Raw genomic sequence first — 57,671 nt, forward strand, 5'->3', positions numbered from 1 at the left:
CCATGTCTCAAGATTAGTGCGACTGATGTCTGCGGAGGTGTAAATCTCGCGCAAAGATAAGTCTTTTTCCAGATACAAACGAACTAAATGTTCTTTTTCTGCACAAGAAATCTGCCTGTAGGTCTTATGACGTACTAAACCAGCCTCTCCTTGTTCATCATAACGACGTACCCACTCGAGAATCTGATCACGCCCTGTGTGTAGGTCTTTGCATAACTGGACGATGGGTACGCCAGACTTTACCTTTAATACTGTTTCTAATCTTTCTTTTAATGAATGAAAACTACTCATAATGTACCTCTAAAAGCTTTATGTCTAACTTTAGGGGTGCATTTCACTTCGACCGCAGGTCAAAGGTACGATTAAGCGAGCAGAAAACCAAATTTATTTGAGCATTTCCGAGCGTGAGAAGGTTTAGCTCGACGTTAGTCAACCTTCGACCGCAGGTCAAAGGTACGAATAAGTGAGCGAAATGCCAAATTTATTTGAGCATTTAGTCCGTCCCGACGGACTGCCAGTCCGAACGGCTCGGACTGAGAGTCCGAAGCCTACGGACTCCCGGCTACTATTAATACCCACGGTTGCCTCATCATAACCATGGGTTATTTCATAATAAGGGTACCTTATTGGAGAATAACCGTTCCTTATTTGACGCAGAAAAAAAGTTTTTTCATTTTTACCCTCACACCCTAACGTCATCCCTCTCAAATGCCGATGTACAGGGCGTTTGAACCACGTTACCCTTTTTCATTCTCCCTCACGTCTCCCTCACATTTTGGGTAACCTATTACATTTTGAGTCTCAGGATTTCAAAATGTGACCCTCCAGAGGCAAAAACGTTAGGGAGACGTGAGGGAGAATCCTTTGTCCCTAACGTGCTCAAACGCCCTGTACATCGTAGTTTGGTGCAAAAACATTAGGATGTGAGGGTAAAATCGTAATAGTAAGAATATCCGAACTTTCCAAATTTTGCGCAGCAAATATAGAGGAAAACTTACTTTTCATAGATTTCAGACTTTTATTTTGAAGTATCTGAGGAGGTCTTTATATTGGTCTTGGGCTGTGAGGCAGGTATCTGTGAGGTAGCCGTTAATGTGCCCCCATTCTTTGAGACCTCGATAATAGAACATCTTGAGTTCGTCTGTGATGATAAAGGGGATAATCCCGTTTGCAAGACATTCCTTGAACATCAAGAGACGTCCGACTCTGCCATTGCCGTCTTGGAAAGGGTGAATCTGCTCGAAACGTACATGAAAGTCAAGAATGTCCTCAAATGATTTTGAACGCTTTTGATGGTATTCAGTCAGCAAAGCCTTTAGACTTTTATGCACCTCTTCAGGAGGACAGGTGTCGATACCACCAACCTCATTGGGTAGGCGTTTGTAATCGCCTACGGCAAACCAGTCCTTACGACTGTCTGAGGTTCCTGTCTTCAACAGCAGATGAAGGTGCTTGATTAATTCTTCTGTCAATCGTTCCTCAGCGTGCTCGATGATATAGTCTATGCAATGGAAATGGTTGACGGTCTCAACGATATCATCCACATTCACGGCACTATCCATTAAACCGATGGTGTTCGTCTCATAAATGTAGCGCGTCTGATCGTGTGTTAGTTTGCTTCCCTCTATATGGTTGGAGCTATACGTCAGATCGATTTGGGTACGATGATAGATGCTGCCTTTCAGCTTTGATGCTTTTTGTTCTCTCAGCACTTTCAGCAAAGGCATTGTTTTCTCTTTGGCTTTACCTCGTTTAGGTAAGGTGGCATCAGCAGGGATGTTCCAAGTCTTACCAGTCAGGAAAACACCAGCAATCTTTCCCTGAGCGCAATAGTTGCGGGCTGTGCGCTCAGAGATACCATATTTCTCTGCAAACAGAATAACTGATATATACTCCATCTTTCTATCTATCGGCAAGTTTTGAAGCCGATTCTTGCTGCAAAGTTAATGATTTTTGCCGATACCGGCAAGTTTATTCGTATTTTTTTGTTAGGGTAGTGGCATGATATAAAAAAGAAATCCGCAGCTGCCTCGGAAGTGAGGGGCTGCGGACTTAGGTTTTGAGTTTATTAATAGAATATTACTTTAAGCCGAGCTTGGTCTTTACCTGTGTGGTGACATCAGTAGAAAGGGTTGTGCTGATGTAGGGGATACCACCCGAGATGTCCATGATGTAGACGTAGCCGCCAGTCTGACCAACTGACTTAATGGCGTCGAGGACCTTGGCGGTGATAGCCTGCATCTTCTCCTGCTGCTCCTTAGCAAGAGCCTGCTGGTTGTCCTGATAGCTCTGCTGAATCTTCTGATACATCTCCTGCAGTTCCTGTTCACGGCGCTGCTTGATGTTGGCGGGCAGGGTAGCCTGCTCCTTCTCATAAGCTTCTGACTTCTTCTGCAGCTCTTCCTGCATAGACTTCAGGTCAGCTTCATACTGCTTGGTGAGTGCCTCGATGTCGGTGCGAGCCTTGGTGAACTCAGGCATGGCCTGGATGATTTCCTGTGAGTTGACGTGGCCGAACTTCTGGGCACTGGCGGTGGTGAAACCGCAGATAGCGCAAATAGCGCAAAGAATTAATTTTTTCATTTTCATATTCATTTAATTAGTATTATCAATTAATTAGCATATCCTAGTTTAGAGAGTACTTCGTTGGAGATGTCGACCTTGGGCGAGCCGAAGATGATGCCGGAATCACTGGCGCGGTCGAGAACGAGCTGATAGCCACGCATGTCGGCGATGTCGCGGACAGCGGTGTAGATCTCCTCCTGAATCGGTGTCATAAGAGCTGTACGCTTCTTGAAGAGTTCGCCTTGTGGTCCGAAGTATTTCTTCTTCAGCTCGGCAGCCTCCTGCTCTTTCTTGACGATGGCGTCCTGACGTGTCTTCTTCTGTTCCTGAGAGAGGAAGACGACCTCGTTCTGGTAGTTCTTGTAGAGGGTTTGTGCTTCGATTTGCACGGCCTCCACTTCTGCCTGCCATTTCTTGGACACCTGGTTGAGCTGTTCGTTGGCTCGCTCATAGGCGGGAATATTCTTCAGAATATACTCCATGTCCACTAAAGCAAACTTCTGCGCCTGCATCGTCATTGTCGATGCACACAGAACGATCAATAAGATTACTTTTCTAATCATAATTACTCATTTCTCTTTACTCATTACTCATTTAGGCTGTAAAGCCGCTTAGAATTCTTGTCCGAGGATAAAGTGGAACTGGCTGCCACCCTTTGATGTTGAGGTGGAGAATGGCTTGTCGAAACCATAAGCCCAGTCGATACCCATCAGACCAACCATTGGCAGGAAGATGCGAACACCGAGACCTGCTGAGCGCTTGATGTCGAAGGGATTGAAATTCTTGGTTTCAGTCCATGCATTACCACCTTCAATGAATCCGAGTCCATAGATGGTGGTGTTACCCAGCAAGAACGGATAGCGCAGTTCAAGACTGAAGCGGTCGTAGGCATAGCCTGTTGCACGATACGGGGTGAGTGATCCGTTCTCGTAACCGCGCAGACCGATGGTCTCCTCTGCATAGCCTGAGCTATAGCCGCTCATACCGTCACCACCGACGTAGAAGGTCTCAAACGGTGACTTCTTGTTGCTGTTGTATGATCCAAGCAGTCCTAACTCTACGCGTGTCATCAGCACGAAGCACTTCTGTCCACTGGTAAGGGCTGTGTAGGTCTTTGACTTGAACTTCCACTTATGATATTCAATCCAGCGGTATTTCTCCTGTAACTCGTCATTATAGCGGTCTACATCAACCTTGTATGTCTCGGCAGTGGCCAAGTTGCCATAGTCCTTGTTGTCGAAGGCAGACCAAGGCGGTGTCATAGTCAGTGAAGCCATGAACTCAGAACCACGGCGCGGGAACAGCTGGTTGTCGGTAGATGTACGCGACAGGGTGACTCCCAGGTTGATGTTGTTACAGTTACCATTGGATATGATGAAGTAGCTCCAGTCTTGAAGCATGTAGCGCGTGTAGGCTAACTGCAATGAAAGCTGGAAGTAGTCGTCAGGCCAGCGGAGACGTTTACCCCATCCGAGTGACAAACCGAAGAGCTTGATGTTCTTGTCGTCGTCCATCATGGAGGTGTAGTCGTAGTAACCGCTGTTGTAGGAACCATAGCCGTAGGCATAGCTATAGTAGTTGTTATACCAGCTGGAGTTACGGTAGGTGCTTGAGATGTCGCTTTGCTTCGAGAAGAAAGCATTGACACTGAATGCGTTAGGACGCTTTCCTCCGAACCATCCCGTAGAATAGCCTGCAGATACGGAGTTATAGTAGCTACCATTAGACTGGTACGACAGCGAGAGCTGCTCACCATCACCGATAGGCATCAGTCCGCGGTGCATCTTATTCTTGCCGAAGAGGTTGCGCATGGAGAAGTTGTTGAGCTTAATACCCACACGTCCGATGATACCGGTCTGTCCCCAACCGAGTGAGAATTCCAACTGGTCATTGGACTTCTGTTGCAGTTCCCAGTTGATGTCAACAGTACCGTCCTCGTAGTTGGGCTTCACGTCGGGCTTGATGTTCTCAGGGTCGAAGAAACCCATAGAGGCAATTTCACGGACGGAACGCTCGAGGGCTTCCTTAGAGAAGAGGTCGCCCGGCTTGGTACGCAGTTCACGGCGTACAACCTCTTCATAGAGTCGGTCGTTACCATAGATGCGGACGTGGCTGAGGTGTGCCTGTGTACCCTCCTGGATACGCATCTCGAGGTCGATGGAGTCGCCCACGATGTTGACTTCCGTAGGATCGAGGTTATAGAACAGGTATCCATTGTTCCAATAGTAGTTGCCAATGGCATCCTCGTCTTCCTTGAGGCGCTTGTTGAGCTGCTTCTGGTTATAGACGTCGCCTTTCTTCATGCCAAGGGCAGCATTGAGGTAGTCGGTCGTAACGACCGTATTGCCCACCCATGTGATGTTACGGATGTAGTAGCGTTGTCCCTCTTCCAGCTTGACATAGACGTTGACATGTTTCTCGTCGACGGTCCATACAGAGTCTTTCAGGATGGTGGCATCACGGTAGCCGAGTTCGTTGTATTTGTCAATGAGCGCCTTTTTGGCCTCGTCGTATCGTTCGGGGGTGAACTTCTTGGCCTTGAACATGTTCTTCAGCTTGCCGGCCTCATTGATCTTGCCAAAGGAGCCCTTCTTGAAGAGGCTACCCTTGATCTTGCGGTCGGAGAGCTGTTCATTGCCCTCAAAGATGATCTGGCGTACCTTCATCTTCGATTTCTTGTCGACGGTGATGTCGAGGATGACCTCGTTCTTGCTGGTGACGTCGTCGCGCTGTACGATGTCGATTTCAGCATTCTTATAGCCCTTGTCATCGAAGTATTTCTTTGCAAGGATCTTGGCACGATCCAGCATGTTAGGTGTCACCTGACTACCCTTCATGATGCCAAGCTTAGCCTCCATGTCTTCACGTTCCGACTTCTTCAGTCCATAGTAGTTGATGGTACTGATGCGGGGACGAGTGGCGAGGTTGATGCACAGATACACCTTAGAGCCGACGATGGAGTCGGCGGTAATAGAAACTTTCGAGAACAATCCATGTTTCCAATAGCGTTTCACAGCTTCGGTAATCTCTGTGCCCGGCAGTGAGATAGTTTGGCCTACGGTCAGTCCAGAAAGTCCGGTGAGCACATAGTCTTCGTATCCCTCAACACCTTTCACAGCGAGTCCGCCAATCTCGCACTGGCGTGGTGTGCCAGCGTAAGAGATGTCTGGATTGATGATCACATCTTGAGAATAAGTGAAAAGGGAAAAGTGGAAAAAGAGAAATGCCATCAGCACTCTCGTCACCCATGTTGTCTTCTTCTCTTGCTTATACTTTGCTAAACGATTTCTATTCATTTCTAATTTCTCATTTCTCATTTTGGCCTTCGGCTTCAACCTGTGCTTCTGTCTTACCGAAACGGCGTTGACGACTTTGGAAACTGGCAATGGCTTTATAGAGTGCTTCCTCGTCGAAGTCGGGCCAGTAGGTGTCGCAGAAATATAATTCCGTGTAGGCAATCTGCCACAACAGGTAGTTGGATATGCGCAATTCACCGCCCGTGCGGATCAGTAAGTCGGGGTCGGGCATGAAGTTGGTGCAGAGATACTTGTCAAGCGTTTCTTCTGTAATGTCGCTCGCCATCATGCGTCCTTCCTTAACGTCGGTAGCTATTTGTTGAATAGCATGGGTAATTTCCCACTTGGAAGAGTAGCTCATGGCAACGACCATCGTCATTCCATCGTTGTCCTTGGTCAGGTTCTCCATGTAGTGAATCTTCTTCTGTACGCTTTCTGGAAGGCGTTCTATGTCGCCGATGAGGCGGAACCTGATGTTATTCTCAGTGAACAGTTCCATCTCAAGGAAGCTGAGCACAAGTCCCATCAGAGCCTCAATCTCATAGGCGGGGCGATTCCAGTTCTCGGTGGAAAAAGTATAGAGTGTCAGGTATTTGACGCCTAAGCGCGAACACTTAGCGGTAATATCCTTTACGGTGTCCAGTCCGGCTTTGTGACCAAACGTACGATCCAGCCCACGGTCGGTAGCCCAACGTCCATTACCATCCATAATGATGGCAATGTGCTGTGGAATGCGGTTCATGTCCAGTTCTGCAGTCATATTTCGCTTTCTTTATTTTTTTATTCTTAACACTAACTCCTCGTTCTTCACTCTTTATGACAAGTGCTGCATTTTGCCCACAGGTCGTAAGTGACCGAGAAACGAAGGTGGCTGTAGCAGTCGGTGTTTTTGAAAAGTCCGGAACTGCTGATGCCATAAATGTCACCAGCACCGTCAATCCAGTCGTTGGAGTTGAAGTGCATAGTCCATTCCAGCGCCAGGTTCACGCGATCAGCCACTTTATATTTCACGCCTGCGCCGAGTGGCATGTTCATGCCTACCTCTGTCTTGTCAGGCTTCGCAAATGTCATGCCCACACCTATATATATATAAGGTGTAACAGGCTTAGCTCCACGATACTCTCTTCCTGTTCCGTAGGGCCAGAAGTTCAGTTCGTAACGGAGGCCCACGTCAAGGAGACCGTGGTTAAAGCTGTAATCCTGCCAGCGGGCAGGGATATATGTCTTGGCGTCTTTCGACGACCCTTTTATCTTTCCATAGCTCACGTTCATGGCCAGCGCCATACGTGGGGTCATGTGGTATTTTGCCAGCAGCGAGCCCATCGGCATGGGGTTCTTCAGGATGTTCCCGTTGAAATCACCCTGATAGGTCACCATTCCAACACCAGCACCTACCTCAATGCGGTATTCTGGCTCGGTTTGTGCGACTACAGACGTAGACAGTAGGCACAGTATGGTGATGATGCCAAGGACCTTTCGCATAGTCAGTCTTTATTGATAAAACCACCCCAGGCGGTTCAGACGACCTCTCCACACCTGCTTGTCGCCATTGATGAGTTTGCAATAGAGCCAGATGTAATCTTCCTCGTCAACGGCAGCTTTGACTGATTCTACCTGATAGTTGAAATCCTTAGGCATGACATAGGCCTTGTTTGTCTTCCAAGTAATGCCATTGTCGCGACTCTGGTAGATGGTCTTGTAGTCACCACCGAAGGCAAGTATGCTCTTATCGTAGTAGACGAGCGAGAGATTGCTCAATACAGGCAGGTCGAATTCCTCTTCTCCTGCACGGTCCATGTACGACCAGCTGCTTTCCGGGGCACCCCAGTCCAGGTCTACAATCTTACGCCATACGGATATGGAACCATTACAGGTGCCTGCCATCAGTACGTACATCGTCCTGTCAGCCATATTCATGGGATAGGTGACCAGTGCGACATCCTTGGTAGGTACTTCGTCGATATCCTCATGGGTATCTGGTATGTCTTGCGTCCACGTCATTCCCAGGTCGTAAGACACCATCAGCTTGTTCTTGTCAGACAGCGCATACTCCTCTATGTCGAAACCGCCCAACAGTTGCTTGATGCCTTGTGGCAGGACGGGGTCGCTGGGGAAATCCACATCCATTAGTTCCCATTCAATGGTGTCGCCTTTTTGCTTGTGGACATTGACGCGAACGTCATAATCGGTATGGCCGTTGCCGTCGCTGGATACTACTCGAACCGTTCGTGGATTGGTAAAGTCGATACTGTCTATGCTGGAGTAAAGCATCCAGGCATCCTTTTCTTCCAAGTCCTTGAACATGGGTACGCTATTCTTGGCAGTAGTAATGGTACACAATATGTGCTTTGCATCGGTACCGACAGGCAATGAGTCTGTGTTATAAATCTTGTGTTCCACCTGGTCGATGATGAACTTGTAGGAACTGCCTGTGAATGTGGTGACGTTAGTTGTTATGTTGCCATCACTATCTTCTTTCGTTTCGTATTTCTTCAATTTACCTAACGTGAAAGCAGTGATGGCAGCCTCACCATATAGTGTGACTTCCGTGTCATTACTGGCACATGAAGCCATGATGACAAGGGCTGCTAACAGGGTGCAAATGCTTTTTATTTTTCTCATTGACTTAAGTCTTATCCGATTTCGGGTGCAAATTTACGCACAATTCTGCAAATTTGAGCAAATTTCTACCTTTTATTAAGTTAAATATATGATAAAAGGGTATATTTTAGGGAATGTTTGCAAAAAAGAGCACGGTATGACTCTCTCACTCCGTGCTCTTTCCTTCAACGTATGTCGGTATGTATGAGTGTTATGATGCTCAATACGGTGGCTATGGCCACGGCTGCCAACATCATCGTTGTTTGAAAATCTAATAACATAATCTTTACCTTAATTTACTACTAACCTAATGAAAATAGAAATAATCATCTCGATTATCGAGTGCAAAAGTACGCCTTTCCCAATTATTAGCAGCAAAAAAAAGACGGTTTCCGAAGAAACCGCCCTTTATTTTGATATATGTCAAAACTCGATTTAGAGTTTCGGACCAGCATCTTCCCCCCGTAGGGTGAAGTTGCTTTCGGACAAAACTTACAGTTTTGGTCCTGCAGCGACTAATGCCTTACCAGCCTCATTACCCTCGTACTTCTTGAAGTTCTTGATGAAGCGGGCAGCCAGATCCTCAGCCTTCTTGTTCCACTCAGCAGCATCTGCATAGGTGTCACGAGGATCGAGGATATTGGTGTCTACGCCCTCGAGCTCTGTGGGAACCTCGAAGTCGAAGTAAGGAATCTTCTTCGTAGGAGCGTTCAGGATGGCACCGCCCAGGATGGCGTCGATGATACCACGGGTGTCGCGGATAGAGATACGCTTGCCGGTACCGTTCCAACCAGTGTTTACGAGATAAGCCTTGGCACCGCTCTTCTCCATCTTCTTAACCAGTTCCTCAGCATACTTGGTGGGGTGCAGCTCGAGGAATGCCTGACCGAAGCAAGCAGAGAAAGTAGGAGTGGGCTCTGTAATACCACGCTCTGTACCAGCCAGCTTAGCGGTGAAACCAGAGAGGAAGTAGTACTTGGTCTGCTCAGGAGTCAGGATAGATACTGGTGGCAGTACACCGAAGGCGTCAGCGCTCAGGAAGATAACGTTCTTAGCCTCGGGACCTGCGCTCTTGCCATTTACCTTCTTAACAACCTTCTCGATGTGGTCGATAGGATAGCTTACACGGGTGTTCTCTGTAACGCTCTTGTCGGCGAAGTCGATCTTACCGTTAGCGTCAACAGTTACGTTCTCCAACAAGGCATCACGACGGATGGCGTTGTAGATGTCGGGCTCGCTCTCCTTGTCGAGGTTGATAACCTTGGCATAGCAGCCGCCCTCGAGGTTGAATACACCCTCGTCGTCCCATCCGTGCTCGTCGTCACCAATCAACAGACGCTTAGGATCGGTAGACAGCGTGGTCTTACCAGTACCTGACAGACCGAAGAAGATAGCAGTGTTCTTACCCTCCATGTCGGTGTTGGCAGAGCAGTGCATAGAAGCGATACCCTGCAGAGGCAGATAGTAGTTCTGCATAGAGAACATACCCTTCTTCATCTCACCACCATACCAAGTGTTGATGATAACCTGCTCACGGCTAGTGGTATTGAAAGCAACACATGTCTCTGAGTTCAGACCCAGCTCCTTGTAGTTCTCAACCTTAGCCTTGGAAGCGTTGTAGATAACAAAGTTCGGCTCAAACTTCTCCAGCTCCTCAGCGGTAGGCTGGATGAACATGTTCTTGACGAAGTGTGCCTGCCAAGCAACCTCAACGATGAAGCGTACAGCCAAGCGGGTTGCCTCGTTGGCACCACAGAAAGCGTCAACAACATACAACTCCTTGTTGCAGAGCTCTTTGATAGCGATATCCTTAACCTTGCCCCATACCTCTTCGCTCATGGGGTGGTTGTCGTTCTTATATTCGTCAGTAGTCCACCATACCTTGTCGTGGCTCTGTGCATCGTCAACGATGTACTTGTCCTTAGGAGAACGTCCGGTGTAGATACCTGTCATTACGTTGACGGCGTTCAACTCAGTGTTCTGACCCTTGTCATAGCCAGTCAGGCCAGCCTTGGTCTCTTCCTCGAAAAGGAATTCATACGACGGATTGTGTGCAATCACCTTAGAACCGGTGATGCCATACTTTGTCAAATCTAAATTTGCCATAATACTTTAATTTATTTTAGTTGTGAATTTACTTTCTACCTATTTATCTTAATCGGCTGCAAAGTTACGAAATAATTCATAATTCATAATTCATAATTTGTGATTTTTAGCATTTAGAAATCAGATTTTAGGTTAAAGAGTTTAAAAATTGTGTTGCTTTAACACTTTTGCTACGCAGACTTGGCAAAATTTTGTACTTTTGCACCACGAAACAATCCTTAAAACTATGCAAGTAATCAATTTTTCAGAGCAGAACAGCGTGATGAACATGTATATGGCTGAGCTGCGTGACAAAAAGTATCAGCAGAATCGAATGCTGTTCCGTTCTAATGTAAGACGTATTGGTCAACTGATGGCTTATGAGTTGTCAAAGACACTCGACTACAAGCCGAAGACGGTAGTAACACCTCTGGGTTCCCTTGATATCCCTATGATGAAGGAAGAAGACATGGTCATTGCTACTGTGCTGCGTGCCGGTCTGCCTTTCCACGAGGGTTTTCTGGATGTGTTTGATAAGGCTGACAATGGCTTTGTATCTGCATTCCGTATGTATATCAACCGCGAACATACCGAGGTGGGTATCCATACAGAATACATGGCAACGCAGAGTGTGAAGAACAAGACCCTGCTAATTGTTGACCCGATGTTGGCTACAGGAGGAAGTCTGGCAGCAGCTATCGAGTCTCTTCTGGCAGCAGGTAAGCCTAAGAAGATTCATGTGTGCTGTATTATTGCTGCTCCAGAGGGTATTGAGGTGGTCAAGAAATCGTTGCCAGAAGGTTCTACCATCTGGTGCGCTTCTATAGACCAGGGTATGAACGAGCAGAAGTACATTGTGCCAGGCTTTGGCGATTGTGGCGACCTCTGCTATGGCGAGAAACTGCAAAGTTTCCGCAAGATAGCTGACAAGTAAGAACCAAGGGCATCAGAAGCACGCGTCTTATTCGTCGTGCTTCTGATGCTCGTTCATATATTCACGTGGCGACAGACCATAAAGTTTCTTGAAGACGGTAGAGAAGGAGGCCGCATTTGAGAAGCCGCAGGCATACATCACTTCCGATACATTCATGTCTCCAAAAGCGAGCAGTGATGCTGCTTTCTTCAGTCGGATATTACGGATGAAGTCGTGAGGCGTCTGTCCTGTCAGCTCCTTCATCTTACGATGCAGGTGAACACGACTGATACCGACCTCGTCAGCAATCTTGTCGACACTTAAGTCGCTGTTTCCCAGATTCTTATTGATAACCGCCATGATACGTTCCAACAACTTTTCGTCAGGCGATTTCATCTTGATGTCTTCCACCAATTCCTCCAATTGGTCGTTGCGTCCGTATTTCAGCTGGAGCAACTGATGCGAGTGAATGAGGTTCACAATGGTTCGACGTAAGATGTCCATATTGAAGGGTTTGACGACATAGGCGTCAGCACCCGTTGCCAAGCCCTCCAGCTGGTCTTCCTCGCGGCTCTTGGCAGTCAGCAGGATGACGGGAATGTGGCTTGTTGTTGGATTCGTCTTAATCTTTGAACAAAGGGTGTTGCCGTCCATTTCTGGCATCATGATGTCTGAGATAATCAAGTCGGGCAATTCTTTTAATGTTGCCTGCATACCCTCCATTCCGTTGGTACATTTGACAATATCATAGTCTGTGCTGAGTTCAGAATCCAGATAGTCCCGGATTTCGGCATCATCTTCCACGATAATCAGTTTTTGTCTGCGACTCCGTTTGGGTACAGGAGCCGTTTCTACAGGCGTTTCTTCGATGATGTCGTCCTCTATCAGTATGTTGCTGTGCACCACGTCTTGTTTCTCTATGATGATCTCCTCTGGCTTTAGATGGTCGCAGCCCAAGGGGATGGTGACAACAAACTCACAGCCTTTGGCTCCGATGTTGTTGTGCGCCACAATGGTGCCGTGATGCAACTCTACCAGCGAACGGGTCAAGTCAAGACCGATACCTGTACCGACATTTCGGTCGTTGATGCTGGATGGTGACTGGTAGAATCGCTCGAAAATATGCTCTAGTTTGTCCTCTGGAATGCCTTCTCCGCTATCGCTGATGGCGATGGTTGCATTTTTCTCGTCTTGATTGATGCGGATGCGTATCTCACCTCCTGTAGGCGTGTATTTGAAGGCATTAGAGAGGATGTTGACAATGATTTTGTCGAAATTTCCTCTGTCAATCCAGATAGGCAAGATATTGTCTTGGTGCTCATAGCTGAACTTGATGTTCTTGGTCTTGGCCTGTTGGGCAAACAAGGTGTAAATGTCGCCGACAAAACTGATCAGGTCCGTTTCGCACATGTGCATCGCCATTTGTCCCTTGTCAATCTTTCGCAGGTCCATCATCTGGTTGATAAGTCCAAGAATACGCTCGGCATTACGGCGGATAGTCTCGTAGATACTGCGTCTGTGTGGGTCGTCGTCTTGTTTGATGAGCGACAGCAACGGCGTGACAATGAGCGTCATAGGCGTGCGTATCTCGTGCGATATGTTCATGAAGAAGCGTAACTTGGCATCGGCCATTTCTTCTGCATGGATATGTTCTTGCATCCTCAAACGTAACTGCTCTCTTCGTTGGCGTGTCGAACGATAGGCCAAGAACAGGGCGGCTACCATTAATATATATATAAGGTATGCCAAAGGTGTCCGATACCACGGTGCGTGAATAGTCACCGTAAAACATCTCTCTGGCGTCGTGATGCCATTCTGCTCGGCAACCACACAGAAGTGGTAGTCGCCAGGTGACAAGTGGCTGAATGTTATCTCATTGATGCCAGGTTGCATGCGGACCCACGATTCATTGTTGATACGATAGCGGTAGACAATATGCTCGGGCGTATCGTAGGTAAGTGTAGAGAGTTGCAGGGCAAATGAGTTATCGCCAGGACTGAGCACAAAGCGGTTCGCAGCGATAACGGTGGTGTCTACAACATGCCAGAAGCCCGACATGGTTGTTGGTGTTACGGGTTCTCCGTTTACAGAGAAACCGGTCAGTTTTACCTCGGCCTTCCATTCATGTTGCTTGATATCCTTGGGTGAGAACCAGGTAATACCTCCTAAGCCACCGAATACGATGCTGCCGTCAGAGGCTTTCCAGGAGGCTCCGTCACTGAACTCGTTACTCTGTAATCCGTTGTCCACGTAATAGTTATTGATTTTCCCGCTTTTAACGTCGTAACAACAAAGGCCGTGGTCCGTAGATATCCACAGCCGACCTTGGTCATCCTGCTCAAGCGATGAGATGCCATTATTGCCCAGTCCGCTTTCAACGGTGTGCAGATGTGTTTTGTGTGTCTTTAGGTTGTAACAGGTCAGACCGTCGTTTGTTCCGACGTAAAGTTGGCCTCCGAATTCGCGTGCGATACGGGTTGGCGTACCATAGTTCAAACAGTTATTGTTGAAGGTGGACAGCCAATTCTCTGTGGCAATGTCCATCGCACATACACCCATCGATGTGGCGATATAGATGCGCTTGCCGTCGGGTGACAAGGATATCTGAGAGATGTAGTTATTGGCTATGCTGTTGATTTTCCGGTTCTTATCGGCATTCTCTGCTGCCATGTAAGCCTTCATCTCGTGTTTGTCGGGTTGGATGCGCAGCAGACCGTTGCCCATGGTTCCCAACCAGATATATCCTTGACGGTCCGCCTCCAAGTCGAAGACACTCAGCTTATTGCCTTGCGGAAGAGGGTAGGGGTGATAGGTCAGCGATGATGCATCAATCCATCCGCATCCCTCTTTGAAACTGCCTACCCAGATGCGCCCTTGCAGGTCTTCGGTGATGCTGAGGATGGTAGAGGGGAAAGCTTCCTTGAAGTGTTTCAGCACTTTCCCGTCCAGACTAACGCAATATAGTCCGTCTTTATCGGTGCCAACCAGGTTTAAACCCGTTCTGGTTCTCATGACGCTTGTCACGGTGGCACTTCCAATTTGGTTACGTGCACCTAATTTGTAGCCCATGTAGCCAAATCCGCTTGTTTTAGCGGGGTGCATGTAGATTCCCTTTTGTAGCAAGCCTAACCAGATGTTGCCGTTGTTGTCTTCGCAGATGGAATATACCTTAGCGGAACTGAGGTCTACGTCACGGCTGTAGAATGGGTTGTCAATCAATGTGTTGCGCAGTGGATCGTAGACAGCCATTCCCATGCCGTCGTATCCAAGGATGATACGTCCGTCCTTGCAGACATAGAGTGTAGAGATGTGCTTGTTCCCTGTGGCGTCGATGTGGACAGGCGTCTCGCCGTCCATTCTGAATAATCCATTATTGGTCGTAGCTATAAAGATGTGGCCTTGATGGTCTTCGCAGACGTCAAGTACATTTCCTGTAGCGTCCTTGTTGACAAAATAGGATTTGACGTTTTTCCCGTCGTAGCATAGCAAACCGTAGTTTTCCGAACCAATCCACAGGCGTTGTTTGCTGTCTTCTATCAAGCAGTTGATGGTGTTTAGGTGTTTTAGTGCCCCGCCAATCTGCTTTGCTGTATGGGCATCTGTCATTTTCAGCAGTCCATGTCCTGACGTGCCGACAATGATGTCACCGTTCTTGCGTTCTAACAGACAAGTGATGTATCCGCTGTGAGTGATACCACGCAAGTCGACAACTTTGATGTCCTGGAAATGCTCGCCGTCGTAGGTTTGGAATGCTCCGAACATGCCAATATAGAACAACCCGTGCCTGTCTTGCATCATGCAGTTCACGTAGTTGCTGGCCATACCGCTGTTATCTGGCTTCTCTTTTTTGATGATGCGGAACTGGTAGCCATCGTAGCGGTTCAATCCGTTACGGGTTGCTACCCAGATAAAACCATCGTGGTCTTGATAAATTTGGGTGGTGAAGCTGCTTGACATTTGTTTGTCAGCATCGAAGTGTCTGCCAGTCTGGGCATTCACACACAAATTAGTCAAAAAGCATAGTAGTGCTATTAGGAACCGTGCCTGCACGCTATGACCTTTAGGTCTTAGAACTTTACGTCTTGTCATTTTGCCTTAGGTTACAAAAACTATGCAAAGATAGGTTTTTCAGGGAAACAACCAAATAAATGTTACATAAGAAAAAGTTAATGTTACATTATTTTTGTCGTTTTGTGTAATTTTTGGCGCATTTTGACGGTTTTATGCCGTACGGTGTTGTTTCGGTGTGCTGTTAGCTTTTGAGTTTTTGGCGCATTTTGGTGGTTATATATTAATAAGGTGTACATCTGTGACTTGAGGGACGGTTGATTGGTATTTTTAAGTTTAGAAATGGTATATTCTGGGAAATCAGGTGTTGGTGTTGAACGTAAAACAAGCGTTTTTGGGCCTTTTCTTGTCGGTCGTTAAATTTGGTAAAAGTAACACAAAGTAATGGAAAAATAAGGATTTTTAAGGTCTGTTACAATCCGTAAAGTCCATGTTACAAAATAGTAATGGAGTCATAATTATTAAATATATCTTTGCACCCGAGAAAATTCACTAACAATTATCAAATAACGTAAACTATGTATCAAAATCTGTCAAAATGAAGAATCTAAAACAATTGATCAGACAGACAGTTTCCGCGACACTCATGTTGTTGGCATTCAGCACCACGCTGTATGCCCAGAACAACATTACAGTCAAGGGAACAGTCACAGATGCTAACGAGGAACCTTTGATTGGCGCCTCGGTAGTAGTGAAGGGACAAACTTCCCTGGGTACAGTTACTGACTTTGATGGTAACTTCGTCTTGAAGGTTCCGTCGGAGTCTACCGTCCTTGTTATTTCCTATGTTGGTATGACCACAAAGGAAGTCAAGGTTGGCAAGCAGCGTAATTTTAAAATCACGCTTGCTGACGACACCCAGTTGGAAGAAGTTGTGGTGGTCGGTTACGGCCAGCAGAAGAAAGCTTCGGTGGTGGGTGCAATCACTCAGACCACAGGTGCTGTGCTGGAGCGTGCCGGTGGTGTTTCTGACATCGGATCTGCCTTGACGGGTAATCTCCCTGGTGTGATTACCACATCTTCATCAGGTATGCCTGGTGAGGAAGATCCCCAGATTGTCATCCGTGGTGTCAGCTCTTGGAACTCCTCATCTCCTCTCGTACTCGTTGATGGTATCGAGCGTCCTATGTCAAGTGTGGACATCCACTCTGTTCAGAGTATTTCTGTATTGAAGGATGCTTCTGCTACTGCTGTGTATGGTGTGAAAGGTGCTAACGGTGTTATCTTGATTACCACCAAGCGTGGTACTGAGGGTCGTGCCAAGATCTCTGCCAGTGCAAGTACAGCTATCAAGCTGGTTTCTAAGCTGCCAAAGACTTACGGCTCTGCCGATGCACTTTATTATGTGAACCAGGCTATTAGACATGAGCTTGGCCTTCAGCCTTCAAGCTGGGGTAGCATCAATTCTACCGATTTTATCAATAATTATAATGCGCCTGCAGGTAGCTACGATCCAGAGACTGGCTTCCTGATGAGCGAGCGTTATCCTGATGTAGACTGGCAGAAAGAGCTCTTTGACGACTATGCCATGTCTTACAATGCCAACGTGAATATCGCTGGTGGTACCAAGGACGTTAAGTATTATGCAGCTATTGACTACCAGCACGAGGGTGACCTCTTCCGCGAGTGGGATAACAACCGTGGTTATAAGGGTGGTTACGGCTTTAACCGTATCAACGTTCGTTCAAACCTTGACTTCCAGCTCACCAAGACTACCGTTCTGAAGGCAAATCTGGCTGGTAGCCATGGCATTAGGAACAATCCTTATGGACTTGAACCAAACTCATGGTATGAGACTCAGTTGTGGCAGGCAGCTTATTCTGCTCCACATGATGCCCTTGTTCCACGTTACAGCGATGGTGTTTGGGGATACTTTGAGCCCGACACACAAGGTGCTCCTAACTCTGTGACTAACCTTGCATTGCATGGCGCTAACCAAACGACTACAACTCGTATCAATACCGACTTTACCATTGAGCAGGATCTTTCATTCATCACCAAGGGACTGAAGTTTTCTGGTCTGGTATCTTGGGATAACGTGTTCGTAGAGAACGACCGTGGTATCAACGACCTCTATAATAACGCGCAGTACAGATATATTAATCCTGTTACAGGTGCTGTCTCTTATGCTGAAAAGCCTGCTGGTAACAACAACTTCGACTTTGTGGAGACAATTGCCTGGAAAACTGATGGTGGTAGCCTTAACAATAGGGCAACCCAGCGTAACCTCTTCTATCAGTTCCAGTTGTTCTGGGGCCGCCAGTTTGGCAAACACGACATCTCAGCCATGGGTGTGTTTAACCGTTCTGAGCGTGCTACTGGCAGCGATTTTACTAACTATCGTGAGGACTGGGCTTTCCGTGCTACTTACAACTATGACAACCGTTACATGCTCGAGTATAACGGAGCATACAACGGTTCTGAGAAGTTCTCTAAGGACAATCGCTTCGCTTTCTTCAACTCAGGTGCCATCGGTTGGAACATTGCTAACGAGAAGTGGTTCAAGCCTGTTGCTGAGATTAAGCTCTTCAATCGTAATCTGATTGATATCTTGAAATTCCGTTATTCTTACGGTGAGATTGGTGAGGACTCTGTTTGGGAGCGTTGGCTCTATCAGACTCAGTGGGCATACGGTGGCAATACTCACCTGGACTCTACAAACCCCAACAACAACTCAATCTATACATGGTATAAAGAGGCTAAGGTGGGTAACCCTGATATTCACTGGGAGAAGGCTGTCAAGCAGAACTTCGGTATCGACTATGCATTCTTGAATGGTATTATTGCCGGTACATTCGAGTTCTTCCATGAGAAGCGCTCAGACATCATGATTGCAGGTAATAATCGTTCTGTACCTTTCTATTTCGGTGCTACTGCTCCTTATATGAATAAAGGTAGAACGAAGACTACCGGTTATGAGTTGGAACTTCGCCTGAAGTATGACTTCGCCAATGGTATCCACGCTTATGCCAACATGAGCATGACCCACGCTAAGAACGAGGTTATCGAACATGACGATGCAGAGCTTCTGCCCACATACCAGAAGAATGTTGGCTACTCAATCGGCCAGGCCAAGAGCTATTTGGACAATGGATTTGCCAATAGTTGGGATGAGGTAATTGCTATGACTACCCATAACACGAACGACAACCAGAAACTTCCTGGTCAGTACATTATTACCGACTTCAATGGTGACGGTGTCATCGACTCAAATGATAGCGCACCTTACGGTTATACGGGTACTCCTCAGAACACCTATAACCTGACGCTTGGTGTAGACTATAAGGGCTTCAGCATCTATGCTCAGTTCTATGGCGTTACCAACGTAAGCCGTTACGTAGCATTCAACTCACTGCCAAAGCCTTATCTTCACACGGTATATGATGAAGGCGCCTACTGGTCTCCCGAGACACATTCTGGCATTCCTTCACTCCGCTATAATACTACTCCTAGCTATTATGAAGGTACACGATTCCTCTTCGACGGTTCATTCTGTCGTTTGAAGAACCTTGAGCTTGCCTATACATGGAATAACGGTTGGATCCGCAAGATTGGTCTTAACATGTTGAAAGTCTATGTAAATGGTAACAACCTCTTCCTCTGGACCGACATGCCTGACGACCGTGAGAGCAACTTTGCTGGAACAGGTCTCGCTTCTCAGGGTGCTTACCCAACCATGAAGCGTATCAACTTCGGTGTCAAGTTCGAGTTGTAAACATGTAATATAATACATTATTAATATATAGTATGAAAAGATTATTTTCAATATATAAGTCTGTTGCAGTGACATTTGTGCTGGGATTATCCCTGACAATGGCTACCAGCTGTACAGACTATCTTGACAAGGCACCGGAGTCAGATATCTCTGCAGCAGATGCCTTCAAGAACTTCAAGAACTTCCAGGGCTTTACGGAAGAGCTTTATCTTTGTATGCCAGACTTCTGTCGTGGCTATTGGACCACTTCATGGAACTGGGGTGATGACGATATCATGGCCGTTGGTATCAACTATCACATGAGTTATAAGGTTGACCAGGGTGACTTCTGGGGCTGGCAGAGAGAATTTGACGGTTGGGGATCTGGTTTTATGGAGCCTAATGCTACATTTGATCCTAATGACCGTTTCAAACGTGGACTTTGGCCTGCTGCATGGTATGGTATCCGTAAGTGTAACGTAGGTCTTGAGAACATGGATCTCATGACGGCTGCTTCTCAGGAAGAGAAGAACGCTGTTAAAGGACAGCTCCTCTTCTTCCGTGGCTGGTTCCACTTCATGCTGATGCAGTATTTCGGTGGTCTTCCCTATCTGGATGCTCCTGTTGCTCCCGATCAGGCGATGACACTTCCTCGTGAATCTTACAAGGCATGTGCCGACAAGGCTGCGAAGGATTTCCGTGAGGCTGCCGATTTGTTGCCTATCGATTGGGATAAGTCGTCTGTAGGTAGCAACACCCTTGGTAAGAACGGTTTCCGTATCAATAAGATTACTGCCCTTGCCTATCTGGGTAAGAACTATCTCTGGGCCGCTTCTCCGTTGATGAAGAATATCGATGAGAAAATGAACGTGCTCAATCCCAACGCAAGTACCTATGAGTATGATGCAGAATATGCCAAGAAGGCTGCTGATGCGCTCGGTGAGCTGCTTGCTCTGGTTGAAGGTGGTCGCACCCAGTATAAACTGGTTGATTTCGAGAATTATTCGGACCTCTTCTATACCTGGAACAAGAACATGCTTCCTCCAGGTTCCACGGAGTCTATCCTCCGCGCTATCCCTGAAAATGCATGGCAGAACTCTCATTATGGCGTGTTCACAGAATTCGGTGGTTATATCCTTACGGGTGGACAGTCTTTCTCGATGCCAACAGCCAACTATGTGAACTATTATGGTATGGCTAACGGTTTGCCACTCGACGATCCTGAGTCTGGCTTTGACAAGACGCATCCTTGGAAGGACCGTGACCCCCGTTTCTATCATGACATCGTTTATGATGGTGTGCAGGTGGTAGAAGGAACAATCGACCCCGAGAGCAACCGTTATGCAAACCTCTATACAGGTGGTACTTATCGCGATGATACCAAGGAGAGCCGTACAGGTTACTTCCTTTATAAGTTCATTCCAATGCTGGCTAACAACTATGATATGGGAAGTACTTATATGAAACTTTATATTGATGTACCATATCTCCGTCTGGCAGACTGTTACCTGATGTATGCAGAGGCTGCCGCTGCCGCTGGCGGTGCCAGCTACAAGGCTTCTAACTGTCCTCTTACAGCCGTTCAGGCAGTTAACAAGATTCGTGAGCGCGCCGGTGTAGCTGAGGTTGCAGCCAAGTTTACGGGCGACAACCACAAGTTCATGGACGAAGTCCGCCGTGAGCGTGCTGTTGAGCTGGCCTTTGAGGGACATCGTTTCAACGACCTCCGTCGTTGGTTGTTGTTGGATAAGGCTCCTTACAACAAAAAGACCTCACAAGAATTTATCCGTGTAGGAGAGTTTGATCCGAAGAATCCTAAGGATAACCAGGTAAGTGGCTGGGAAGAGAAGACCATTCTCACACGTAACTTCACGCAGAAGCACTGGTGGCTGCCTTTGAAGAAGAAGGATACCAGTCTCTATCCGGATATGTTCCAGAATCCTGGATGGTAATAGTGCGAAAAATGAATAATGAATAAAGAATTTTAGATTTTATGAACAATATAGTTAAATATATAGGTATTCTTCCGCTTTCACTTTTCGCCCTGTTTTCACAAGGCGTGATGGCGCAGGAGGCTGCAGAGGCAGATACCATTAACGTGGCTTTCCGTCAGTCGGATGCCCGTGATGTGATAGTGCCCGTAAGCACCGTTAATGTGAAGGATTTGTTAGAGAAGAACTATAATACTTACAGCCTCGACAATATGCAGGCTCTGGTAGCAGGCTACAATGGCCAGCTGTGGAATCAGGGCGACGCTCTCGTTATGGTTGATGGTGTTCCCCGTGACGCAAACAACGTGCTACCTACTGAGATTGAGAATATCACTTTCATGAAGGGCGCTTCTGCTGTTGTTCTTTATGGTAGCCGTGCTGCCAAGGGTGTTATTCTGATTACGACCAAGCGTGGTAAGATTGCTCCGATGAAGATAACGGCACGTGCCGACTACCAGTTGGACGCTGCTAAGGCTTTCCCCAAGTATATTGATGGTGCTCAGTATATGACACTGTATAACCAGGCATTGAAGAACGATGGTCTTGCTGCTAAATATACCGAAGAGGACATCTACAACACCGCTCTTGGTGCCAATCCCTATCGTTATCCAAATCAGCAGTTCTATAACTCTGACTATGTGAAGAGAACCCGTTCCCGTTGGGATGTAACTGCCGAGTTTGAAGGTGGTGGAAAGTTCGCTCAGTTCTACACCAACATCAGCTATTACCGTATTGGTGACTTCATCAACTTCGGTGAGGGTAAGGACAACTTTACCGATCGTCTGAACGTTCGTGGTAACATTGACCTCAGACTGGCTGACTGGGCTACTGGTTGGGTAAATGCCAATGCAACCTATTATAATCAGCGTAATTCAAACTCTGATTTCTGGGGTGCTGCGTCAACGCTCCGTCCTACTCGTGTAGCTCCGTTTGTACCCGTTTCATATCTTGACCCAGACGATGCAAACTCATGGGCATTGATTAACAACACCAAGAATATCATCGTAGATCCTGCAGGTCTGCCTGCTGGCCGTTATTTCTTTGGAGCTACCCCGGATGACCGCACCAATGCCTTTGCTGATATGTATGGTGCCGGCTACAACACATGGACAAGCCGTCAGATGCAGTTCGACATGGGTGCGAAGTTCGATTTGGCCTCTATTCTAAAGGGTCTGACCTTCAAGACCATGTTTGCCGTTGACTATTCAACATCATACTCTACAGCCATCAATGACAAATACGACTCATTCAGGGTTAATTGGACACAGTATGATGGCAAGGATGTTGTGGGAACACTTGACGGGATGTCAGAATACAAGCACACTGGTACGCTTGAATCAAGCAACTCTGCAGAAAAGCAGACCATCGCTTGGAACGGTCAGTTCGACTATGTGAATGCTTTCGGTGCACATAACCTCCATGCAACCCTGGTTGCCAACGGTTACCAGCAGACCATCAGCGGTGAGTATCATAAGGTTAGCAACGCAAACCTCGGTCTTCAGGTTTCATACAACTATGCTCACAAGTATTATGCAGACCTCGCAGGCAATGTCGTTCACTCTGCAAAACTGGAAAAAGGACATCGTGAGGCTTTCTCTCCTTCTATCACTTTGGGCTGGCGCCTTACTGGTGAGGAATTCATGAAGAATGTCAACTGGCTGAACGACCTCCGTCTGACAGCTGGTTATACAGTCCTGAACCAGGATCTTGACATTGAGTCATTCTATATGTATAAGGGTATCTTCACTGCCACAGGTACCTGGTGGGGATGGTCTGATGCCAATAACAGCATCCAGACTTCTGACTCACAGCGTGGTAGCAACGAGGAACTCTCGTTCATCAAGCGTAAGGAGTTCACCGTAGGTCTCAATGGCGCTATGTTCGACAACAAGATCAAGTTTGCTGTTAACTACTTCAACACAACGACCGACGGTCTGCTTGCCCAGCCTGACTACATCTATCCAAGCTATATGCATACTTACTGGCCTGTATCAACGTTCATCCCATATATTAACTATGGTAAGAACCGCCGTCAGGGTATGGACTTCTCTGTGATGTACAACGACAAGTTTGGTGATGTTGACTTCGGTGCACAAATCTTTGGACAGACCACTACTTCCAAGAACCTGACCGTAGCTGAGAACGTAGAGTACGACTACCTGCGTCGCGAAGGTAAATATACGGATGGTCTTTGGGGACTGCAGTGCCTCGGCTATTACAATAGCAATGAAGAGATTACTGGTGCAGATGCCAAGAGTTCGTTTGGTGAGGTTAAGCCTGGTGACCTGAAGTATGTTGACCAGAATGGTGATGGCACGATCGATTCTAAGGATGAGGTTGAGCTGGGCCGTTGGAGCGCTAAGTTCACTGGCGGTCTTAACCTGACCGTGAAGTACAAGAACTTCACACTCTTTACCATGCTGACTGGTCAGTTCGGAGGTAATGCCCTCAAGAACGACACTTACAACTGGGTATTTGGCGAGCGTAAGTACAGTGACGTTGTACTTGGTGCTTGGACTGCTGAGAAGTATGCCAATGGCGAGGCTATCAGCTATCCACGTCTGACAACCCAGGGAGGTGACAATAACTTCCGTGCATCTGATTACTGGATGTACTCTACAAACCGTGTTGACTTACAGCGTGTACAGCTTACCTATGACTTTGACAAGAAAATCTTCGGTGCTAACAGCATCGTAAAGGGTCTTCAGGTCTATGTAAACGGTAGCAGCCTTCTTACCATTGCCAAGGAGCGCGAGCAGCTGGAGCGTAACGTTGGTTCTGCTCCTCAAACACGTAGCTTCACGCTCGGTGCAAAGGTTCAATTCTAATCAGAAAAAAGACAAAGACAAATGAAAATAGTTATGAATAACATAATATCCAAAAACAAGGTGGGGGCAGTAGTGCTTGGACTTACGATTGTCATGGGCTTTACAAGTTGTAATGACCTCTTCGAGCCCGCTATTGAGAACCACCTGGGCTTCGAGTATATGTACGAGCACCCTGACTATGCTGATGGCGTACTCGGAAATGCCTATACCCGTCTGCCAAACGGATCATATCCGTTTACTGAAGTTGCTACGGACGATGCTGTAACGAACGATGCTGACAATAATTATCGTAAGATGACAGCCGTTGACAACTGGACATCAAGTAACAACCCTGTGGAAACTTGGCGTAACTGTCGTGCTGCCATTCAGTACATCAACCTTTTCCTGGATAATGTCGACAAGGTTAACTGGAACAGCGACGAGACAGTCCGTGCCATGTACCACCAGCGTTATGTCGGTGAAGCAAAAGGTCTCCGTGCACTCTTTATGTACTATCTCCTCCGTGCTCACGGTGGTTTCGATAAGGACAACAACCTGCTTGGCTTCCCATTGATTCTTCAGTCAACATCGATTGAGTCAGACCATGGCTCTCTGGAGACACGTGCCACGTTTGCTGACTGTATGAAGCAGTTGATTGCCGATGCTGAGGAGGCTGTACGCGTACTGCCTGTTGACTATAAGGATACGGATAATGACCAAGAAATTGTTAATTGCTTTGGTAAGTCTTATACAGTATCCAAGGCTACCTATAATCGTGTATTAGGTACTAACTTCGCGGGCCGTTTCAGCGGTCGTATTGCCCGTGCTATCCTGGCTCAGGCTTCGCTGATGGCAGCTTCTCCTGCATTTGCTTCTGCAAGTGGAATCACCTATGAGCAGGCAGCTAGTTATGCCAAGGCTGTGCTGGACCTCAATGGTGGTATTTCGGGTATCGATCCCAATGGTTTGGAGTGGTATGCTGATCCGGACATGAAAAACCTCTCTGGTGGTGAGTGCCCCAAGGAAGTGCTTTGGCGTACAGAGAAGAGTGAGTCACGCTCATTAGAGGAAGACAACTTCCCTCCCTCTGTATATGGTAAAGGTCGCATTAACCCCACTCAGAACTTTGTAGATGCCTTCCCGATGGCAAACGGATATCCTATTGCCAATTCTAAGAGTGGTTACAATGCGCAGGATCCTTATGCAGGCCGTGACCCACGTCTTGCCAAATACGTCCTGTACAATGGCATGACTGCAAGTTCAGATAAAAAGGTGATTAATACCCAGGCTGACAATACGGAGAATCTTGACGGTCTGAACAAAGATGTATCGAAGTCTACCCGTACGGGTTACTACCTGAAGAAGTTGCTCCGTCAGGATGTAAACTTGAACCCGAACAATGCCAGCAGTCAGATGCACTATGTAGCACGTATCCGCTATACAGAGCTTTATCTCGACTATGCCGAGGCTGCCAACGAGGCCTGGGGCCCCAAGGGTGGCATGGGCTATACTGCATACGATGTGATCAAGGCTCTTCGTGAGCGCGCCGGTATCACAAGTACTGACTATCTTGACGAATGTGCCGCTGCTGGTAAGGAAGCCATGCGTGAGCTGATTCGCAACGAGCGTCGTATCGAGCTCTGTTTCGAGGGCTGGCGCTTCTGGGACCTCCGTCGCTGGAAGGCTAATATCAACGAGACAGCCAAGGGCGTGAAAATCACTAATACAGGTGATGGAAAGCTCTATGACTACAGCCTCTCAGTAGAGACACGCAACTACAAGGAAAATGGCTACTATGGTCCTATTCCTTACGATCAGATTCTTAACTTCCCCTCACTCGCTCAGAATGCAGGATGGTAAAATAACAATGTAAAATTCTAAAAAAAATGATGAACAAGAATATTTTATATAAAAGTGGCATGTTGCTGGCAGGTTTACTGCTGACAGCTTGTTCTAATGGTGACTGGGAGGACAACCTTCGAGATACCATTGACCAAGGCGGCAATAACGGAAAGATCTCTGTTTACTTTGCTATGCAGGCTCCTATCCGTACGATTACCCTTGGTAATGACGATGATGCCGATAACACGGATGACAACAACCATCAGTTCAAGCTCATGGCTACATGGGGTGGCGGCTACAAAAATAACAAGGACTGTAAGATTAGCTATGAGGTAAAACCGTCTCTCCTTGAGCTTGGTTCTGGCATGGAGGTGCTTCCTTCTTCCCATTATACCCTTGAGGATCCTAGCACGCTGACGATTCCTGCCGGTAAAGTCATGGGTGGAACAGTTGTCAGACTGACGGATGCTTTCTTCAATGATCCCAAGGCTGTACAAACTCATTATGTGCTGCCTGTTCAAATGACAGCCTCTCTGACGGGCGACTCTATCATCAAAGATAAGTCAACTCAACTGATTTGTGTGAAGTTCATGAACCATTTCTCAGGTCTGTATTGTAAGACTGGTACCACCAAAGTACAGGGCGGTACAACTACTACACACAAGAATCAGGATGGTCTTGATAATGTTTCTTCCGTTGCTTTGAATGCTTCTAAGGTGACTTATTCTTATCCTGTAAAGGAGTGGAAAGATGGTGAACTTGTCGATGCTAAAAAGGAAGTAGAGTTAACACTTTCGTTCGCTGCTGATGGCAGCTGTCAGGTCCTTCAGGACGGCAAGGCTATTGGTACAGGCTCATTCACTGCCCGTGGTATTCAGGACTTTAGTGACTCTAAGCGTATGGCTGACTGTCTGAAGTTGAAGTTCGCAGCTTCTATCGTTACCAATCCTGGTGACGCTGATCACCAGAAGACGTGGACGGTTGACTGCGACTATGTGATGTCAATGATGTCACGTGGCAACAAGCTTGAGTCTTGGAAGTAATTTCGTCTAATCATTTAACGAAAAAGATTAAAACTATGAAATTAAGTAAATATTTTATTCCTGCACTGCTCAGTCCACTCATGTTAGTGGGCTGTGCAGACTACGACGATTGGAGCACCAATCCTGGTGAGAAGCCCGCTACGATTGCAGGTTATGAGTATCTCAATAACTATGCTCCACTGAAGGAGAACCTGAACCGTACAGCTAATCCTGACTTTAAGGTCGGTGCAGGTGTTACGGAAAGCGAGTTTAACCAGAAAGCCTCGTTGTTCCGCCTTGCTTCACATAACTTCGACGAGATTGTGGCAGGCAATGCTATGAAAATGGCTTCATGTGTGAACGATAATGGTGATATGGATTTCTCCGGTGTCTCTACATTCTTACAGTCTGCTGAGGAAGCTGGTGTGAGCGTCTATGGACATACATTGGCTTGGCATTCCCAGCAGCAAGTGAAGTGGCTGAACAGTTTACTGAAGGATAAAGAACTTGATATTGATCCGGATGCAAAAATTGAGAAGGAGATTTATTATGGAGATTTTGCTGGTAAGGATAAATTCCCTTACTTTGTAATGGGTTATGAGCCAACAATCGTTAATGGTTGTCTTCATTCGGAAAATCCAGGATCATGGTATCAATATTTCATTGCAGATGGTATTCCAGTACCAGAAGACGGCAATTATACAGCTATTGTAAAGGTTAAGGGTTCCAAAGAGGATGCTCTTACGCTCAACATGGGTTGGGGCTGGGGTTCTGGCGAATCTGCTTCTGGAAAATTGAAGGTCACCACAGAATGGACGGAGTCAAAAGTGGAATTTACTGGTGTAGCTGGAAAACCATGTAATCTTGTTCTTCAACCTGGTGGCTATGATGGTACTATTGACATAGAGGTCGTTCGTGTTGTACGTTACGAAACTCCTGCTGTTGAAGTATTGGTTGAAGATTACGATTATTCTTATAAAAATGATGCAAAATTCCCTTGGTTTGTAATGGGTTATGAACCCACTATCGTTAACGGTTGCCTGCATTCAGAGAATCCTGGTTCTTGGTACCAGTACTTCATAGCGGACCATATTCCTCACCCCATTGAGGGCGACTATGTTGCTACAGTTCGTGTAAAAGCATCTAAAGATGATATGATTACCCTCAACATGGGTTGGGGCTGGGGTTCTGGCGAATCGGCTTCTGCTAAACTTAAAGTCACAACGGAATGGACCGAGCAGCAGGTTAGATATAATGGTATCCCGGCTAAGGACTGTAACCTTGTTTTGCAACCTGGTGGTTTCGATGGCACAATTGATATAGAATGGGTTAAGTGTGCGCATGCAGTGAAAATGAATTCTATTCCTCTGACTCCAGAGGAGAAGAAGGATACGCTGACATGGGCAATGGACAAGTGGATTAAGGGCATGATGGAAGCCTGCGATGGTAAGGTGAAAGCCTGGGATGTTGTCAACGAGGCTGTTTCAGGTGGAGATCCTGACGAAGAAGGTGTCTATGCTCTGCAGAGTATGGAACTTGCCACGAGAGGTAAAACTGACGCCGAGAAGGCTGAAATCGAGAAGAATAATTTCTTCTGGCAGGATTATCTGGGTGACCTCGACTATGTTCGTACAGCCGTTGCCAAGGCTCGCCAGTATGGTCCTGAGGATATTAAGCTGTTCGTTAACGACTATAACCTTGAATACGAGTGGCACGGCAACGACAATAAGAAGTTGCAGAGCCTTATCAAGTGGATTGAGCGTTGGGAGGCTGATGGCGTAACCAAGATTGACGGTATTGGCACTCAGACACACATCTCATTCCAGGCTGATGCTGCCAAGCAGAAGAAGCAGGAGGATTTGATTAAGGATTCGTTCAAGCGTATGGCTGCTACTGGTAAGCTAGTTCGTGTCTCTGAGCTTGACATGGGCTATACAGATGCCAATGGTAATAAGGTTACTACCGACAAGATGACTGAGGCTATGCATAAGCAGATGAGCGACTTCTATAAGTTCATTGTGAAGGCATACTTCGAGAATGTTCCTGCTGCTCAGCGCTATGGTATCTGTCAGTGGTGCATCACCGATGCTCCTTCTAGCAGTGGCTGGCGTCCTTCTGAGCCTGTAGGTCTCTGGAAACAGGACTACAGTCGTAAGCATACTTTTGCTGGCTTCGCCGATGGTCTCTCTGAGGCTACTGGTAAAGCTGCTCAATAAAGATATTACCCCCAAAAGGTAATTTTTAGAACTTTACATGTGTTGGAGCCCGTGTCTGAGAAGATGCGGGCTCCTTTTATTAAAGTCACGCGTTTAGCGTGAACTTTATACGGAGCCTTAATCAGGCACCTTTTTTTGCTGAAATATTTTTTATTCATGTTTTTTTGTGTATTTTTGCAGAAATAAACTCAATAAGTCAAGAATATGAAGAATTGTTTGCAGATTTTTTTTGTTTCTTTGTTGTCCATGACCCCCATGATGTTGGCTGCACAAGTTAACCCTCAGAGGGGTTATGTGATTACAAATGAGAACGATACCATACATGGTACCATCGACTACCTAACAGATGCCAAGAATGCAAAATACTGTCTCTTCCTAAAAGATGGAGAAAGTGTATATAAGTCTTTGTCCCCTATTGATATCAAAGGTTACCGGCTGGCCGGCGAAGGTATTTATTATGTTAGTCGTCTATTCACAGACTTTAATGAGAATCAGCAGGAGCTTATTTTTGCAGAGTTCCTGTTACAAGGTGGTGTTAGCCTATACCGCTATTATTACGATGGAGAGTATTATTTTGGTTTTGTGGATAGCAATGGTAAGGAGGTCATCATACGTGACGACAAACTAGATAAAGATTTACGAACCTACGAATTCAAATTACAGAATCGTCGCCAAGTTGTGCAGAAAATTAATGGACTGATGTATCAAGATAAAACCATCGCTAGCCGTTTATGGAAAATGAATTTGACTAGTGAGAACCTTACGCATATGGTGAAACAATATGACGAGCAATATTGCACGGAAGAAGGTGATTGTGTGTTGTTTCGCTATGACAAAGAAAAGACAATCGCTGTTAAGCATAGGTTTTATGTAGGTGCGGGCATTGGTTACTCTTCCTATGATTCTCCGAAATATGACTATTTTGCGGGGGTTTCTGATATTAGCTATGATAGATACACATACACAGGAGTTGCTCCGACCTTCTTCGTAGGTGGCGATTTTTCATTTCCACGATTAAGTAAGAATTTGAATGCACAGGTTGAGTTTAGTTTCACTCCTCACCGATACGAATCTTCTGAATATTCGATGGAAGGAGTTAAACCGAAGATAATTGTTAACGAGTTGGCTGGTCGTATTGGATTGAATTATGTGTTCATCACAGATGGTCGCATCAAGCCCTTTGTTAATGGTGGCTTTCTTCTCGCTTGGAATCTGAAAATAAAGGAAGAGAATGCATTCTATTATAACCCAACTACAGGTGGTACAGCTGATCAGGGAGTCCGCACTGTGGACCACGGAAAGGGATCAATGTACTCCATATGTCTTGGAACTGGTGTTGATATTAACCACATTCGTATCAGTGCTTCTTGGAAGAAATCGTTAGGAGCAAAGAATGGACTGCAACAGAATGGTTGTGGAATCCTATCGGTAGCATATATCTTCTAAGTGTGACTTATAACGATGACTATTTTTTATGCTTCTCCCTGCATTTATTAATAAAATTCACTAAAATCATTAATAAAATTCGTCGTTTTTATTAATAAACCTCTTTACGGGCCCTAAAATCTGAGAGCCGGAACAGAACCGGCAGGATTATTTGGGCGACCTCGACTATGTTCGTACTGCCGTTGCTCTGGCTTGTTTGTATGGTCCAGAGGACATCAAACTATTCATCAACGACTACAACCTGGAGTATGACTGGGATGCCAGTGGTAACAAGAAGCTCGAGAACTTAATCAAGTGGATTGAGCGTTGGGAAGCTGATGACGTAACCAAGATTGACGGTATTGGAACTCAGATGCATATCTCTTGCTATGCTGATCCTGATCAGCAGAACAAACGTAAGGAACTTATCAAAAAGTCGTTCGAACTGATGGCTGCTACTGGTAAGCAGGTACGTATCTCTGAGCTCGATATCACCTAAAGGTAGCGGATGGCGTCCTGAACTGCCTACTGGTCTCTGGAAACAGGACTACAGTCGTAAGCATACTTTTGCTGGCTTCGCCGATGGTCTCTCTGAGGCTACTGGTAAAGCTGCTCAATAAAGATATTACCCCTAAAAGGTAATTTTTAGAACTTTACATGAAAATGGGAGCTCGTGTCTGCGAAGATACGGGCTCCTTTTATGTACCATGTTTTTAGTCGAAATGGTTACACGGTTACAGCTGTAACCGTGTAACCGTTTGGGGCGTCTTGGAGTGAAGTATCAAGGGTCGCAAGGACAATCATTAGGCCTTGCAGGGGGAATGCCTAAGGGTAACGGGGAAGGATGCCCGTCTGATTATGGGGCGCCTATACCCCAACGATCGTGTTCCTATACCCATACAACTGTGCGCCTATACCCTAATTGAACCGCCAAAATTTTATGTGACCAAGTGATGATTACCTCACTACCACCTTCTTGCCTCCGATGATGTAGATGCCACGGGGAAGTGACTTCAGCTGGCTGCGTGTGCCAACCTTGACACCTTGCAGGTTATATACCATATCGTTCTCTATTTCACGTTGAATGGTGCATATACCTGTGGTTTTGCTATAGTCGTCATTGTTGGTCAAGTAGATATCATCTACAACAACGTCCCCAGTACCATTAGTCCAGAAGCTGATAATATGAATGTTCTTTGTGTCGATCTGAGCCGCAACATCAGACATTTTAATAATAATCGTTGTCTTGTTCCCAAAGTCTTCAGACTGATAATTACTTCCCCAGATGCTGTTCTGAGGGAATATGTTCAGATGAGCAGAACAATTCTGTGCTACTTTCAACTTGACAACTAAATATTTGTAAGCAGACATGTCAACACCGTCAGTATATTGCCATCCCATTTGTCCCCACTGGGCAGGATGGAAGGTGCGAGTGGATTCGTTATAAGTACCAGTTTCACCAAAAAATTCGCGAATGTCCTCTTTCTTGAACGAGAAAAATTCGCGTGCATTTACTGTGATGTTAAAGATTGCCTGATACTGTTTTCCATTTTTACTATAGGTTGCTGTCATCTTGGTAACTCCAGCAGTGAGTCCCTTGATATAGCCCTTATCTATGCTGACGATAGCGGGATTGTCAATGACGAAGGTCGCCTGGTCACTGATTTCCTGTGTGTGACCATCGGCATAGTTAGCCTTTAGTGAAATCAGTAATTTTGTACCTTCTTCCATCTCAATGTCATTAGTCGTGGCCGAAATGCTTTGCAAGGTGTAGAAGTCGCCAGTCTCCTCCTCGTCATCAGCGTGGGGCCAGTTTACCTTGTAATACGCTGCATACCAGTCCATACAGGCCTTTCCGCAGGCTTCTGCCAATCCGTCAAAGGCGGGAACTGCCTGCCCTGTAGCTATTGACTTGTCAATATCTAAAAGACATCCTGTGCCTGAAAGGGTCATCGAGATATTGCCAAAGTGCTCATAGACCCCCTTGGTGATGGAACCCCATACTGATGTGCGGCCTGTAGCCCATGTGCCGTAGTTGGATTCCACCCAGTCGCCGTGTTCATTATAGTGACCTGTTCCAGGCTTAAAGGGACTCCAGTCAATCTCTGTGATCATCACAGGGTTAGTGTCGACAACGGGCACCTGGTTATGGAATTGCTCTATCTTTCGCTGTGTGGCTGCCGGAACGTCAGAGGCGCTCAGGTTCTTGTCGTCGCAACCGTACCAGCCATTGTAGTCGTGTACGGCATAACCGATATTTTCACCTGTAATGGGATATTGGGCATAGCTGGTATAGTTAGCCTGCCAACCTGTTCCAGGTACCCAAATGATGCCAGTAAAACCATTCTCGCGGATTTTGTCAACGATAGGCTGGAAAAAATCGTGTAACGCCTTGGGATCATCTTGATTCTGGGCGTTCTTGACACTTACGGGTTCATTAGCCAATTCAATGCTAATCTGACCGGCATGCTGTTTGATATACTCATTTTGAGAGAAGATGTTCCATATCAACATCAGATACTGGTTGTAGTAATCGCCTACCTTCAAATCATGAGGACAGACACCCGGTGGGCGAACAACAACATACAAGCCATGATTCATGGCTTTCTTTGCCAGTTCTAAATAAAGTGTTGGCAACCAATGCTTATAAAGTGTCTCGCTGAAATGCGAGATATCGGCCTCGCCGTCCACTACTTGTCCATTCGGGTCTATGGTCTTATTCTCAGTATTCTTCGTGAATCCTGTAGCGGTGATACTGCCATCATTCGTCCAAGCCGGATCCATGTGCAGACGGAATACATTACATTTGGCTTGTTCCATGCCAACAAATAGCTTTTCAAAGTAGTTCAAGCAATTAACACGTCCAGTTTCGTTATAATGGTCCCACCAGCCTCGTGCCTTAGAACCTTCCCAGCGATCGCCGTTAAAATAGTTGCTGGGTGTGTCCATTACGCCATGTAGAACCACTTGGTTGCCATGTTTGTCAACCAGCCATCGACCCTCCACGTGTAGGGTAGGTAATGGCTTTACTCCTTGAGCCCAAATGGTGATGCATCCAAGCAGCATCAGCCATGTGATAATGTTTCTTTTCATTTTGATTAGGTTTTATTTGTGGCGCAAAGTTACACATTATTATATTAAGAGCCGCACAAAAAGGAAACCGATGTTTGTCCAGGAAACAACAGCAAAAGTACATGTTACATTTGGACGGATATTTTTTATAAAGGAAAATTTGGAATGAATGGGATTTCTTCGTAATTTTGTGCTCGTAAAATCGTTATGATAGTTTGTCAGTCAAAGAATTTTGAAGAGATAGGGGCTCGGATAGAGTGGGCGCGCTTCACGGCAGGTGAAGTGGAGGAGTTGCATGCCATGCTGCATGTGGAGCCTCGCTGTGAGCTTTTCGAAGGGCAGATAGCCCGTATTCAGCAGGCGGAGAAAATCTTCTTGGAAATGGAGGATGTGCTGGGTTCCAGCATCGTTTTCAAACGCTATTTCCTTAGTGATGCCACTAACCAAGTTCCTGTTATCCAGGAGCGTGATGCCTGTACCATCTCTTACATCCAACAGCCACCCCTTGATGGCTCTAAGGTAGCGGTATGGCTCTATCTGCAGAAGGGTACAGAGGTGAGGCCTATGAATAACTCTACTGTTGTCAGGCACAATGGCTATCAGCATGTGTGGACCTTCGGACTGATGGATTCTACCTCTGCAACCTCTTACATGCAGACTTGGCAGACCCTCTTTATCTATTTGGATATCTTGAATCTTTTCCATGCTACTTTGGAAGCGAACTGTATCCGTACATGGTTCTTTGTTCGCGATGTTGATACTCAATATGGTGGGCTTGTCAAGGCGCGCAGGGAGTGTTTTGTCGAACAGGGCCTCACCTCGGAAACTCATTACATCGCTTCTACGGGTATAGGTGGAACACCTTCAAACACCAAGGCTCTTGTGCAACTTGACAGCTATTCGATGACGGGTTTTGAGCCAGAGCAGCGCCGTTATCTCTATGCGCTCTCTCATCTTAATCGGACCATCGAATATGGGGTGACCTTTGAGCGCGGTACGCTGATACAGTATGGAGATCGTAACCACATATATATATCGGGAACTGCATCCATTGACAACCGAGGTGAAGTGCTCCACGTGGGAAATGTACAACAGCAAATTTCCCGGATGTGGGAAAATGTTGAGGCTCTGCTTTGCGAGGGTGGTATGCGTTTCGATGACGTGATGCAAATCATCGTTTATTTGCGAGATGGTGCAGATTATAAAATAGTGAGAAAAATGTTTGACCAAAAATTTCCCCATGTTCCTACAGTCATTACGCTTGCTCCCGTTTGTCGGCCGACATGGCTTGTAGAGATGGAGTGTATAGCAGTGAAGAAAGTAAAGAATCAATATAGAGACTTCTGAACAATATGCAAAAATGGAAATAAAAGAAAAAACAAAATATGCGTTGATAGTTTTCATGGGAATGTCGGCTTTTGGCTATTGGGCGTTCGCATATCCGGAAATGTTGATGGAGCGTGAGTCGCTCCAGTTATTTCTTCTCAACGGTGACTACCTGGCAGATCGTTTGGTGGTGCCAGGTGGCTTTGCCCGCTACGTGGGTGAGTTCTTGGTGCAGTTCTATATGAATGAAAAAGTGGGGGCTTGTATACTGTCCATTCTATTTATGGCAATACAATGGCTATCATGGTTGCTACTCCGACGTTGTGTCCCCTCCGTCAAAGATGAGGTACTTTATATGGCTTCCTTCCTCCCAGTCGTTGCTTTATGGCTCTTGTTGTGTGATATTGACATTCCAATGACGCTTCCCGTGGCCGTTTCCTTGACATTGCTGATGATGTACGCTCTACCGGCACGCAGAAACTTATGCCTAATTGTTTCGCTCGTCATTGTTCCCGTTGGTTATTGGTTGGTAGGCCCAGTCATTGTCTTAGTGGTGGTCTATCATCTGCGCTGGCTGCATAAATCTTTTCGGAAAGTGAAAATTATGGCGGAGAGCATGATGTTGGCATCGCTGTTGGCTATTTGTTTGTTGGCGAGTTCCTGCTTTGTTCCTTACTCCTTGGAAAATATATTCAAGGGTATTGACTATCAACAGATACAAGTTGATAAAATAGGAACGCGCGAGGTGATGCAATACGACTATCTGCAACGTCAGAAGGCGTGGGATAAGGTCCTCTATAAGGCGACCAGGAAAGGACCAAAGGCAAAGGCATGTGTTCACATTGTCAATTTGGCAAGATTCTACAAAAAGGAAATAACTCCGGAAGAGTTGAAGGTTAGTCTGTATAAACCGTTTACGGCTTTGACCAGTACGGTTTCAGCGATGATGATGAGCGACTTATTCTTCCAGATGGGATATGTGAATTTCGCTCAACGTTGCATGTTCGAGGCCATGGAGAGTACATCCAATTATAATAAGAGTGGTAGGGCGCTTTGTCGACTGGCTGAGACTGCACTTGTAACTGGACAATACGAAGTTGCACTGAAGTACGTCTCACTGTTGGAGGAAACTCTTTTCTATCGGAAGTGGGCACAAGTGATGAAGTCGTTGGTGCTGCATCCTGAGCAGATTAAGGCTCATCCTATGTATGGTCCGTTGCAGAAAATATACAGTGAGACAGAAGATGAATTGTTTATATAAAGTTGATGAATGATGAGAAAGGTATTATCGCATATAGGTTTCGCGGTATTGATGATATGGGTGTTGTTGGCATGTAGCTCACGACCGGAAAACGTGCAGGTCGTTGACCAGTTGCCTGTCATCTATCCCGACTATGTTGGGGTAACAGTACCTGTAGGTATAGCACCGTTGAATTTCTCTATGAAAGACGATACGTTTACGGATGTCGACGTGAAGATAAGTGGTAAGAAAGGCGGAAACTTGCATACCAATGGCTCTTTTGCTGATTTTGATATCGACGAGTGGCATGAACTACTGGAGCAGAACAAGGGTGCGCAACTTGTTGTCTCGGTTTGTGCTCAAAAAGATGGAAAGTGGATAAAATATCGCGACTTCACGATTCAGGTGAGCACTTTTTCTTTAGATGAATGGGGTATTACATATCGTCGTATTCCGCCTAGCTATGTGCTATATAGTCACATGGGGCTCTATCAGCGTTGTCTTGCAGACTTCGAAGAACATGCTATGATAGAGAACTCTCAAGTTCATGGAAACTGTATGAATTGCCATACTCAGAACCGTACAAACCCAAACCAACTTGTATTTCACGTTAGAGGAAACCATGGGGCCACGGTGATTCGAACCTTGGGACGAGACGAGGTGTTGCAGGCTCGCAATGACAGTCTTGGTGGGTCGATGGTCTATCCTTATTGGCATCCAAATGGACGTTATTGTGCATTCTCGACCAACAAAACAGCTCAGGTTTTCCATATGAGCAATAATAAGCGCATTGAGGTATATGATATGGCTTCTGATGTTTTTGTCTATGACACCAGGGAACATGTGGCCATCAAGGATACTTTTTTGATGAAAAAGGACAGAATGGAGAATATACCTGTTTTCTCGCCTGACGGTAAACGTCTCTATTTCATTACAACACCTGTTCGAGATCTTCCGAAAGAGTATAATAAAGTAAAATATAGCCTCTGTCAGGTGAGTTTTGATGAAGCTACGGGACGTGTTGGAAATCAAGTAGATACACTTGTCAATGCTCATACAACGGGGAAAAGTGTTACTTGGCCCCGTCCCTCCTATGATGGGCGCTTTCTGATGTATACCCAGCTAGATTATGGTTATTTCTCGGTGTGGCATCCAGAAGCCGACCTTTTTTTGTTAGACTTGAAAACGGGCGAGAGTAGACCGATGGATGAAGTGAACAGTAATAGATCAGAGAGCCTGCATAATTGGAGTACTAATAGTCGTTGGTTTCTTTTTACCAGTCGTAGGGATGATGGCCTTTATACTCGTGTTTATTTCTCGTCTATCGATGAGCGAGGGCACGCAACCAAACCCTTCCTTTTGCCACAGCGTAATCCCAAGGAGTATTATCGCCGACTATTGTATTCTTATAATACACCTGACTTTACCTCAAGTCCAGTCGATATGGATGCTCGTGAAATGGGACGTATGCTGGAGAGTTCGGAACGACAAGCCATACAAGCTTTACAATCTCTTTTCTAAGTTTCTATTATCTCAACAATTGTAATTAATTAGCTAATTAGATAGTAATACCTATGGTTTTGTTTTATAAAACCATAGGTATTACTTGTCAAAACCACATGTTTTGCGTTTGTGTTAGTCAACAGATACCAATCTCCTTAATACCTTTTTCCTTTCTAGGTAATAAAGAAAGAGATGGTTAGTTTGTCTGATGTTACATATATAAAAGTATATGAAACATAGGGATGCTCAGATATGAGGGATTTGTTGTATCTTTGCAGTCAGAAAAAACAGCTATAAAGATTACGACAATGAGAAAGTGTTTGCTGATGACATTCCTATTGGCTGCAGTGCCCTTTGCAATGGCGAGTGCTGCCGTAGACGAGAACTTCTACATCTTCCTGTGTTTCGGACAGTCGAACATGGAAGGTGCTGCCAAACCAGAGGCTCAAGATCTGAAGAGTCCTGGTCCGCGTTTCCTGTTGATGCCTGCCGTTGACGACCCGCAGCGAGGCCGAAAGATGGGCGAGTGGTGTGAGGCTGTGGCTCCCCTGTGCCGTCCCAATACGGGACTGACCCCTGCCGACTGGTTTGGTCGGACGATGGTGGAGTCGTTGCCCAAGAACATCAAGATTGGCGTCATCCATGTGGCTATTGGCGGTATCGACATCAAAGGTTTCCTTCCCGATAGTATCCAGAGCTATGTAAAACGGGCTCCCGGATGGATGAAGGGAATGCTGGAGGCTTATAACAACAATCCCTACGAGCGTCTGGTGACACTGGCCAAGAAGGCACAGAAAGATGGTGTCATCAAGGGCATCCTAATGCATCAGGGTGAAACGAATACCGGCGACCCCAAATGGGCTGGAATGGTGAAGCAAGTGTACGATCACCTTTGCAGTGACCTGCAGTTGAAGCCTGAGGAGGTGAACCTCTATGCCGGAAATATCGTGCAGGCTGACGGCAAGGGTGTGTGCATCGGTTGTAAGAAACAGATTGACGAGTTGCCTAACACCCTGCATACGGCACAGGTCATCTCTTCGGATGGTTGTACGAATGGTCCCGACCGTCTGCACTTCGATGCTGCAGGCTATCGTGAGCTGGGATGCCGCTATGCTGAGGCAGTAGCCCGCCATCTGGGCTATGAACCCAAGCGTCCCTTCATCGAGATGCCTAAGAAGATTGAGGTCCCTGCCGATGCTGTGACCGTTGAGAATGCCATTCCCGGCAATGCGTTCCCCAAAATTGACAAGGAGCGTCGTGCCTATTTCCGCATCCAGGCGCCACAAGCCCGCAAGGTCGTGGTGGATATCTGTGGCAAGAAATACGACATGCAGCCTGACGGCAAGGGAGGCTTCATGGCAGTCTCTGATCCGCTGCCTGTTGGCTTCCACTATTATTTCATGAACATTGACGGCGTGAACTTCATCGACCCAGCTTCGGAAACCTATTTCGGTTGCAACCGCGAGGCTGGTGGTCTTGAAGTGCCCGAAGGACCAGAGGGCGACTATTACCGTCCGCAAGTGGGCATTCCTCATGGTCAGGTGCGTAGCATTTACTATCACAGTCCCCATTCCAAGTTTGGCGAATGGCGTCACGCCTTGGTCTATACGCCTGCCGAGTACGAAACAGGTAAGAAGAAATATCCAGTGCTCTATCTGCAACATGGTATGGGCGAGGGCGAGACCAGCTGGATGTTGCAGGGTAAGATGCAGCATATCATGGACAATGCCATTGCCAAGGGTGAGGCGGTGCCGATGATTGTCGTAATGGAGAGCGGTGATATCAAGCAGCCTTTCCGCGGTGGCAATAATCAGGCTGGGCGCAGTGAATATGGCGCTTCGTTCTATCCCGTATTGTTAAACGACCTGATTCCCTACATCGACGCCAACTTCCGCACAAAGGCTGACCGTGAGTACCGAGCTATGGCTGGCCTGTCGTGGGGCGGTCATCAGACCTTCGACGTCGTATTGCAGAACCTCGACAAGTTTGCCTGGATGGGCACTTTCAGCGGCGCCATCTTCGGACTCGACGTGAAGACCGCCTACAATGGTGTCTTTGCTGATGCTGCCGCCTTCAACAAGAAGATTCATTACTTCTATATGAACTGGGGTTCAGAGGACTTCATCAAGAGCCAACCTATTGTAGACAGTCTGCGTGAGTTAGGTATCAAGGTCGACTCGTCAGTCTCTGAGGGCACCGGTCATGAGTTCCTCACTTGGCGCCGTGGACTGCATGAGTTTATCCCACACTTGTTTAAGTAATTCATAATTCAATGATGATGCGTATAAAGACAATTCTTTTAGTTTTGGTGACGTTCGTGGTTGTTCTTCCCATGAATGCTGCTGATAGCTTTGTGACTTTTGCAGAGCAGAATGGAGCCGTCTCGCTGCGTGGCGCTACCATCGGCTATAGTGATAATGAACCCAAGGCTGTGCAGATAGCTGTTGCCAGTCTGCAACAGGATTTCGAACGGGTGATGGGCTTCGCTCCTGCCAAGAGTGATCAGCCCACTATCCTTGTTGGAACGGTGGGTTGTAACAAGCAAATCGACCAATGGGTGAAGCGTGGTAAACTCTTTGACCTGAAAGGCAAGCGCGAGCAGTTTATCATCACCACTATCGACGGACAAGTAATCATTGCCGGCAGTGACCGTCGCGGTACGGTATTCGGCATCTACGAGCTCTCGCGCCAGATGGGCGTGTCGCCCTGGTACTGGTGGATGGACGTACCCGTAACGAAGCGCGACTATGTGGGAATCCTGCCTGGTCAGTATACTGACGGCGAGCCAGCAGTAGAGTTCCGCGGCCTGTTCTTGAATGATGAGGCACCTTGTCTGACCTCATGGGTGAAGAACACATTCGGAACAGGTTATGGCGACCACCATTTCTATGCCAAGGTCTTTGAACTGATTCTGCGTCTGAAAGGTAACATGCTGTGGCCTGCCATGTGGGGCTGGGCATTCTATGCCGACGACCCCGAGAACTCGAAGACGGCTGACGAGATGGGTATCATCATGGGAACCTCGCACCACGAGCCGATGGCACGTAATCATCAGGAGTATGCCCGTAAGCGTGGTGAGTGGGGCCCCTGGAATTATCAGAAGAACCAGCAGAAGCTGGACCAGTTCTTCCGTGAGGGCATTGAGCGCATGAAGGGTACTGAGGATATGGTAACCATCGGAATGCGTGGCGATGGCGACGAGGCGATGAGCGAGGATGCCGATACCAAGCTGTTGCAACGCATTGTGGAGAACCAGCGCAAGATTATCAAGGAGGTGACCAAGAAGCCCGCCAACAAGACGACACAGGTGTGGGCATTGTATAAAGAGGTATTAGACTATTACGATAAAGGCATGCGTGTGCCCGATGATGTCATCATGCTGTTGTGCGACGACAACTGGGGTAATGTGCGCCGTGTTCCCAATGCCAAGGAGCGTAAGCATCCCGGAGGCTGGGGACTGTACTACCATGTAGACTATGTCGGTGCACCCCGTAACTCGAAATGGATCAACGTCACCCAGACCCAGCAGATGTTCGAACAGCTGTCGCTGGCCTATGACTACGGCATCCAGCGCATGTGGATACTGAATGTGGGCGACTTGAAACCGATGGAGTATCCTATCCAGTTGTTTATGGACATGGCGTGGAATCCCAAGGAATATACCCAGCAGACGGTGACCGACCACACTCAACGTTTCTTCCAGAGTATGTTTGGTCAATGTTCAATGTTCAATGGTCAATGTTCAATGGCAAAAGAAGCTGCCTCCATCTATAACCGCAACTGTCAGTATATGGGTCGTGTCACTGCAGAGATGCTCGATGCAAGGACTTACAACCTGTCGACCGGCGAATGGCGCAAGGTGGCTGACGACTATGCCCGACTGGAACTGCGCGTCCTCCGTCTGTTTGCCGATGTTCCCGAGGCAGCCCGTGATGCCTATCGTCAGTCGATACTCTTCCCCGTGCAGGCGATGGCTAACCTCTATGACATGTATTATGCCCAGGCGATGAACAGGATGCTGGCCAAGGCAGGCAACCCCGATGCCAACCAGTGGGCAGACAAGGTGGCACAGTGCTTTGAGCGCGATGCCCAGCTTTGTCACTATTATAATAAGGAGATGGCTGGTGGCAAGTGGGATGGTATGATGACGCAGAAGCACATCGGCTATACCACATGGAGCGACAATTTCCCTGCCGACCGTATGCCGGAGGTGAAACGCATCGATCAAGTTGCCGCTGGCGGTTATGTCTTTGCTCCCTCACAGGGCTTTGTGGCTATGGAGGCCGAACATTATTTCAGTGCTAAGTCCAATGACAGAACGCAGTGGAGCATCTATCCCGACTATGGTCGTACACGCAGTGCGGTGGCGCTGACTCCTTATACCGATCCTGTTGACGGTGCCCATCTGACTTATCGTTTCTCTCTGCCTGCCGATGCGCCTGCCAAAGTCAAGGTACGCGTTATTGTGAAGTCAACGCTTGACTTCTTGAATGTGGGTGGCTTTGAATACACCGTAAGCTTGGACGGCTCAGAACCTCAGGTGGTTAACTTCAACAAGACGCTGGTTGACCGTCAGCCCTATATGTATTCTGAGTTCTATCCCGCTGTAGCCCGTCGTGTGGTGGAAAAGGTGGTGGAATTGCCGGTCGGTAAGGCTGATGTCCATGAGCTGACCATCACTCCGCGCCATCCTGGTATTGTATTTGAAAAGATTGTGGTCGATTTCGGAGGCTATGCTCCTCAATATTTATTCGGTGAAGAATCACCAGTAAAACGATAACAATGAGAACCATATTTATCGCTATTAGTATAGTCTGCTGCTTGTCAGTATCTGCCCAGCAGTTACCTTATCAGAATCCGAACCTTTCGGCTCATGAGCGAGCCGTCGACCTATGTTCCCGTCTGACGTTGGAGGAAAAGGCTCAGCTGATGCTCGACGAGTCGCCTGCCATTCCCCGTTTGGGTATCAAGAAGTTCTTCTGGTGGAGTGAGGCATTGCACGGTGCTGCCAATATGGGCAATGTCACCGTGTTCCCTGAACCGGTGGCTATGGCTTCATCGTTCAATCCCGACCTGCTGTACAAGTGCTTCGATATTGCTTCCACAGAGTTCCGTGCCCAGTATAACCATCGGTTGTACGACCTCGGAGGTGAGGATATGAAGATGCGTTCGTTGTCGGTATGGACGCCGAATGTCAATATCTTCCGCGACCCACGATGGGGCAGGGGACAGGAGACTTACGGAGAAGACCCCTACCTGACCTCCGTCATGGGTGATGCCGTGGTTCGTGGCTTGCAGGGACCGGAAACGTCCAAATACCGTAAGTTGTGGGCCTGTGCCAAGCACTATGCTGTACACAGTGGTCCGGAATATACCCGCCATACTGCCAATCTGACCGATGTCCCCGTCCGCGACTTTTGGGAGACGTATATGCCTGCCTTCAAGCACTTGGTTACCAAGAGCAATGTGCGTGAGGTGATGTGTGCCTACCAGCGACTGGACGACGACCCCTGCTGTGGCTCGAACCGTCTGCTGCAACAGATACTGCGCGATGAGTGGGGCTTTAAATACCTAGTGGTCAGCGACTGCGGTGCCGTCAGTGACTTCTATACCTCTCATAAGTCATCCTCGTCGCCCGTTACGGCATCAGCCAAGGCTACTCTGGCAGGAACGGATGTGGAGTGTGGCTACGGCTATGCCTATAAGAGTATTCCTGAGGCTGTTCGTCGCGGACTGATTACGGAAGCAGAAGTCGACAAGCATGTCATCCGTTTGCTGGAAGGCCGTTTCGACCTCGGAGAGATGGACGACCCCTCGCTGGTGGAATGGTCGAAGATACCCTATTCCGCGATGAGTACCAAGGCGTCTGCCAAGGTCTCTTTGGAAATGGCGCGCCAAAGCATCGTGCTGTTGAAGAACAAGAACGATGTCCTGCCTTTGAAGAAAAATGCAGAGAAGATCGCCGTCATTGGCCCTAATGCTGATAATGAACCCATGATGTGGGGCAACTATAACGGAACGCCCAACAAGACCGTCACCATCCTCGACGGTATCAAGGCCAAGCAGAAGAAACTGGTGTATTTCCCCGGTTGCGACCTGACCTACGACAAAGTGATGGAGTGTCACATGGCAACGGAGTGTGTGGCACCTGACGGTAAGAAGGGATTGAAGGGAACGTTCTGGACGAATACCGAGATGGAGGGCAAGCCCTTTACCACCGAGTATTATACCAAGCCCTTGGCGGTGACTACCAATGGTATGCACGTCTTTGCTGCCAACCTGCCCATTGAGGACTTCTCCGCCAAATACGAGACCACCTTTGCCCCCAAGGAAGCTGGCGAGTATGTGCTGAACGTGGAGGGTACCGGTCAGTTTGAAGTGCTTGTCAACGGCGAGCGCAAGGCGTTCCACCGCATCTGGCGCTCAACGCCCACCCGTACCGTGCTGCAGGCTGCTGCCGGCGAGCGGTTCCAGATAGAGGTGCGCTTCCAAACCGTCAAGACATGGGGTGCAGGCATGAAAATCAATATTGCCCGTGAGTTGCCCATCGACTATCAGGAAACGATAGCCCAACTGAAGGGCATCCAGAAGGTTGTCTTTGTGGGTGGTATCGCTCCCAGTCTAGAAGGCGAGGAGATGCCCGTCAACATCGACGGATTCAAGGGTGGCGACCGCACCAGCATCGAACTGCCCCGTGTACAGCGCGACTTCCTGAAAGCCCTGAAGGCTGCCGGCAAGCAGGTCATCTTCGTCAACTGCTCCGGTTCGGCTATTGCCTTAGAGCCCGAGACCGCGACGTGCGATGCCATCGTGCAGGCCTGGTATCCCGGCCAGGAAGGCGGCACGGCTGTTGCCGACGTGCTGTTCGGCGACTATAACCCCTGTGGCAAGTTGCCCGTCACCTTCTATAAGAACGACGCCCAGTTGCCCGATTATGAGGACTATTCGATGAAGGGCCGCACCTATCGCTATTTCAATGATGCCCTGTTCCCCTTTGGCTACGGACTGAGTCTCACTTCGTTCGAAATGAGGAATGAGAAATTAGAAATGAGGAATGATGGTTCCGGCCTGTTATCCGTTGAGGTTGCCAATACTGGTCGCCGCGACGGTACGGAAATCGTGCAGGTGTATGTCAAGAACCCGTCCGACCCCGATGCTCCGCTGAAGACCCTGCGCGCCTTCCAGCGTGTCAACGTGAAGGCAGGACAAGTCAAGACCGTCACCCTGCAACTGGAGCGCAACAGTTTCGAGTTCTTCGATGCCGAGACGAACACCATGCGGGTGAAGCCCGGGCGCTATGAGGTGCTGGTGGGCACGAGTTCGAATGACCCGAATATGAAAGCATTTGCAGTGGAACTGGCTTCTTAAACATTAAGAAAACCTCCCGAGGGGTGTCGGCAAGGTTTCTTAAAGATAACAGAGAAATAATAACCATATAAATAAAGAAAAAGCAATGAAACGACTGATTATTCAACTATTGGCGCTGACGGCAGTCACTACCGTCATGGCGCAAAACCCGTATCTGCCGTTGTGGGAGCACGTGCCCGACGGCGAACCCCGTGTGTTTGAAGACCCTGACCATCCCGGTAAGATGCGAGCCTACATCATCGGTTCGCACGACACCCACTTCACCCAGTATTGCGGCAACGACATCCGCATGTGGTCGGCTCCCGTGGAGGACCTGACGCAATGGCGCGACGAGGGACCTATCTTCTCGTGGTTCGTCAACGGACAGTGGGACACGATGTTTGCGCCCGACCTGGTGGAGGTGAAAGACAAGCAGACCGGCAAGAAGACCTATTGGCTCTATCCCCACAGCCGTGGCTGGCAACGCGTGCCGATGGTCTGCAAGGGTGACCGTCCCAACGGACCTTTTGTGCCCGTCAACCTGACTGCCGACGGTACGAAGTGCGTCGACGGGTCGCTCATCGACTTTGATCCCTCCGTGTTTATCGAAACGGTGACCAACAAGAAAGACAAAGACTTCGACCGTGGCTTCCGTGCCTACGTGTTCTATGGCTTTCAGCACTCTACGGCTTGCCAGCTTGACCAGAACACGATGTACTCCAAGCGCGAGGGCACCGAGCTCATCGATCCCTTCATTCCCGCCAGCAGTCGCGACGGCAAACTGTTGGACAAGGCCGGCAGCGAGTATAAGGCACTCTACAAAGGACAGAACCCCCTCGACTTCAATTTCTTCGAGGCATCCTCCATTCGCCAGGTAGGCAACAAATACGTGATGGTGTTCTCCGGCTATAGCGGTCAGGAGTACGGACAGGGAGCCACCAACTCCGCCCTGCGCTATGCCTTCGGCGACTCACCGCTCGGTCCGTGGCGCTCCGGTGGCGTGCTGGTTGACTCGCGTGGCGTGGTGCTGGGTGAAGATGGTTCCAAGCTCATCACCACCAATGCCGGCCATAATACCCACGGTTCACTGCAGGAAATCAACGGCCAGTGGTATGTGTTCTATCACCGTCCACCACGCGGTTTCGGCAATGCCCGTCAGACGATGGTGGCTCCTGTGAAGATAACATGGGACAAGAAATCCGTTGCCAAGGGTGGTGTCGTGAAGATTACCGGTTACGACCCTTATAGCAAGGATAACGAGTGGACCGCCAAGGCTGCCGATGGCAACCACTATACCGGTGCCGAGGTGACTAGCGAAGGTTTCCAGATTTTCGGTCTGCCTCCCTATGCCTATTATTCTGCCGGTATCGCCTGCTTTATGTACGGCCCCAACAGCAACCAGTATATGCAGGACAACTTCGATGTGTGGAACAACTCCATGGACCTGGCTGGTATTCAGAATGGTGGTATCGTCGGTTTCAAATACTTTGGCTTTGGCGGTCTGGCACAGGACACCAAGGGTTTGAAAGCCTTCGACGGCATCAAGCAGGGTGACAATGCCTACCTGAACCTGAACCTGACCAGTAGCGGCAAGGGTGCCTTCAAGATTCATGTGAAGATGGACGACCCCTGGAAAGGTCCCGAGATTGCCGTCTTCGACATCCCGGCTGATGCCAAGGGTACATCGGTGTACCAACAGCGCGTGCCTGCCGTTGAAGGACTGACGGGTAAGCATGCCATCTACCTGGTGGCAGAAGGTCCGGAGGTAGCACAACCCCAACAGCCACAGCGCGGACAGTTTGGCCGTCGCCAGGAACCCCAGCGCCCACAGGGACTCTTCGACCTGCACGGCATCGGTTTCTCTCGCGGAACGGCTTTTGCCACACCCGTTGTCCCGAAGGTGACGATTATGGCAGACGGTAAGCGGCTGAACATCCCCGATACGCCCATCCGTACCACCAACCAGAACGGCTATACCGACCTGACTCGCTATCAGGTGTTTGGTCCGTTGCTGTCCACCACCAAGTTGACTGCTACGTCAAGCGTGTCTGGTGTGACTTTCGAGATCAGTCCCGTCACCGCTGGACGAGCCACCGTGAAGGCCAAGTACATGGGGAAAGAGAAGATATTCTTGATTAATTAAGTGTGAGAAACCAACTTTTATGCCTACTGCTATGCCCACTGCTGGCCATGGCTGCACCGGTGAAGTCGCCTAACGGGAAGCTATCGGCTCAGCTCAGCGGGAAGACACTGACTGTCAGTTACCACCAACAGAAGGTGCTTGAAATCGTCGATGTCGTTGAGGCAGGAAAGCCGTTGACGTTCGTTCGTGCGGTCCATGATGATTATCAGATGTTGACGGGAAAGCGATTGCATTGTAGCAACCAAGCCAACGAGTACCGTCAGGGGGCTTTGGTGCTCCGCATGTATAATGACGGCATTGCCTTTCGTTATGAAGGTAAGGTGACTGCGCAACCAGCCTACCGTATTCCTGAGGGTACGCGCCGCTGGATGCAACAGTGGTGTGAGTCGTATGAAGGCTTCTTCCCCCTTGCCACGACATACAAGGTCGCTCCTGTCCCCTCTTTCAGCGGTATCTCGAAGTCAGCAGAAGGCTGGAACAACCGTTGGGGCTATCCCGCGTTGTTGGAGGAGAGCAACGCCTTCGTACTGATTTCAGAAGCGAATATCGAACACGGACAGGCTGCCTCCTACCTGATCAACGACGGTGAACTGTTCCGTGTTGTCCCTGCATCCCCTTCCTCCTTTCAGAATACTGGCGAGAAAGGGCATACCCCCTGGCGCATAGCTATTATAGGACAATTAAAGGATGTCGTGGAGTCTACTTTGGTGACTGATGTGTCTGCACCTTCCATGATTGCCGCCCCCAGCTGGATCGAGCCCGGCGTGGCATCGTGGATATATTGGGCCTACAATCATGGCTCTAACGATTATGATATTGTCAAGCAGTATGTCGACCTGGCCTGGGCACTTCATCTTCCCTATGTGCTGATTGATGCCGAATGGGACACGATGAAGGGCAAAACCATAGAGGACGCTGTGGTTTATGCCAAGGCGAAGGGCGTTAAGCCGCTTATCTGGTATAACTCATCCATCGGGTGGGTTGATGGTGCCCCGACACCGAAGTTCCGCCTGAACAAACCAGCCGACTGTGAACGCGAGTTCGCATGGTGTGAGAAAATCGGGGTAGCCGGTGTGAAGATAGACTTCTTCTCGGGTGACAACCAGCGTAATATGGATTTCCAGCTAGAACTGCTCGAACGAGCCGCCCGTCATCATCTGCTGGTTAATTTCCATGGTGCCACCATTCCCCGCGGATGGCAGCGCACATGGCCTAACCTGATGACTACCGAGGGCGTATACGGTGCTGAGTGGTACAATAACGTAGCCACTTTCACCGACAAGGCTGCCTGCCACAACGCCACCCTGCCGTTTACGCGTAATGTCATCGGTCCGATGGACTATACCCCCTGTGCTTTCAGCGACTCACAGCATCCGCACATCACCACCCATGCCCACGAACTCGCCCTCACCGTACTCTTCGAGAGTGCCCTGCAGCACCTGGCAGACCGTCCAGAGAGTTTCCTCTCGCAACCTCAGGAGGTACGGCAGTTCTTCGGCACACTACCCACCGTATGGGATGATACCCGACTCATCAGCGGTTATCCTGGTGAGTATGTCGTCATGGCGCGTCGTCATGGCGGCACATGGTATGTTGCAGGCATCAACGGCAAGGATGTACCCAAAACCCTCGATCTCTCGTCTCTTACCTCTTACCTCTCACCTCTTACCTCTTACCTCTCACCACTCACCTCTCCAAAAATTACCCTTTTTGCCGATGGTCATCCCTGGGCAATATCACACCTCACACAATTTCCCAAGCAGATATGCTGCCAGCCTCGTGGCGGTTTTGTGATGGTCATCTGTGATAAAAAAGATGAAAAACAAATGTTGGATATGGAACAAACCATCAACGAACTATACAACCGCATGTCGCAGCAGTCACGTATCGCCCAGCTGCGGAGTATGTATATGGACGAGCTCTTCGACGAAGCGGGCCGTCTAGATACCGCCAAGTGCCGTCAACTGATACCCTACGGCATCGGCCATTTCTCACAGTTTGCCATGCAGAAACCCCGCAGTCCGCAGACGTTGCGAGACCGTGCCGCAGCCATTCAGGATTGGCTTGTGCACCACACCCCCGATGGCATCCCAGCCTTGCTGCACGAAGAAGTGTTGACCGGTGTCAATACCGTAGGTGCAACCATCTATCCGCAACAGATAGGACAGGCTTGTTCCTTTAACCCTATGCTGGCGGAATTGAAGACACGTCAGACCAGTACCTTCATGCGCAAGATGGGTGGGGTATTATCCCTCTCTCCCATGGTCGACGTATGCCGCGTGCCTTCTTTCAATCGCTTGGAGGAATCCTTCGGTGAGGACGGGTATTTGTCTGCTGTCATGGGAACAGCTTTCGTGCGTGGATTACAGCAAGGAGACCTGACGAAAGGTGTCGGAGCCTGTTCGAAGCACTACCTGGGCTATGGCGGTGGGGGCGATGCCGACGAGAAAGAGCTGATGGAGGAAATCCTACTGCCCCATGAGACGATGATTCGTGTGGCGGGCAGTAAGGCTGTCATGCCCGGATATCATGCCGTACATGGTACCAAGTGTGTAGCCAACAGCGAAATTCTCAAAGATATCTTGCGCGACTACCTAGGCTTTGACGGCATGGTTGTCAGCGATTATACGGCTATCAACCAATTGTACGACCTGCCCGACGCAGTGCATAAGGCCGCTGCAGCCATTAATGGTGGCAACGACGTCGATTTTCCCGAAGGTGCCGACTACCGGCATTTGCAGGAAGCTCTTGATAAGGGACTGGTCCTGCCAGAGGCCTTCGAACGTGCTGTTAAGAACGTGCTGCGTTATAAGTATCGGGCCGGTCTCTTCTCGGAAGATGCCTATCTGTATAGCAAGGAACCCATCTCCTGCGACAGTCCTGAGGAACGGCAGACAGCCTATGATATTGCTGTCCAGTCGGTAGTACTTCTTGAAAACAATGGGGTGTTGCCTTTGAAGAAAGTGAAGAACGTTCTGCTGACAGGTCCCAATGCCAACAGTATCTGGGCAATGTGCGGTGACTATACCTATCCCGCCATGTCCTATTTCTGGAAGAAGATGGACTATACCTCTGCAGAGCCTCACATCGTCAGATTGCTGGAAGGCATGCAGAATCGCAAGCCTGCAAATATCAACGTGATGTATTCGCGAGGATGCGACTGGACGGAGGAGATAGAGACCAAGTTCAGTGAGTTAGGCGACGAACGTGCCTGGGAGTATGACATCCTACATCGCAAGGTGGATGCTGGCGAGCTAGCCGACGAGGACGAAGCCCTCCGCATGGCTCGTGAGGCTGATGTCATTGTGGCTGCCATGGGTGAGAACGTGATGCTTTGCGGCGAGAACCGTGACCGCCAGGGGCTGCACTTGCCGGGCAAGCAGGCGCAGTATGTCGAGAAACTTATCCAGACCGGAAAACCGGTGGTGCTGGTAATGTTCGGTGGACGTGCGCAGGTCGTCTCAGGTTTGGCGGAGCGCTGTGCTGCTGTCATTCAGGCCTGGTATCCTGGTGAAGAAGGTGGCCATGCTGTAGCTGACATCCTCTATGGCCACGTATCACCATCTGCCAAACTTTCCGTCAGTTATCCTAATACGGAGGTCTATGAATCCCTTTGCTATAACCGTTCTGTCACCCTAGACCCTCGTGTGCAGTGGCCTTTCGGCTACGGCTTGTCCTATACCCGTTTTGCGTATAAGAACCTGAAGGTAGAAAGTAAGACTCAGACAACAGCACCCTATGTCGACCTGTCGTTTGATGTACGGAACACCGGCAGTGTGGCTGCTGATGAGATTGCCCAGGTTTATCTCTCGCCTAAGGGTGACAATCCGATGCTCCGACCTATTCAGTTGCAGGGCTTCGCACGTGTGTCCCTTCAACCAGGCGAGACCAAAAAAGTCAGCGTCAGACTGTATACCGACCAGTTTGGGTATTACAGTCATGAGGGTGGTAAGCGGCAGTGGAACATTATCCCAGGAACGTTTACGGTTAAGGTGGGCAGTTCTTCGCAAGACATCCGTCTGCAGGCTTCGGTTACCCTGACAGGTTCTCCTGTCGGCAAGCCACTTCGTGATCATTATTTCGCTAACATATCCATACAATGATGAAAAAGATAATTTTAATGTTATTGTGCTTGGCTGCAGTATATGCTACAGCGCAAGAGAAGTTTACAGTGAGCTATGTAGCCAAAAACGCGGTGCGCATCCGGTATGCTGACCCATCGGTGCAGAACAATCTGCCGGAATGGATATATGTTGACCAGACAGAGTGCCGTCAGCCCGACATCAAGGTTCGTGTGAAGGGCAATCAGCTGACCATTGCAGATCGCCGAGGGAAGGTTGTCTTCCGTGCCACCCGTCACGAATGGTCATCGGGTGTTGCCACACTGGCTTTCGACTCGCCAAGCGACGAGTGCCTTTTCGGTCTTGGCCAGTTTCAGGACGGATACAGCAACGTGCGTGGCCTTTCCCGTCGCCTGACGCAGGTCAACACGCAGATTAGCTTGCCAATGTTGCTGTCCAGCAAGGGCTACGGTGTGCTGTGGAACAATTACGGACTGACGGAGTATAACCCCTGTGCGCACCAGGTTGCGCTGCTGAAGCGTGAGGGAGCCGGTGCCCGTGATGTCGTCGACGTGACTTCCACCGAAGGTGGCAAGAAGGAGGTACGTGAGCGTCACATCTTTGAGGCTACCGTCGACATTCCTGAGGAAGGCGACTATGCCTTGTTGTTGGATGTGGGCAGCAAGATGGCGCGTCGTCATAATCTGTGTATCGACGGACAACCCGTCATTGAAATGCAGAACATCTGGCTGCCGCCTACAGCATCCAAGAAGGTGAGGTTGACCAAAGGTCGCCACCAACTGTCTGCTGAACTGACGGGTAACGATCACCCTGTGCTCTACTATCAGAAAGTCAAGGACGAGACCGTGTTCCGCTCACCAGTTGCTACTGCTGTTGACTACACCGTCTTCGTCGGTTCGCCTGACGAGATCATCGCATCGTACCGCCAGCTGACTGGCACGTGTCCGCAGATACCTAAGTGGGCACTGGGCTATATCCACTGCCGTGAGCGTTTCCATAGTTCTCAGGAGATTCTCGAAACTGCCCGCCGTTTCAAGTCGGAAGGCTTGCCCGTGAGCATGATTGTACAGGACTGGCAGTACTGGGGAAAATACGGGTGGAACTCGATGAAGTTCGATGAGCGCTACTATCCCGATCCGAAGGCGCTGACCGATAGCCTGCATCAGATGGATATCCGACTGATGCTCAGCGTATGGTCTAAGATAGATAAAAACTCAGATGTGGGCAAACAGATGGTACGCGACAACTACTATATTCCTGGCACCGACTGGATTGACTTCTTCAACCCCCTGGCTGCTGCAGCCTATTGGCAGAACTTCCGCGAACGCCTGTTGCCTCTGGGCATCGATGCATGGTGGCAGGATGCCACGGAACCAGAGAATGACGATCTCGAGGGTCGCCGTGTCAACAATGGACTATGGAGCGGAGAGCAGGTGCGTAACGTCTATCCGCTGCTGGTCAACAAGACCGTCTATGAAGGCCTTGTAGCTGCAGGCCGAGAGCCGATGATACTGACGCGTTGCGGATTCCCTGGCATCCAGCGCTACGGCTCGGCATTGTGGAGCGGTGACGTGGGTAACGACTGGGAGACCTTACGCCGTCAGATTACTGCCGGACTGGGTGTGCAGGCTGCCGGTGTGCCCTGGTGGACCTACGATGCCGGAGGCTTCTTCCGTCCTGGCAATCAATATACCGATCAGGCGTATATCGAGCGTATGCTGCGCTGGATAGAACTGAGTGTTTACCTGCCATTGATGCGTGTTCACGGCTACATGAGCAATACCGAGCCTTGGAACTACGGTGATGAGGCGAAGCAGATTATTGCTGACTGTCTGAAAGAACGTGAACGCCTTCGTCCTTACATCGAGCAGTGTGCTGATCGGGTTTCTACAGCGGGCTATACCATCATGCGTCCACTGGTGTTCGACTTCGCCGACGATGCTGAGGCTCTTCGCCAGTCGTATGAATACATGTTTGGTCCCTCGCTGCTTATCAGTCCTGTTACTGAGCCTGGCGTAAGCGAGTGGAAGACCTATCTGCCGAAGAACAAGGCAGGTTGGAAGGACCTTAGAAGTGGCAAGCACTATAAGGGAGGACAATACGTCACGACGCCTGTAGACAAGGCCCGCATCCCTGTATTCGTTCGTGTTGGGACAGAAAAATATTTAAATCAATAAAAATAGATTATCACTATAATGAAACGTTTATCAACTATTCTCATGGGGTTGATTATGAGCTGTTGTGCAATGGCAGATGTCGACCCTAACTTCTATATTTACCTCTGTTTCGGACAATCGAATATGGAAGGTAATGCTACGCCGGAGGAGCAGGACAAGACAGGGGTGGATTCGCGATTCCAAATGCTGGCATGTGTTGACTTCTCATCACCTTCGCGGACGATGGGACAATGGTATACCGCTACGCCTCCCATCGTGCGACCTGGAACAGGACTGGGCATGGCTGACTATTTCGGACGGACAATGGTGGCCAATCTGCCCAATAACGTCAGGGTAGGTGTCGTTGACGTTGCTATCGGCGGTACTAAGATAGAAGGATTTATGCAAGAAGAAGTAGCCGGTTATATCGCCTCGATGAATCCAACGTCTGAGGGGTGGCTCATTGACTATTTCAAAGCATATGGCAACGACCCTTACAAACGACTGGTCGATATGGCAAAGATTGCTCAGCAGAAAGGTGTTGTCAAGGGAATCCTGTTGCATCAAGGCGAGAGTAATAACATGCAGCAAGACTGGCCGCAGAAAGTCAAGAAGATATATGACCGTTTGATAGATGACTTAGGATTGGATGCCTCCGAGGTGCCCTTGTTTGTTGGCGAAACAGTTCAGTCAGGACTTGGCGGCTCTTGTGGCGGACATAATAGTGTCATTGCCAATGTTCCCAGTGTCATTCCCAACTCATACGTCATCTCCTCTGCGGAATGTCCTCAGAAGGGCGACGGTTTGCATTTCACAGCCCAGGGCTATCGTATGATGGGGGCTCGTTATGCTCAGCAGGCTCTGAAACTGATGGGCATAGAGGCAGAGATTCCTCAGCCGACCCGTGGTTCTGTGAAAGTCGGCGGAGCGGAACGTGCTTATCTGCAGTATGTGCCCCAACAGCTGGGACATAAACGACCGTTGCTCATCTCGTGTCATGGTATGAACCAGGATGCTGCTTACCAGAAAAACATGCTGAAGATAGAGACGGTAGCCGATACCGCCAAGTTCGTCACCGTGTTTCCTGAAGGCGAGGGCAAGTCGTGGGACATCAGCGGTAAGAAAGATATCAATTTCATCCTGAAGATTATCGACCAAATGGTGGAGCAGTATGACATCGACCCAGGACGCGTCTATCTGTCGGGATTCTCCATGGGTGGCATGTTTACTTATCATGCCATGAATATCATTCCCCACCGCATAGCAGCCTTTGCTCCCATCAGTGGCTATCCGATGGGTGGTGCAACGGCCAGTGCCAGTGTACGTGCCATTCCTATTATCCATACACATGGTACAACGGACGATGTGGTGACGTTCTCCAATGTGCAGAAGAACCTGAACGTATGGATATCGCACAACCATTGCAATACGACACCGACGGTGACAGAGCACTACCGTGGCGCACCCAATATCACCCGGCGTGTGTGGAGCGGTGGCGACGATGGCGTGGAGGTTGTGTTGATGGAGTTGGCCAATAAAGGTCACTGGATTAGTAACGACTATGGTGTGCTGACAGGCGATGAGATATGGAAGTTCTGCAAGAACTATAGCATTGACGTGGTATGGCCAGAAGAGACGCCCACACTGACAATAGACCAGCGGTTTACCAGCATCTCGCAGTTGACGGGCAAGTTGTTTGCCATTGTTAACGAGGCCGATGGAAAGGCCCTGTTTGGCTCCGGTGCCCAGAACCTGGGCTATGAGGATTACGAAACGGCTTTCAGCGACGGCAACAGTGGTTACTTGTTCAGGTTGGAGAACAGCACGTTGTCAGGTAAGTATCTTCTCCGACTGATGACACCCGACCAAACACCCTATAACATATGGGGTTCCCCTGGCTATCTGAACTCCCAGCCCGCCACCGATTGGTGCAGTTTTATTCTCGGACTGAACAACCAGAACGGTCAGGACATCAAGAATGGTGCCGTGTGGGAAATCGAATATGTCAGCGATAAAGGATTCACACTGAAGAATGTGGGTACAGGTAAGTATCTGAAGGATGCCTCGCCTGCCAAGTACGATACACCTGCCTACTTCACCTTCTGTACCTTAAAGGATGAAACGACTGGGGTAGAGGAGGTGAAAGGGATCAAGGAGAAGCGGGAGATCACGGATCCTCGCTGGTATACCATGGACGGACGATGTGTTAATCCGCAAGACCTGCGACCAGGACTGTATATCCATCACGGCAAGAAAATCGTGATACGGGCTGGGGGAATGTAACATCAGGTTACATTTACGATAGTTTATGATACATACGGGAATGAGAGTATAGCAGATTGTTTGTATCTTTGCAATCTGAAAAGTTAAAACAATATGAAGAAGCTACTCATCCTATTATCCCTCGTATGTTCGCTATCGGCAAAGGCCGGGCAACACGTGCTGTGGTATACCCAGCCTGCCCGCCATTGGCTGGAGGCTCTACCCATAGGCAACTCGCAGATGGGTGTCATGGTTTTTGGTAATCCTGATGTAGAAACACTCGCGCTGAACGAGGAGACCTTTTGGAGCGGACAGCCGCATGACAACAACAATGCTGCTGCCCGTGAACGCTTGCAGGAAGTACGCGACCTGGTGTTTGCCGGTCGTGAGGAGGAAGCCGCACAGGTGATTGACAAGTTCTTCTTCCGTGGACCACACGGTATGCGATTCCTGCCCCTGGGCAACGTGAAGCTGACATTAGGTCATCACGACGTGAGCGACTACCGCCGCGAACTGAACATTGGTGATGCCGTGCATACAACGTCGTATGTCTGTCAGGGAGTGCGTTACACGCAGACCGTCTTCGCCTCGCTTGCCGACCATGCCGTTGTCGTTCGGCTTACTGCCAGCAAGCCTGGCGCACTGTCGTTCAGTGTGAACATGGAGAGTGCACTGCAGCACCAGTTGCAGGCCGAGGATGGACAAATAACCATGACAGTCAACAATGTGGCACAGGAAGGCATCGACGGCGGACTGACTGCCGAATGTCGCCTGCACATCGACACCGACGGTACGGTGAAAGGCGGTACGGTGAAGGATGCCACCACGGCAACCCTTTACATCGTGGCAGCCACCAACTATGTGAACTACCACGACGTGAGCGGTCAGCCTACCACCAAGAATAACGGAGTGCTGGAAGCCATCAGACCGCTGACCTATCAGCAGTTACTGCAGCGCCACCTCACGAAATATCATGAGCAATACAACCGCGTGAGCCTGCAGCTATCTAGAAACTCTAGAGAATCTAGCCCTTCTAGTCTCTCTAGCCCCTCTAGCCTCCCCACCGACCAGCGGTTGGCAGCCTTCGACGGCACCGACCTCGACATGGTGGCGCTGATGATGCAGTATGGGCGCTATCTGCTTATCTCGTCATCGCAGCCTGGTGGACAGCCCGCTAACCTGCAGGGTGTGTGGAACGATAAGATGAACGCTCCGTGGGATTCGAAATACACCATCAATATCAATGCTGAGATGAACTACTGGCCCTCCATGGTGGGCAACCTCGTGGAGTGTCAGGAACCCCTGTTGCGGATGATCAGCGACCTCAGCGTGACGGGTTCCAAGACAGCAGGTGCGATGTATGGCTGCAAAGGGTGGGTGGCTCATCATAACACCGACCTGTGGCGTATCGCCGGACCAGTTGACGGTACCATGTGGGGTATGTTCCCCACAGGTGGCGCATGGCTGACGACGCATATCTGGCAACAGTACCTCTTCACGGGCGATAAGCAACTGCTGGAGCAATACTATCCAGTGATGAAAGGTGCTGCCGACTTCCTGCTCGACTACTTGCGCATCCATCCGGAGTATGGCTGGCTAGTCACCAACCCCACCGTATCACCTGAACACGGGCCGGTAGGTAAGCACACCACGGTGACGGCAGGCTCGACGATGGACAACCAGATTGTGTATGACGTGCTGACGCAGACCGCACAGGCAGCCCGCATCCTTGGAAAGGACGCTGTATACATCAGCCAGCTCACCTCAGCCATCTCGCAACTGCCTCCCATGCAGATAGGACAGTACGGTCAGTTGCAGGAGTGGCTGTGGGACGGTGACGATCCGAAAGACGAGCACCGTCATATCTCGCACCTCTACGGACTGTATCCCTCCAACCAGCTATCGCCCTTCTTGCATCCGGAACTGTATGCAGCCGCTGCCACCACCCTGAAGCAGCGTGGCGACATGGCTACGGGATGGAGTCTGGGATGGAAAACCAATTTCTGGGCACGAAT

General features: G+C 48.6%; 31 protein-coding genes (1 of these 31 running past the window's edge). 20 read left to right on the forward strand and 11 right to left on the reverse strand.

The window, feature by feature from the left end:
* From BLU47_RS14580 to pckA, 9 genes are all read right to left on the reverse strand, one after another.
* On the reverse strand, positions 1-291 hold a 291-nt coding region (locus BLU47_RS14580; protein ID WP_143025578.1), incomplete at its 3' end, for a helix-turn-helix domain-containing protein.
* 719 nt (positions 292-1,010) lie between these two features.
* On the reverse strand, positions 1,011-1,898 hold the full coding sequence (locus tag BLU47_RS12950) for a Fic family protein (protein ID WP_091963691.1): 888 nt from the start codon (positions 1,896-1,898) through the stop codon (positions 1,011-1,013).
* Positions 1,899-2,079: 181 nt separating this feature from the next.
* A complete protein-coding gene (locus BLU47_RS12955) occupies positions 2,080-2,583 on the reverse strand; it encodes an OmpH/Skp family outer membrane protein (protein ID WP_091963630.1) in 504 nt (167 codons plus the stop codon).
* A gap of 29 nt (positions 2,584-2,612) precedes the next feature.
* Positions 2,613-3,128, reverse strand: coding sequence for an OmpH/Skp family outer membrane protein (locus BLU47_RS12960; protein ID WP_091963631.1), 516 nt, complete (start codon positions 3,126-3,128; stop codon positions 2,613-2,615).
* A 48-nt stretch (positions 3,129-3,176) separates the two neighbouring features.
* On the reverse strand, positions 3,177-5,795 hold the full coding sequence (locus BLU47_RS12965; RefSeq protein ID WP_091963694.1) for a BamA/OMP85 family outer membrane protein: 2,619 nt from the start codon (positions 5,793-5,795) through the stop codon (positions 3,177-3,179).
* A 76-nt stretch (positions 5,796-5,871) separates the two neighbouring features.
* Positions 5,872-6,621 (reverse strand): isoprenyl transferase, encoded by a 750-nt coding sequence (locus BLU47_RS12970; RefSeq protein WP_091963634.1) that lies wholly within the window; start codon positions 6,619-6,621, stop codon positions 5,872-5,874.
* A 47-nt stretch (positions 6,622-6,668) separates the two neighbouring features.
* Positions 6,669-7,343, reverse strand: coding sequence for a type IX secretion system protein PorG (locus BLU47_RS12975; protein ID WP_091963637.1), 675 nt, complete (start codon positions 7,341-7,343; stop codon positions 6,669-6,671).
* Positions 7,344-7,352: 9 nt separating this feature from the next.
* Positions 7,353-8,483: a DUF6242 domain-containing protein gene (locus tag BLU47_RS12980; protein WP_143025579.1), complete on the reverse strand. Its 1,131-nt coding sequence runs from the start codon at positions 8,481-8,483 to the stop codon at positions 7,353-7,355.
* Positions 8,484-8,954: 471 nt separating this feature from the next.
* Entirely contained in the window at positions 8,955-10,568 is a 1,614-nt protein-coding gene (gene pckA / locus BLU47_RS12985; RefSeq protein WP_091963643.1) for a phosphoenolpyruvate carboxykinase (ATP), read from the reverse strand.
* 226 nt (positions 10,569-10,794) lie between these two features.
* On the opposite strand from pckA, the gene upp reads away from it, so the two are divergent.
* Positions 10,795-11,481 carry a uracil phosphoribosyltransferase gene (upp, locus tag BLU47_RS12990; protein WP_091963646.1) on the forward strand — a complete coding sequence of 229 codons (687 nt, stop codon included), beginning with the start codon at positions 10,795-10,797 and terminating at the stop codon, positions 11,479-11,481.
* A gap of 27 nt (positions 11,482-11,508) precedes the next feature.
* Here the strand turns inward: upp and BLU47_RS12995 are convergent, their stop codons facing one another.
* A complete protein-coding gene (locus tag BLU47_RS12995; protein WP_091963649.1) occupies positions 11,509-15,549 on the reverse strand; it encodes a hybrid sensor histidine kinase/response regulator transcription factor in 4,041 nt (1,346 codons plus the stop codon).
* Positions 15,550-16,066: 517 nt separating this feature from the next.
* On the opposite strand from BLU47_RS12995, the gene BLU47_RS13000 reads away from it, so the two are divergent.
* The 8 genes from BLU47_RS13000 to BLU47_RS13035 all read left to right on the forward strand — a co-directional run bounded on the left by BLU47_RS13000 (position 16,067) and on the right by BLU47_RS13035 (position 31,024).
* The gene (locus BLU47_RS13000) at positions 16,067-19,243 is read left to right on the forward strand and encodes a SusC/RagA family TonB-linked outer membrane protein (protein WP_091963652.1); all 3,177 of its coding nucleotides are present in this window, start codon (positions 16,067-16,069) and stop codon (positions 19,241-19,243) included.
* 32 nt (positions 19,244-19,275) lie between these two features.
* Positions 19,276-21,174 (forward strand): RagB/SusD family nutrient uptake outer membrane protein, encoded by a 1,899-nt coding sequence (locus BLU47_RS13005; RefSeq protein WP_091963655.1) that lies wholly within the window; start codon positions 19,276-19,278, stop codon positions 21,172-21,174.
* Positions 21,175-21,215: 41 nt separating this feature from the next.
* Positions 21,216-24,041, forward strand: coding sequence for a SusC/RagA family TonB-linked outer membrane protein (locus BLU47_RS13010; protein WP_091963659.1), 2,826 nt, complete (start codon positions 21,216-21,218; stop codon positions 24,039-24,041).
* 33 nt (positions 24,042-24,074) lie between these two features.
* On the forward strand, positions 24,075-25,880 hold the full coding sequence (locus BLU47_RS13015) for a RagB/SusD family nutrient uptake outer membrane protein (RefSeq protein ID WP_369796989.1): 1,806 nt from the start codon (positions 24,075-24,077) through the stop codon (positions 25,878-25,880).
* A 29-nt stretch (positions 25,881-25,909) separates the two neighbouring features.
* Positions 25,910-26,905 (forward strand): DUF1735 domain-containing protein, encoded by a 996-nt coding sequence (locus tag BLU47_RS13020; RefSeq protein WP_176780590.1) that lies wholly within the window; start codon positions 25,910-25,912, stop codon positions 26,903-26,905.
* Positions 26,906-26,940: 35 nt separating this feature from the next.
* Entirely contained in the window at positions 26,941-29,100 is a 2,160-nt protein-coding gene (locus BLU47_RS13025) for an endo-1,4-beta-xylanase (protein ID WP_091963664.1), read from the forward strand.
* A gap of 204 nt (positions 29,101-29,304) precedes the next feature.
* The gene (locus BLU47_RS13030) at positions 29,305-30,546 is read left to right on the forward strand and encodes a hypothetical protein (protein WP_091963666.1); all 1,242 of its coding nucleotides are present in this window, start codon (positions 29,305-29,307) and stop codon (positions 30,544-30,546) included.
* Positions 30,547-30,697: 151 nt separating this feature from the next.
* Entirely contained in the window at positions 30,698-31,024 is a 327-nt protein-coding gene (locus BLU47_RS13035) for an endo-1,4-beta-xylanase (RefSeq protein WP_369796990.1), read from the forward strand.
* Between the two features lie 458 nt (positions 31,025-31,482).
* Here BLU47_RS13035 and BLU47_RS13040 read toward each other — a convergent pair whose 3' ends face one another.
* A complete protein-coding gene (locus BLU47_RS13040) occupies positions 31,483-33,618 on the reverse strand; it encodes a cellulase family glycosylhydrolase (RefSeq protein ID WP_091963669.1) in 2,136 nt (711 codons plus the stop codon).
* Between the two features lie 186 nt (positions 33,619-33,804).
* Here BLU47_RS13040 and BLU47_RS13045 point away from each other — a divergent pair, with 186 nt between their 5' ends.
* The 11 genes from BLU47_RS13045 to BLU47_RS13095 all read left to right on the forward strand — a co-directional run.
* Positions 33,805-34,944, forward strand: coding sequence for a Rid family hydrolase (locus BLU47_RS13045; protein WP_255402202.1), 1,140 nt, complete (start codon positions 33,805-33,807; stop codon positions 34,942-34,944).
* Between the two features lie 13 nt (positions 34,945-34,957).
* Positions 34,958-36,184, forward strand: a complete 1,227-nt coding sequence (locus BLU47_RS13050; RefSeq protein ID WP_091963672.1) for a DUF6057 family protein — start codon at positions 34,958-34,960, stop codon at positions 36,182-36,184.
* Positions 36,185-36,196: 12 nt separating this feature from the next.
* The gene (locus BLU47_RS13055; protein WP_091963702.1) at positions 36,197-37,684 is read left to right on the forward strand and encodes a TolB family protein; all 1,488 of its coding nucleotides are present in this window, start codon (positions 36,197-36,199) and stop codon (positions 37,682-37,684) included.
* Positions 37,685-37,992: 308 nt separating this feature from the next.
* A complete protein-coding gene (locus BLU47_RS13060) occupies positions 37,993-39,927 on the forward strand; it encodes a bifunctional carbohydrate acetyl esterase/feruloyl esterase (protein ID WP_369796991.1) in 1,935 nt (644 codons plus the stop codon).
* A gap of 14 nt (positions 39,928-39,941) precedes the next feature.
* Positions 39,942-42,446 (forward strand): glycosyl hydrolase 115 family protein, encoded by a 2,505-nt coding sequence (locus BLU47_RS13065; protein ID WP_091963705.1) that lies wholly within the window; start codon positions 39,942-39,944, stop codon positions 42,444-42,446.
* Positions 42,447-42,448: 2 nt separating this feature from the next.
* A complete protein-coding gene (xyl3A, locus tag BLU47_RS13070; RefSeq protein WP_091963678.1) occupies positions 42,449-45,034 on the forward strand; it encodes a xylan 1,4-beta-xylosidase in 2,586 nt (861 codons plus the stop codon).
* A gap of 85 nt (positions 45,035-45,119) precedes the next feature.
* Positions 45,120-47,156, forward strand: coding sequence for a hypothetical protein (locus BLU47_RS13075; RefSeq protein ID WP_091963681.1), 2,037 nt, complete (start codon positions 45,120-45,122; stop codon positions 47,154-47,156).
* A 47-nt stretch (positions 47,157-47,203) separates the two neighbouring features.
* On the forward strand, positions 47,204-51,259 hold the full coding sequence (locus BLU47_RS15210; protein ID WP_255402205.1) for a glycoside hydrolase family 3 C-terminal domain-containing protein: 4,056 nt from the start codon (positions 47,204-47,206) through the stop codon (positions 51,257-51,259).
* On the forward strand, positions 51,259-53,415 hold the full coding sequence (locus BLU47_RS13085; protein ID WP_091963710.1) for a glycoside hydrolase family 31 protein: 2,157 nt from the start codon (positions 51,259-51,261) through the stop codon (positions 53,413-53,415). The genes BLU47_RS15210 and BLU47_RS13085 overlap by 1 nt, the downstream gene beginning before the upstream one ends.
* Positions 53,416-53,433: 18 nt before the next feature.
* On the forward strand, positions 53,434-55,677 hold the full coding sequence (locus BLU47_RS14890) for a sialate O-acetylesterase (protein ID WP_176780591.1): 2,244 nt from the start codon (positions 53,434-53,436) through the stop codon (positions 55,675-55,677).
* A 93-nt stretch (positions 55,678-55,770) separates the two neighbouring features.
* Positions 55,771-57,671: the 5' portion of a glycosyl hydrolase family 95 catalytic domain-containing protein gene (locus tag BLU47_RS13095; protein ID WP_091963683.1), read on the forward strand. The gene runs 547 nt beyond the window's last position; 1,901 of the gene's 2,448 nt are visible here — the first part of the coding sequence; its start codon is at positions 55,771-55,773; the stop codon falls past the right edge of the window.

This window comes from Prevotella sp. tc2-28 (assembly GCF_900107705.1).
Taxonomy (GTDB): Bacteria; Bacteroidota; Bacteroidia; order Bacteroidales; family Bacteroidaceae; genus Prevotella.

Bases quoted from the DNA above. Each gene is read 5' to 3' on its own strand.
- BLU47_RS12950 (WP_091963691.1), bottom strand. From the start codon at position 1,898: ATGGAGTATATATCAGTTATTCTGTTTGCAGAGAAATATGGTATCTCT.
- BLU47_RS12955 (WP_091963630.1), bottom strand. From the start codon at position 2,583: ATGAAAAAATTAATTCTTTGCGCTATTTGCGCTATCTGCGGTTTCACC.
- BLU47_RS12960 (WP_091963631.1), bottom strand. From the start codon at position 3,128: ATGATTAGAAAAGTAATCTTATTGATCGTTCTGTGTGCATCGACAATG.
- BLU47_RS12965 (WP_091963694.1), bottom strand. From the start codon at position 5,795: ATGGCATTTCTCTTTTTCCACTTTTCCCTTTTCACTTATTCTCAAGAT.
- BLU47_RS12970 (WP_091963634.1), bottom strand. From the start codon at position 6,621: ATGACTGCAGAACTGGACATGAACCGCATTCCACAGCACATTGCCATC.
- BLU47_RS12975 (WP_091963637.1), bottom strand. From the start codon at position 7,343: ATGCGAAAGGTCCTTGGCATCATCACCATACTGTGCCTACTGTCTACG.
- BLU47_RS12980 (WP_143025579.1), bottom strand. From the start codon at position 8,483: ATGAGAAAAATAAAAAGCATTTGCACCCTGTTAGCAGCCCTTGTCATC.
- pckA (WP_091963643.1), bottom strand. From the start codon at position 10,568: ATGGCAAATTTAGATTTGACAAAGTATGGCATCACCGGTTCTAAGGTG.
- upp (WP_091963646.1), top strand. From the start codon at position 10,795: ATGCAAGTAATCAATTTTTCAGAGCAGAACAGCGTGATGAACATGTAT.
- BLU47_RS12995 (WP_091963649.1), bottom strand. From the start codon at position 15,549: ATGACAAGACGTAAAGTTCTAAGACCTAAAGGTCATAGCGTGCAGGCA.
- BLU47_RS13000 (WP_091963652.1), top strand. From the start codon at position 16,067: ATGAAGAATCTAAAACAATTGATCAGACAGACAGTTTCCGCGACACTC.
- BLU47_RS13005 (WP_091963655.1), top strand. From the start codon at position 19,276: ATGAAAAGATTATTTTCAATATATAAGTCTGTTGCAGTGACATTTGTG.
- BLU47_RS13010 (WP_091963659.1), top strand. From the start codon at position 21,216: ATGAACAATATAGTTAAATATATAGGTATTCTTCCGCTTTCACTTTTC.
- BLU47_RS13015 (WP_369796989.1), top strand. From the start codon at position 24,075: ATGAATAACATAATATCCAAAAACAAGGTGGGGGCAGTAGTGCTTGGA.
- BLU47_RS13020 (WP_176780590.1), top strand. From the start codon at position 25,910: ATGAACAAGAATATTTTATATAAAAGTGGCATGTTGCTGGCAGGTTTA.
- BLU47_RS13025 (WP_091963664.1), top strand. From the start codon at position 26,941: ATGAAATTAAGTAAATATTTTATTCCTGCACTGCTCAGTCCACTCATG.
- BLU47_RS13030 (WP_091963666.1), top strand. From the start codon at position 29,305: ATGAAGAATTGTTTGCAGATTTTTTTTGTTTCTTTGTTGTCCATGACC.
- BLU47_RS13040 (WP_091963669.1), bottom strand. From the start codon at position 33,618: ATGAAAAGAAACATTATCACATGGCTGATGCTGCTTGGATGCATCACC.
- BLU47_RS13045 (WP_255402202.1), top strand. From the start codon at position 33,805: ATGATAGTTTGTCAGTCAAAGAATTTTGAAGAGATAGGGGCTCGGATA.
- BLU47_RS13050 (WP_091963672.1), top strand. From the start codon at position 34,958: ATGGAAATAAAAGAAAAAACAAAATATGCGTTGATAGTTTTCATGGGA.
- BLU47_RS13055 (WP_091963702.1), top strand. From the start codon at position 36,197: ATGAGAAAGGTATTATCGCATATAGGTTTCGCGGTATTGATGATATGG.
- BLU47_RS13060 (WP_369796991.1), top strand. From the start codon at position 37,993: ATGACATTCCTATTGGCTGCAGTGCCCTTTGCAATGGCGAGTGCTGCC.
- BLU47_RS13065 (WP_091963705.1), top strand. From the start codon at position 39,942: ATGATGCGTATAAAGACAATTCTTTTAGTTTTGGTGACGTTCGTGGTT.
- xyl3A (WP_091963678.1), top strand. From the start codon at position 42,449: ATGAGAACCATATTTATCGCTATTAGTATAGTCTGCTGCTTGTCAGTA.
- BLU47_RS13075 (WP_091963681.1), top strand. From the start codon at position 45,120: ATGAAACGACTGATTATTCAACTATTGGCGCTGACGGCAGTCACTACC.
- BLU47_RS15210 (WP_255402205.1), top strand. From the start codon at position 47,204: ATGGCTGCACCGGTGAAGTCGCCTAACGGGAAGCTATCGGCTCAGCTC.
- BLU47_RS13085 (WP_091963710.1), top strand. From the start codon at position 51,259: ATGAAAAAGATAATTTTAATGTTATTGTGCTTGGCTGCAGTATATGCT.
- BLU47_RS14890 (WP_176780591.1), top strand. From the start codon at position 53,434: ATGAAACGTTTATCAACTATTCTCATGGGGTTGATTATGAGCTGTTGT.